Below are 57,671 nucleotides of genomic sequence, written 5' to 3' on the forward strand. Positions count from 1 at the left end.
CGAGGTCGCGGGCGGCATCGCATGGGTGACGCTGAACCGTCCGGACAAGCGCAACGCGATGAGCCCGACGCTCAACCAGGAGATGCTGCAGGTGCTCGACGCGATCGAGTTCGACGACGACGCGAAGGTGCTCGTGCTGACCGGCGCGGGCGCCGCGTGGACGGCCGGCATGGATCTGAAGGAGTACTTCCGCGAAATCGACGGCGGCCCGGACGCGCTGCAGGAGAAGGTGCGGCGCGACGCGTCGGAGTGGCAATGGCGGCGCCTGCGGATGTACGGCAAGCCGACGATCGCGATGGTGAACGGCTGGTGCTTCGGCGGCGGCTTCTCGCCGCTCGTCGCGTGCGATCTCGCGATCGCGGCCGACGAAGCGGTGTTCGGCCTGTCGGAGATCAACTGGGGCATCCCGCCGGGCAACCTCGTCAGCAAGGCGATGGCGGATACCGTCGGGCATCGCCGCGCGCTGCACTACATCATGACGGGCGATACGTTCACCGGCGTCGAGGCGGCGGACATGGGCCTCGTGAACCGCAGCGTGCCGCTCGCCGAGCTGCGCGACGCGACGATCGCGCTCGCCGCGCGCCTCATCGACAAGAACCCGGTCGTGCTGCGCGCGGCGAAGCACGGCTTCAAGCGCTCGCGGGAACTGACGTGGGAGCAGTGCGAGGATTACCTGTACGCGAAGCTCGATCAGGCGCAATTGCGCGATCCGGAGCGGGGCCGCGAGCAGGGGCTCAAGCAGTTCCTCGACGACAAGGCGATCAAGCCCGGGCTGCAGGCGTACAAGCGCTGATCGATACTGCCATGCAGGCATGGGACTGGAGACATCGATGACCGACAGACAGATGCTGATCGGCGGCGAATGGTGCGCGGCACGCGACGGGCGCACCTTCGACCGTTTCAACCCGGCGACCGGCGCGCTCGCGTCGCGTGCGCCGGCCGCGGGCGCCGCCGACGTCGACGCGGCGGTCGACGCCGCGCACCGCGCGTTTCCCGCCTGGGCCGCGCTCGCGCCGACCGAGCGCCGCCGGCTGCTGCTGAAGGCGGCGGACCTGATGGACGCGCGCGTCGACGCGTTCATCGCGACCGGCGTCGCGGAAACCGGCGCGACGCCGGGCTGGTACGGCTTCAACGTGACGCTCGCGGCGAACATGCTGCGCGAGGCGGCCGCGATGACGACGCAGATCGACGGCGACGTCATCCCGTCCGACGTGCCCGGCAATCTCGCGCTCGCGATGCGCGTGCCGTGCGGCGTCGTGCTCGGCATCGCGCCGTGGAATGCGCCGGTGATCCTCGGCACCCGCGCGCTCGCGATGCCGCTCGCGTGCGGCAACACGGTCGTGCTGAAGGCGTCCGAGGCGTGCCCCGGCGTGCACGCGCTGATCGGCGAGGTGCTGCACGACGCGGGGCTCGGCGCGGGCGTCGTCAACGTGGTCACGCACGCGGCGGACGACGCGCCGGAACTCGTCGAACGGCTGATCGCGCATCCGCACGTGAAGCGCGTCAACTTCACCGGCTCGACGCACGTCGGGCGCATCGTCGCGCGCCACGCGGCCGCCCACCTGAAGCCGGTGCTGCTCGAACTCGGCGGCAAGGCGCCGGTGCTCGTGCTCGACGACGCGGATCTCGACGCCGCCGTCGACGCGATCGCGTTCGGCGCGTTCTTCAACCAGGGGCAGATCTGCATGTCGACCGAGCGCGTGATCGCCGCGCGGCCGATCGCGGACGCGCTCGTCGAGCGGCTCGCCGCGAAGGCGCGCACGCTCGTCGCCGGCGATCCGCACGCGGGCCATGCGCTCGGCACGATGGTCGATGCGCGCGCGGCCGCCCGCGCGGCGGCGCTCTTCGAGGATGCGCGCCTGCACGGCGCGCGCCTGCCGCTCGGCTGCCGGATCGACGGCGCGGTGATGCAGCCCGCGATCGTCGACGGCGTGACGCCGCACATGCGCCTGTATCGCGAGGAATCGTTCGCGCCGGTCGTCGCGATCCTGCGCGCCGACAACGACGACGACGCGGTCGCGCTCGCGAACGACAGCGAGTTCGGGCTCGCGGCGAGCGTGTTCAGCCGCGACGTCGCGCGCGCGCTGGCGGTTGCGCGGCGGATCGAATCGGGGATCTGCCACATCAACGGCCCGACCGTGCACGACGAAGCGCAGATGCCGTTCGGCGGCGTGAAGGCGAGCGGCCATGGCCGCTTCGGCAGCCGTGCGTCGATCGCCGAATTCACCGAGCTGCGCTGGATCACCGTGCAGACCGCGCCGCGCCACTACCCGATCTGAGAGGGAAACGATGAACGCATCGATGACCTCGCACGCCACGGATCGCAACGCCGGCGGCGCACGCTATCGCGCGGTGGCGGTCGCGCAGGGCGACACCGACATCCATCGTGACGGCGACGGCGCCTGGCGGCTGCACGCGCTCGAACCGCTCGGCGCGTATCCGGAGCGCCTCACCGATTGCCTCGCGAACGGCGCGCACGCGCATCCCGACCGCGTGCTCGCCGCGCGCCGCGGCGAAGACGGCCGCTGGATCGAGATCACGTACGCGCAGATGTTCAAGCGCGCCCGTGCGCTCGGGCAGGGCCTCGCCGATCTCGGGCTGTCGGCCGAGCGGCCGCTCGCGGTGCTGTCCGGCAACGACCTCGAACACCTGCAGCTGATGTTCGCGGCGATGCTGGCCGGCGTGCCGTATGCGCCGATCTCGCCCGCGTATTCGCTCGTATCGACCGACTACGGCAAGCTGCGCCACACGCTCGGCGTGCTGCGGCCGGGCGCGGTGTTCGTCGCCGACGGCGCCGCGTTCGCGCGCGCGCTCGATGCGGCGCTGCCGGCCGACGCGACGCTGATCGTCGCGCAGGGCGGCCAGGCCGATGCCGGGCGTGACGCCGTGCCGTTCGCGCGCCTGCTCGACACCGTGCCGCGGACGATCGACCTGATCCACGAGACGGTCGGCCCCGATCACATCGCGAAGATCCTGTTCACGTCCGGCTCGACGAAGCAGCCGAAGGCCGTGCCGACCACGCACCGGATGCTGTGCAGCAACCAGCAGATGCTGCGCCAGACGATGCCGGAACTGACGCACGAGCCGCCGGTGCTGGTCGACTGGCTGCCGTGGAACCACACGTTCGGCGGCAGTCACAACCTCGGCATCGCGCTGTACAACGGCGGCACGCTGTACCTGGACGACGGCCGCCCGGTGCCGGGCCGTTTCGACGAGACCGTGCGCAACCTGCGCGAGATCGCGCCGACGATCTACTTCAACGTGCCGAAGGGCTGGGAGGAGCTGACCGCCGCGCTCGAACGCGACGCCGTGCTGCGCGCCACGTTCTTCTCGCGCGTGAAGCTGTTCTTCTTCGGCGGCGCGGGGCTGTCGCAAGCGGTGTGGGACCGCCTCGACCGCGTGACCGAAGCGCATTGCGGCGAACGCATCCGGATCATGGCGGGCCTCGGCATGACGGAGACGTCGCCGTCGTGCCTGTTCACGACCGGCCCGCTGATGCGCTCGGGCTACATCGGCCTGCCCGCGCCCGGCTGCGACGTGAAGCTCGCGCCGTGCGGCGGCAAGCTCGAACTGCGCTTCAAGGGGCCGAACGTGATGCGCGGCTACTGGCACGCGGACGTCGATCCGCGCGACGTGTTCGACGACGAAGGCTATTACCGCAGCGGCGACGCGGCGACGTTCGCCGATCCGGCGCGGCCCGAGCTCGGCCTGCAGTTCGACGGCCGGCTGACCGAGGATTTCAAGCTGAGCACGGGCACCTTCGTCAGCGTCGGGCCGCTGCGCGCGCACGCGGTGTCGACCGGCGCGCCTTACGTGCAGGACGTGGTCGTGACGGGGCTCAATCGCGACGACATCGGCCTGCTGGTGTTTCCGCGCGTCGACGCGTGCCGGGCGCTGGCCGGGCTCGGCGGCGATGCGGCGGTGGCCGACGTGCTGCGTGCGCCCGCCGTGCGCGCGGCGTTCGCCGCGTGGCTCGAACGGCTCAATCGCGGCGCGACCGGCAGCTCGACGTTCGTCGCGCGCATCCGCTTGATGGAGTCGCCGCCGTCGCTCGATCTCGGCGAAGTCACCGACAAGGGCTCGCTGAACCAGGCGGCCGTGCAGCAGCATCGCGCGGCGGTGATCGAGGCGCTTTACGACGCGAAGGCCGGCGATCCGGCGGCCGGCGATCCGGATGTGATCCACGCTTGAGCATTGGCCGGTCGGGCGAGCTGCCGGCCGGCATTTTTCGACCAATAAATCAGGCAGCCTGATAAAGACTGCCGCTCGATCAGGAGACAGCGCGTTCGTCAGCCGCTGGCCGGCGGCGGATGCGCACGTGGGATTTGCATAGGACTGGAGACAAAATGAACACCTATGTTGCAGAGAAGCCGGCGATCGCGACGACCCTCGCGCTGTGCTTCGCGATCGCGTTGCTCGAAGGGCTCGACCTGCAGTCGGTCGGCGTCGCCGCGCCGCGCATGGCGCACGAATTCGGGCTCACGGTGTCGCAGATGGGCGTCGCGTTCAGCGCGGGCACGTTCGGCCTGCTGCCCGGCGCGATGCTCGGCGGCCGGCTCGCGGACCGGTTCGGCCGCAAGCGCGTGCTGATCGCGTCGGTCGCGCTGTTCGGATTGCTGTCGATCGCCACCGCGCAGGCGTCGAGCTTCGCGATGCTCGTGGTCGTGCGCGTGCTGACCGGCATCGGGCTCGGCGGCGCGATGCCGAACCTGATCGCGCTGTCGTCCGAAGCGGTCGAGCCGCGCGCGCGCAGCAGCGCGGTCGCCGCGATGTACTGCGGCATTCCGTTCGGCGGCGTGATCGCCTCGCTGATCGGCGTGCTGCTCGCCGGCGACGCCGAGTGGCGCCACATCTTCTACGTCGGCGGCGTGGGGCCGCTGCTGCTCGTGCCGCTCTTGATCGGCCTGCTGCCCGAGTCGCGCGCGTATCTCGGCGTCGCCGGCGCGGAGCGCGCGAGCGTCGCGCACACGCTGTTCGGCGGCGGTCGCACGCTGACCACGCTCGCGCTGTGGGTCAGTTATTTCTGCACGCTGATCGTCCTGTACTTCCTGCTGAACTGGCTGCCGTCGCTGATGGCCGCGAAGGGCCTCGCGCGCAGTCAGGCCGGCATCGTGCAGATCGCGTTCAACGTCGGCGGCGGGCTCGGCGCGCTCGGCATCGGCGCGGCGATGGACCGGATGCGTGCGACGCGCGTCGTCGGCGGCATGTATGCGGGCATCGTGCTGTCGCTCGCCGCGCTCGCGGCCGCGCCGGGCTTCGCGTCGCTCGCGGCGGCCGCGTTCGCGGCCGGCATGTTCGTGATCGGCGGCCAGTCGGTGCTGTATGCGCTCGCCGCGATCTACTACCCGACCGCGATGCGCGGCACCGGCGTCGGCACCGCGGTCGCGGTCGGCCGGCTCGGCTCCGTCGTCGGGCCGCTCGCCGCCGCGCAACTGCTCGCGATGGGCCGCAGCGCGCCGGTCGTGATCGGCGCGAGCATCCCCGTCACGCTGGTGGCCGCCATCGCCGCGCTGGTGCTGATCCGGCGCCCGGCCGCGCAGGACTGAGGCTTTCCACTTTCAACCACGAGCGCCGTCAGAGCGCGAATTCGACGCAGGTATGGAGACAATCGACATGAAGCACACCAAAGCCTTGCTGGCCGCCGGCGCATGCGCGCTGGCCGCGGCGAGCGCGCATGCGCAGTCGAGCGTGACGCTGTACGGAATCATCGACACCGGCATCGAATACGTGTCGCACGCGAACGCGGCCGGCGACCACGTCGTGCGCATGCCCGCCGTGACGGGCGAACTGCCTTCGCGCTGGGGCCTGCGCGGCACCGAGGATCTCGGCGGCGGCTACCAGGCGGTGTTCGTGCTCGAGAGCGGCTTCAACGTGCGCGGCGGCGATCTCGGCCAGGGCGGCCGGCTGTTCGGCCGGCAGGCGTTCGTCGGGCTGAAGAGCGGCTTCGGCACGCTCGCGTTCGGCCGTCAGTACATGATGACCTACCTCGCGCTGCAGGGCGCCGACATCGTCGGCCCGGACATCTACGGCCTCGGTTCGCTCGACGCCTACGTGCCGAACGGCCGCGCGGACAACGCGGTCACGTACGACGGCACGAATTACGGCTTCACGTTCGGCGCCGGCTATTCGTTCGGCCGCGACGGCGCGGGCACCGGCAATTCGCCGGGGCAGGGCACGTGCGCGGGGCAGGTGCCGGGCCACGCGGTCGAATGCCGCGACTGGTCGGTGATGCTCAAGTACGACAGCGCGCTGTTCGGCATTGCCGCGTCGTACGAGGAGCAGCGCGGCGGCGCGAACGCGGCGGCGAGCTTCTTCGACGGCGTCGCGCCCGCCGCCTTCACGACCCGCGCGGACAAGGATGCGCGCACGCACGTCAGCGGCTACGTGAACGTCGGCCATGCGCGCATCGGCGCGGGCTGGCTCGGGCGGCGCGTGACGACCGAGGCGCCTGCCGCGCCGGGCGCACGTTCGGACCTGTTCTTCGTCGGTGCGTCGTATGCGTTCACGCCGCTGTTCACCGTCGACGGCCAGGGCTACCGGATCGTCAACACCGCGCACGATACGCGCGCGACGATGGCGACGCTGCGCGCCACCTACGCGCTGTCGAAGCGCACGTCGGTCTACGCGCAGACCTCGTATCTGTGGAACAGCGCGCACGCGCGCTACGCGGTCAGCGGCGGCGGCCCCGGCACGACGCCCGGCGCCGGGATGAACCAGCTCGGCGCGATGATCGGCGTCAAGCATTTCTTCTGAGCCACGTTCCTGACGAAACGGAGACACCGTGAACAAATCCGTACTCCTTTGCGTTGCGCCGCTGTCCGCCGCGATCCTCGCCGGCTGCGGCGGCGACGATTCGATCTTGCCGGCTTCCCCGCATTTGAGCGCCGCGACGCCGGCCGCGATGACGCAGACCTGCGACGCGCTCGCCGCGCGGCTCGCGTATGCGAACACGTCGTTCACGTCGGTGACGACCGCCGCCGCGGGCGCGCTGACGGTGGCCGGCAAGCCGATCGCCGAACACTGCGTGATCGCCGGGAAGATGAACGAGCGCGTGAGCCCCGTGGACGGCAAGACCTACGCGATCGGCTTCGAGATGCGCCTGCCGAAGGCGTGGAACGGCCGCTTCTTCTACCAGGCGAACGGCGGCCTCGACGGCAACGTGCTGACGGCGACCGGCGAGATCGGCGGCGGCGGGCCGCTGACGAATGCGCTGAACCTGGGCTTCGCGGTGATCAGCTCGGATTCCGGGCACAGCGGCGCGCAGAACCCGCTGTTCGGGCTCGATCCGCAGGCGCGCCGCGACTACGGCTACGCGGCCGTCGATGCGCTGACGCCGATGGCGAAGCAGGTGATCCGCGTCGCCTACGGGAAGGGGCCGGACCGCAGCTATTTCGGCGGCTGCTCGAACGGCGGGCGTCACGCGATGGTGACGGCGGCGCGCAATGCGGCCGACTACGACGGGATCATTGCGGGCGATCCGGGCTTCCATCTGCCGAAGGCGGCGATCGGCGAGATGTATGGCGCGCAGCAGTTCGCGAAGATCGCGTCGGCGACCGGCGCGAACGGGCTGCCGGACCTTCGCAGCGGCTTCACCGACGCGGAGCGGCAGTTCGTCGGCGCGAAGATCGTCGAGAAATGCGACGCGCTCGACGGCGTCGCGGACGGCATGGTGCAGGATGTCGCCGCGTGCCAGGCGCATTTCAGCGTCGACGCCGACATCCCGACCTGCGCGAACGGCGCGCGCACCGGCGCGTGCCTGACGGGCGCGCAGAAGACGGCGCTCGCCAACGTGTTCGCGGGCGCGCGCAACAGCGCGGGCGCGGCGCTGTACGCGAGCTTTCCGTACGATCCGGGCATCGCCGGCGGCGGTTGGGCTGCGTGGAAGCAGGCGAATTCGGTCACGCTCGACCCGGCCGCGATGGCGTTCACGTTCATGACGCCGCCGAAGCCCGCGGCGACGCTCGCGAACCTGCCCGGCTTCGCGCTCGGCTTCGACATGGATAACGACGCGCCGGCGATCTTCGCGACGAGCGGCGTGTATGCGGAGTCCGCTTGGTCGTTCATGACGCCGCCCGACGAGACGAACCTGTCGGCGCTGAAGGCGCGCGGCGCGAAGCTGCTCGTCTATCACGGCACCGGTGATCCGGTGTTTTCGTTCAACGACACGCGCGACTGGTATGCGCGGCTCGCGCAGGCGAACGGCGGGGATGCGTCGGATTTCGCGCGGTTCTATCCGGTGCCGGGGATGAATCATTGTTCGGGCGGGCCGGCGGCGGATCAGTTCGATATGTTGACGCCGCTGGTTGCGTGGGTCGAGCAGGGGCAGCCGCCGGCCGCGATCGTCGCGACTGCGCGCGACGCGAGCAACGTGCTGCCGAATGCGGAGGTGCCGACGTCGTGGGGCGCGGGCCGCACGCGTCCGTTGTGTCCGTATCCGCAGGTCGCGCGCTACAACGGCTCGGGCGACGTGAATTCGGCGGGGAGTTTCAGTTGTCGTTGACGCAGCGGCGAGCGGCGATGCGGTGCTCGGGTCGATGGGCGTGCGCATCGCCGCGGTTGCTTGTGGGTGCGCGCTGGCGACGGCGGCGGCTCCGCGCCTGCGTATGCGCGCGGCAGTTGCGGCCGGTGGCCGTGTCCCGGGATACTATGGCGCCTTTCCGTCGGCGCGACGCGTCGCGACCGACACGCCACGTATCTTTCCGTTGATTCGCGCATGCAAACCGTAGCGGTACTCGACTTCGAAACAACCGGGCTTTCCCCGAACCTGGGCGACAGGGCGACCGAGATCGCCGTGATCCTGCTGCGCGACGGCGAGATCGTCGACCGCTATCAGAGCCTGATGAACGCGGGACGCCGCATTCCGTCCGACGTCGTCGCGCTCACCGGGATCACGAACGAGATGATCGCGACGGCGCCGCCGGTGTCGAAGGTGATGAAGGAAGCCGCCGCGTTCGTCGGCAGCCATCCGGTCGTCGCGCACAACGCGGGGTTCGACAAGCGATTCTGGCAGGCCGAACTCGGCTCGCTCGGCGTCGCGGCCGACCATCCGTTTGCATGCACGATGCTGGTGGCGCGGCGCCTCTACCCGCATGCGCGCAGCCACCGGCTGTCGAGCCTCGCCGACCTGCTGCGCTTGCCGCAGGCCGGCCGCGCGCACCGCGCGATGGTCGACGCGGAGATCGCGAGCCATCTGTGGTGCCGGATGCAGCGCGACATCGGCGAAACTTACGGGCTGCGGCACGTCGATCACAGGCTCATGTCGCGTCTGCAGACGACGAGCAAGGCGAAGGTTGCGACGTTCTTCGGTTCGTTGTCGGCGGCGGGGCGGTGATTCTGCTTGCGGGTGGGGGGAGCGCGGTGGAGTGGGTCCGCTCACGTTAGCTCGCCAGCGCCGCCAGCCGAACGTTCATGCGCATTCTCGCGCGCATTCTCGTGCGTCACGTCCATCGCGCTACTGAGCGCATGACTTCGTCGATCTCACCGAACGCCGCACGCGCGTCTCGCGACGTGCGGCCGCTTCGACGCGGCCGGCACCTTCCCGCGACGTCGAGCGCGCGTCACCGCATCACACGAGTTCGCCCAGGCACGCGTCGAACTGCGCGACCAGCTTGTCGACGTCGTCGGCAGTCGTCTGCGGGCACACGAGCATCATGTTGTGGAACGGCGTGATCAGCACGCCGCGGTTCAGCAGGTACAGGTGCACGATGTGCTCGAGCTCGCTGTCGAGCTGCCGGCCGGCGATCGTGCCGTTGCGCGGCGGCGTCGGCGCGAACTGGAACTCGGTGCGCGCGCCGATGCGCGTCACGCACCACGGCAGCCCGCGTGTCGCGATCGCCTGTTCGAGCCCGGACGCGAGCCGTGCAGCCAGTTCGAACATGTGCGCGTAGGCCGCGTCCGTTGCCACTTCGTTCAGCGTCGCGCGCATCGCATGCATCGCGAGCATGTTCGCGGTGAGCGTCGTGCCGATGCCCGAATGCCCGGGCGGCGCGTTCAGCTTCGCCCGTTTCGCGCGCTCCGCGAATGCCGCGCTGAACCCGTAGACCGCGCACGGCACGCCGCCGGCAATCGGCTTGCCGACCACCAGCACGTCGGGATCGAGCCCGTGCGCCACCGCATAGCCGCCGGGCCCGCTGCTGATCGTGTGCGTCTCGTCGATCACGAGCAGCGTGCCGTAGCGGCGCGTCAGCGCGCGGGCTTCATCCCAGAAGCCGGGTTCGGGCAGCACCATCCCGATGTTCGTCATCGCGGGCTCGGCGAGCACGCACGCGACGTCGCCGTCCTTCAGCGCCGCTTCGAGCGCCCCCAGATCGTTGAACTCGACGACGCGCGTGCCCGCGAGCAGGTCGTACGCCTGCCCGAGCAGGCTGTCGCGCTGCACGGGGCGGCCGTCGACGAGATCGACGAACACGTCGTCGACCGTGCCGTGGTAGCAGCCGTTGAACACGACGATCGTGTTGCGGCCGGTGGCCGCGCGCGCCCAGCGCAGCACGAAACGGTTCGCATCGCTCGCGCTCAGCGCGAACTGCCAGACCGGCAGCCCGAAGCGGCGCGCAAGTTCGCGCGACACCCAGGCGGCGTCCTCGCTCGGCAGCATCGTCGTGTAGCCGCGCGTCGCCTGCTCGGCGAGCGCACGGGCGACGGGTTCCGGCGCATGGCCGAACATCGCGCCCGTGTCGCCGAGACAGAAATCGGCATAGCGATGGCCGTCGACGTCGGTGAAGGTCGCGCCGCGCGCTTCCTTCACGTACAGCGAGAACGGGGTCGACCAATCCTGCATCCAGTGCAGCGGGACGCCGAACAGCAAGTGCTCGGCGGCTTCCGCGGACAGTGCGCGGGATCTCGGCATCGCTTCGGCGAACGCGCGGCGCTCGCGGTCGAACAGCGCGCGGGCGCGGGTGAGGTCGACTCCGTGGCGGGAAGGCAAAGGCAGCTCCTGGTGGTGAAGGTGGAGCAACGATAGCGCGACGGGCGGGGCGTTGAACAGAGGCGGAATCACGGAGGCAGGTAGGCGATTCGAAGGGCGCTGCGCGTAGGTGTTGCAGAGTTATGGCCGATTGGCGACATGGCGACACCGCCAGATGTCGGACGTACGCGAAGCCGTTGGCGCGGTGAAGGTGTTCATACGTGGCGCTCGAGTCTTTCACAAGCCGGCTCGCATGAGGAAGGTGCCCGAGAACCGTCCCGATTCATCGAACGCGATGGGGGCGCAGGCAGCAATTTGTGCGCATAAACATACGACGACATATCTCACCGACGCTCACGGATCTCACGTGAGTGCGCGCACACATCCGAATTTGTGCAGCGAGAATCGAGGGTAAACGACAAATACATGCCCGACCACGAACGCGCCTAGACTTGCCCATGTGATACGACGACGTACGAATATGGTCGCGTCGCACACGACCCGATACCCCCTTCCGGAGAAATGCCCATGGCCGCAAGCCGTCGCCGTTCGTCTTTGCCCGCCCGTTCGCCTTCTTCGAAGCGGCTGACGCGCCGCGACTTCATCGGCTGGACCGGCACGCTCGCCGGCGGGGCAGTGTTCGGCGGTCCACTCGCGGCCACCCGTGCGTTCGCCCACGTCGCCGCAGCCGATGTTGCGCCCGACGCGATCTGGGGCGAGCACGGCGCGGCCGCGCGTATCGCCGCATCGCTCGCGCATGTGTCGCGGCGCGCGTTCCGCCACCGCGAATTCGACGTGACGCACTATGGCGCGCGCTCGTGCGCGACCGTCGCGCAGACGTCGCCGTACCCGTCGGCCAAATCGCCGGTGAGCCCCGGCGCCGAACTGACGACCGCGCCCGGCGCGTTCGACTCGCGCCCGGCATTTCTCGCGGCGATCGACGCATGCGCGCGTGAAGGCGGTGGCAGTGTGATCGTGCCGGCCGGCAACTGGTACTGCGCGGGGCCGATCGTGCTGCAGAGCAACGTGAATTTCCATCTGAGCGTGAACTGCACGATCTACTTCAGTCCGAACCCGGCCGATTACGCGAAGGACGGCCCGGTCGACTGCGGCGCGAACGGCCGGCTGTACTACAGCCGTTGGCAGGCGAACGACTGTCTGAACTACGGCGCGCCCGTCTACGCGCGCAATGCGACCAACATCGCGCTGACCGGCGAAGGCGCGACGTCGGTGCTGAACGGGCAGGCGATGACGCCCTTCGCGGGTAGCGGAGCCGGCAGCGTCTGCTGGTGGACCTACAAGGGCTCGTCGGGCGCGTATGGCGGGAACGCGTCCGTGCCGAGCCAGGCGTTCGCGAATCCGAACAACGTGGATCTGCGGCTCGTCGCACCGGCGATTCCGGACGCGCTCTACGCGCTGCTCACCTCGCCGGTCACGCCGTGGCAGCAGGACCAGAACTACCTGCCCGCACTGTCCGAAGCCGGCGTGCCGGTCGAGCGGCGCATCTTCGGGCTCGGCCACTATCTGCGGCCGTGCATGGTCGAATTCATCGGCTGCACGAACGTGTTGATGGAGAACTACCAGACGCAGAACACGCCGTTCTGGCAGCATCATCCGACCGCGAGCCGCAACGTCGTGATCCGCGGCGTGACGACCAACAGCATCGGTCCGAACAACGACGGCTTCGATCCCGACGCGTGCACCGACGTGCTGTGCGAGCGCTGCACGTTCAACACCGGCGACGATTGCATCGCGATCAAGTCGGGCAAGGATCGGGACACCGAATACGGGCCCGCGAAGCGACACCTGATTCGCGACTGCACGATGAACAGCGGCCACGGCGGGATTACGCTCGGCAGCGAAATGGGCGGCGGCGTCGAGCAGATCTATGCGACCAACCTGTCGATGCTGAACGCGAACTGGCAGACCAATCCGCTGAACATCGCGATTCGCGTGAAGACCAACATGAACCGCGGCGGTTACGTGAAGGACTTCCACGTGAAAGGCGTCGTGCTGCCGAACGGCGTGAACCTGAAGGGCGGCGGCTACGGCAGCGCGCTGCTCGCCGGCAGCCCGATCAACGCGAGCGTCGCGCTCGGCGTCGTCACGGCGGCGGCCGGCAATCCGTCGGCCGCACAGGGCGGCATCGTCACGTTCGACTGCGACTATCAGCCGGCCAACGACGCGGTGCGCACGCGGCCGCCCGTCGTGCAGAACGTGACGATCTCCGACGTGAAGGCGAGCAACGTGACGTTGAACGGCGTGAGCGCGTCGTGCTTCCAGGCGATCGTCGCGCAGGGGCCCGTCGCGTTCGACTACAACGGCGCGCCGCCGACGCCGGCCGTGCAGCCGATTTCCGGCGTGACGATCAGCAACTGCGACTTCGGCACGCCGGTCGCGTCGGGGGTGGCGACGGTCACGTCGCCGGGTCCGATCTACGCGTTCAACGTGAGCGCGATGACGCTCGCGAACGTGACGATCGCGGGGCAAGTCGTCGACACGTCGATCACCGATCGGCGCTGATACGCCCGGTGGGCGGCGTTTCGTACGCGCGCGATCGCGTCACGCGAGAATCTTGACCATGTGGTGTTCATCGTAGAAGCGGCCGTCCACGAACAGCGACCGGGGCTCCGTTCCGAATCGGACGAACCCTTGCGATGCATACAGCCGTTCCGCGGTGCCGTTGATCTCGTTCACGCACAGCAGCAGTTGGCGGCATTGCCACGCCTGCGCCGCATGCGCGGTCGCACGTTCGAGCAGCGACTGGGCGATCTCGCGCCCGCGATACGCGGGATCGACGAACACGCCCCAGATCGTCGCCTTGTGCGCGACCTTCGTCCGCGCATCGCGGCGCACGCCGGTGATGCCGACGAGCGTGTCGTCTTCGAATGCGCCGAACACCGCGCGCTCATGCGTGGGTGCGATGCGCGCTGCGAATGCTTCGAGCGGCACCACGACTTCTTCGGCGTGGGTAGGCAGGAATGAGGTCGGCGACGTGTCGATAGCGCGAAGGCGGACGGATTTGAATTGCGCCGCGTCGGCGGCGTCGAGCAGGCGAATCGTGATCATCGGTCGGGGTCGTCGCTGGTTTGCGGAACGGGCAGCTGCGGCGCGCGACGCGCAGCAGCGCATTGCGATGCCAAGGCCGGCTGACACAGGTCATCGACGAAGCGTGAGCAGATGACGGCAGTAGCCGGCGAGAGCAATGCAGCAAGAACGTCGAGATGACGCTCGAAACGAATGCATAGTCTACCGAAACTGCCGGCAAAGCAGGCATGCGTGCGTTCGGCGACCCAGCGGTGCCGTTCAGGTCGCTCCTTGCTTTCCGCGGCTCGTCCTTTCCAGGCGAGACGAGCCGCATTTCCGCGCCGCGTCGGGTCACGTCGGCAGCGGGCAAATTGAACCGAGCAGCCTGTTCAATCCACCTTCGGAAGAACGAAACCGGCTGAAACAGCGCTCGCCGGACACCAGCCAATGCGCGCTCTTACACGTTCCGCACGAACCACGTCCGCTTCGCCGCGCCCAGCAGCGCGCGATACGCGAGCCACGACACCACGAAGGTCGCCGGCGCCGATAGCGACGCGGCGAATCCCGACGCCTGGTTCAGCGCGAGTCCGGCGAACGCGCCCGCGAACCACGCAATCAGGCCGCCCGGATTGAAGGTCGGCACGTGCGCGTCGCGGCATTCGATGTCGTCGCCCACGAGTTGTCCGTAACGGTCCGAGAGAATGTGCGCGAGCGCGACTGCGACCCACGCGACGACGAAGATGCCCTGATACGCGAGCGCCTGCAGAATCCGGGAAAAGACGTCGGCCATCATCAAGCCGTACACCACCGCGCCCACCACGACCGCCCACACGAACTTCGGTGCGCGCAGCCCGGCCACTTTCTGAAAGAACGCCTGCATGTTGACCGTCGCGAGATAGTAGTTCGCGGTGTTGATGCGCGACTGCGTGACCCACACGAACAGCAGCCCCCACACGCCCATCAGCTTCAGCAGCGCGAGCACGACCGATACTTCGGACAGCGTGCCGAGCCCCGGCGTCGTGCTGACGACGTAGATGCCCACCGCGCCGTTCAACAGGAACGTCACGAGATAGAACGGCATGCCGAAGTTGAAGCGGCCGTGATAGCTGGCGTCCTCCTTGCGGCCGAAGCGCGCGTAGTCGAACGTGAACATCATCAGCACCCACACGCCCATGTAGTAGACGAAGCACTGCCACCAGCCGCCGGCCGGCGCGCCGCCTGCCGGTCCGAAATCGAGCCAGGCGGCGTTGTAGCCGTACTCCGCCGTCGTGAGTCCGACCGCGGCACACAGGCCGATCAGGTAAAACGGCAGCAGCGTGCCGTTGAACTTGTCGAGCCAATGCTGCACGCTGCCGAACACGAGCGGCACGCTGTAGCACACCACGATCAGCGCGACCCACTTGTAGTCGAGCGCGGGGAACTGGTGATGCGCGGCGACCGCGATCACCGAACCCTCGAACACCGCGTAGTAGATTGCCGTCGCGAAGAAGATCAGGGTGGCGAGCGCCGCGCCCGCGCTGCCGAACAGCACGCGCGAGAACAGCGCGACCGACAGGCCCGTGCGTATCGCGTAGCGGCTGATGATCGAATTGACCACGCCGTACGACACGACCGACAGCGCCATGCCGATCAGTGCGTTGCGGGCGCCGTAGCTGAGCGCGAGCGTCGCGCCGACGACGATGTAGAACACCGCGCTGCACACGGCCCACCACGCCATCGTCAGCGAGAAGGGCGGCATGCGCGCGTGATCGGGAATGGCGAGCGTCGACAGGTCGAGATCCTCGTCGGCGTCGGCATGAGCCAGGTTGGCCATGGTGGTGCTCCTCGATGAGCAAAGCTGCGAACGACGTCCTGGCCGCGGCAACTGCTTCCGCAGGGTTGCCCCGACGTCGGATGGGCAACCGGTCCGGCTGAAACGGCGCGCACGCATCCGCCGCGCGGCACGCGGTCGCGCGGGAATGAATGCGGAGCGAGAAAAGGTGCCGGCGGCGCCGGGCCGCGCGGCGTCTAGCCCTGAAGCGCGGCGCGCAGCAACGCCAGGCGCTGGCGGTACGCGCGGCGTGCCGCGAGCGCGTCGGCCATCGTCACGGGCACGAAGCGCGCGCGATGGTTCGGCTGCATCTGTCCGATCAGGTCCATGTCGGCGCTGATGACCGTGCCGATGGTCGCGTAGCCGCCGCCGGAGACCGCATCGCGATGCAGGATGATCGGCTCGAGCCCGGCCGGCACCTGGATCGAGCCGACCGGATAGCATGCGTCGACGATGTTCGACGGATCCGCGCCCGCGCCGAACGGTTGTTCGCGCGGCCGAAACTGCAGCGGCCGCCCGTTCTTGTAGCGGTAGCCGATGCGGTCCGCCTCGGGCGCGACGGTCCACGCATCGTCGAAGAACGTCTGCGCCGACGCGTCGGTCAGCCGGTGGTGGTACAGGCCCGTCAGCACGCGCAGGGCGACGTGGCTGTCGAGCGGCCGGCGCATCGATGCCGGCAGTTCGCGCCCTTCGCGCGGCGCGCCGTGCACGGCGCCGACCGGCAGCCGATCGCCTTTCTGCAGGCGCCGGCCCGCAAGGCCGCCGATCGCGCCGAGCGTATAGGTCGAACGGCTGCCGAGTACGACCGGCACGTCGATGCCGCCCGCGACGGCCAGATACGCACGCGCGCCGGCCTTCACGTACTGGAACGACAGCACGCTGCCCGCGCGAATCCGGAGCGCGACGTCGCAGCTTTGCGCGATGCCGTCGATCTTCGGCGTCATCTCGGCGCCGGTGACGGCGATGAGCGCGTCCATATGGAACAGCAGTTCGGGGCCGAGCAGCGTGCATTCGAGCACGGCCACCTCTTCGGGATTGCCGACCAGCAGGTTCGCCGCGCGCGACGCGTACTGGTCGAGCGAGCCCGACGGCGGAATGCCGACGTGATAGCAGCCTTGCCGGCCCATATCCTGGACGGAGGTGGCGAGGCCCGGTTTCAGAACCTCGATCAGATCGTGCGGATCAGTCGGCATGCAGCACCTCGACGAGAGAACGGTTATACGCATCGGGATCGCGCCGGAACGCGTCGAGCGAGAACTTCACGGGGCGCACCCGCAGCGAGAAGGTTCCGGCGTCGACGGCCGCCACTGCTGCGTCGTACGCAGCGCGATCGATCGGCTGGAACTTCACGATGTCGCCGGGCCGGAAGAACACCATGAAGTCGTGCAGATAGTCGAGCCGCTGCGCGGGATCGAAGATCGGCGCCGGCGTCACGCCGAACATCTGGTAGCCGCCCGCGCCGCGCACCGAGTAGATGCAGCCGAAGCAGCCGCCGTGCCCGACCGTGAGCTTCGGCGTGTCGGTGCGCGGCCGCAGGTATTTCGGCACTTCGAGCTGGCGCGCGCGTTCGACCATCTGATACATGAACGGCAGCCCCGCGACGAAGCCGACCATCGAGACGAACCACGGCGAACCGGAGTGCGCGGCGATGAATTCGTCGACGTCGCGCTTGCCGTTGATGCGCGCGGCGTACTCGAGATCGGTCGACGTCGGATCCTGATGACGCTCGCGAAACCGCATCATCGTCTCGTGCGTCCACGGGTCGTTGTAGAGCACGGGCACCTCGACGATACGCGTGTCGAGTTCGAGCGGCGCATCGCCGGCCTCCGTCTCGATCGTCCGGAGCAGCGCGACGAGCGCGTCGGGCTCGATCACGTCGGGGTCGTAGCGCACCTGGTAGGACGCGTTCGCCGGACAGATCTCGGTGATGCCCGGCACCGCGCGGCGCTGCAGTTCGCGCGTGATCGCCGTGCCCTTGAAGAAGGCGTCGAGCGACATCGATTCGCTGATCTCGACGAACACGAACTCGTCGCCGCCGAAGGTATAACGGGCCGTCACTGTGCCTCCCCGACGCGCGTGGCGTCTGCTTCCGTATCCGCGTGTTGCCGGGCGCGGGCCGTCACGGCCTCGCGCCATTGCGGCATCCACGCTTCGAGAAAATTGGTGTGGTAGCGGCCGGCCCGCACGTCGTCGTCCGCGAGCAGCGCGAGGTGCAACGGTGCGGTGGTCTTCACGCCGCCGACGTGCAGCTCGCCCAGCGCGCGCGCGAGGCGTTGCAGCGCGGCCGCGCGGCTCTCGTCGTGCACGATCAGCTTGGCGAGCAGGGAGTCGTAGAACGGCGGCACGACGTAGCCCGGATAGAGCAGCGAGTCGATGCGTGTGCCGGCGCCGGTCGGCCACACGAGCGTATCGATGCGTCCAGGGTTCGGACGGAAATCCTGCAACGGATCTTCCGCGTTGATCCGGCATTCGATCGCCGCGCCGCGCATCGCGATGTCTTGCTGCGCGAAACGCAGCGGCTCGCCGTCGGCGATGCGCAGCGTCTCGCGCACGAGATCGATGCCCGTGATCGCCTCGGTCACCGGATGCTCGACCTGGATGCGGGTATTCATCTCGATGAAGTAGAACTCGCCGCGGGCGTCGTCGTACAGATATTCGAGCGTGCCCGCGCTGCGGTAGCCGACTTCTCGCGCGAGACGCGTCGCCGACTCGCACAGCGCGTCGCGCTGCGCCGGCGTAAGCGAAGGCGACGGCGCCTCCTCGAGAATCTTCTGGCGTCGCCGTTGCAGCGAACATTCGCGCTCGAACAGGTGCACGACGTTGCGGCCGTCGCCCAGCACCTGCACCTCGATGTGCCGCGCGCGTGCGATGAAGCGTTCGAGATAGACGCCGCCGTTGCCGAACGCGGCCTGCGCCTCGCGCTGCGCGAGCGGCAGCTCGGCCTCGAGTTGCGCGGCGTCGTGCGCGACGCGGATGCCGCGCCCGCCGCCGCCCGCGGCCGCCTTGATCATCAGCGGATAGCCGATGCGCGCAGCGACTGCCTGCGCTTCTTCGAGCGAGTGCACGACGCCGTCGCTGCCGGGCACGGTCGGCACGCCGGCGCGCTGCGCGGTTTCGCGTGCGCGGGCCTTGTCGCCCATCGTCGCGATCACGTGCGCGTCGGGGCCGACGAAGATCAGGCCGGCCGCCTCGACCTGCGCGGCGAAGGCCGCGTTCTCGGACAGAAAGCCGTAGCCGGGATGAATGGCGTCTGCGCCGCAGCGGCGCGCGGCATCGAGAATGGCCGCGGGATTCAGATAGCTCTTCGCCGCATGCGACGGGCCGATGTGGATCGCTTCGTCGGCCATGCGCGCGGCGAGGCTGTCGCGGTCGGCGTCGCTGACCACGGCGACCGCGCGCATGCCGAGCTCGTGTGCGGCGCGGATGATGCGCACCGCGATCTCGCCGCGGTTCGCGACCAGCACGGTCCGGATCCGCGACGGGCGATAGAACGTGCCGGAGGAAGTTGCGAGGCTCATCGCGTCACTCCTCGATCCGCATCAGCACCTGGCCTGCGTCCACCGGCTCGCCGTCTTCGACGAGCAGCTCGGCAACACGCCCCGACACGTCGGCTTCGATCTCGGTGAACTGCTTCATCACTTCGACGAGGCCGACGACCGCACCCGCCATCACGGGCGCGTCGACGGCGACGTAGTAGTCCGCGTCGGGCGACGGACGGCGGTAAAAGGTGCCCGGCAGCGGGCTGACGATATCGTGCAATGCCATCATGCGTCTCCTTGAATCAGTGATGTGCGGCGAGCGGTAGCGGGGCGGCGGTGCGAATGCCTTCGCGAACCAGCGCGTCGCGCGTTCTGCGCACGAGTTCGAGCGCGCCCGGCGTGTCGCTATGGATGCAGACGGAGTCGAAATCGATGTCGATGTCGTCTCCTTCGATCGTATGCACCTTGCCGTCGATGCAGGCGCGCAGCACCTTGTCGGCGACCAGGCCGGGATCCAGGCGTCCGACGCGGCGCGTGAACACGATCGAGCCGCTGCGGTCGTAGTCGCGATCGGCGTAGAACTCGCGCACCACCGGCTGACCGTATTCGGCGGCGACGCGGTACGTCGCCGACGCTTCCATGCAGTACAGCCACAGGCCGGGATCGACGCGCTGCAGCGTCTCGATCAGCAGCCGCGAGAACGCCTCGTCGGCCGCCGCGTGCATGTAAAGCGCGCCGTGCGGCTTCAGATGCTGAAGGCGCACGCCGTAGAGCCGCGCGAACTCGCGCAGCGCGCCGAGCTGGTAGACGATGTCGTTGACGAGCGCCTGCGGCGTTTCGGCGATCGCGCGGCGGCCGAAGCCGACCAGATCGCGAAAGCCCGGATGCGCGCCGATGCCGACGCCGGCGGCGCGCGCCAGCTGCACCGTGCGCGCCATGATGTTCGGGTCGCCGGCATGAAAGCCGGTGGCGATGTTGGCCGAGCTGATCAGCGGCATGATCTGTTCGTCGACGCCGTCGCCGATCGTCCACGGGCCGAAGCCTTCGCCCATGTCCGAATTCAGGTCGACGCTTTGCTTGCTCATGCTTGGGGATCCTCCAGGTTCTCGGTCGATGCGCGCTGCTGCGCGAGCCGAAGCAGTGTCGAAAGGAGGTTAGCCGCGCACGGGACGTCAAAATAGTTCTATTTTTGTATGCGACGTATCGATTTTTTCGATATCGACGAGAACGGGCGCGAGCCCGGCCCCGGCTGGACTTCGGGGCCTTCATGGATCCCCGCCGGTGGCGGTCGCGCGATCGATATGATATTTATTGCGCACCGCTCCGCTTCCCGTCGGCCATGGCCCTGACCCTCAGACAGCTCAAATACTTCGTCGCCACGGCCGAGCTTGGCCAGATCTCGCAGGCCGCGATCCAGCTCACGATCTCGCAGTCGGCCGTGACGAGCGCGATCAAGGAGCTGGAGGAAAGCCTCGGCACGCAACTGTTTCTGCGCACGTCCGCGGGCGTGACGCTCACCGACACCGGCTGGCGCTTTCTCAATCACGCGTATGCCATCCTGTCGTCGGTCGACGAGGCGATGCGGGTTCCGAACCTCGCAAGCACGGTGACGGGCACGCTCGCGATCGCCGCGAGCTACACCGTGCTCGGCTATTTTCTGCCGCAACATGTGCTGCGCCTGAGCACACTTTATCCGCGGCTGACGATCAACCTGCACGAACTGAACCGCGAGTCGATCGAAGAGGGGCTGATCGCGAGCCGCTACGACATGGCCGTGCTGCTGACGTCGAACGTGTCGAATCCCGAACTCGTGCTGGAGCCCGTGATCCATTCGGTGCGTCGGTTGTGGGTCGGCGCGCATCATCCGCTGCTCAAGCGCGAGAGCGTCACGTTCGCGGAGGTGGCGAACGAACCGTTCGTGATGTTGACGGTGGACGAGGCCGGCCAGACCGCGCTGCGCTACTGGAGCGAGACGCCGTATCGGCCCAACGTGATCCTGCGCACGTCGTCCGTGGAGGCCGTGCGCAGCATGGTCGCGAACGGCAGCGGCGTCGCGATTCTGTCCGACATGGTGTATCGGCCGTGGTCGCTCGAGGGGCGGCGCATCGAGACGATCGTGTTACGCGACCCGGTGCCGCCGATGAGCGTCGGCCTTGCGTGGCGCAAGAACATCGAGCTGAGCCCCGCGATGCACGCGCTGCGCGACTATTTCGTCAGACCAGCGGAAATCGGTGGGCCGCCCAAGCGGAAGTAGTAGGTGGGGCTGATTGCGCGAAGCCTGAATCCGTTTTGCCGTGCTGGCTGGATAGGGCATCCCATCCGTCTGACGAGCCATGCCGGCGACGCCTGGAGCCGTAAACGCAACCAGACAGTGCGCCCGAGCCGTTCGGGCGCGCGCCGCCCGCTCAATAACGCGACAACTGATTGCCGTCGATCCGCACGCGGTCGCCCGGGCGCAGGTCGCCCGGCGTCGGCACGTCGAACGCGCGCGTCGAGCCGTCGCTGACCTGCACGTCGACCCGGTAGCTGCTCGGCGCCTGCTGCGCGCCCATCTGCTGGCCGATCTGGTTGCCGGCCACCGCGCCGCCGAGCGCGCCGATCACGGTCGCCGCGTCGCGGCCGTGGCCGCGGCCGAACTGGTTGCCGATCACGCCGCCGAGCAGCGCACCGACCACGGTGCCGGCCACACCCGACGTGCCGACCGATCCGTTGACCGGCTGGATGTTCGAGACGGTGCCGTATTGCGTGCCGTAGCCGTTGCCGTACTGGCCGCCGTACGGCTGCTGATTGCCGTATTGATCGTACTGCGGCGCCTGAGCCGGATAAGCCGGCTGCTGCGGCTGCACGTAGCCCGGTTGCGCATAGGCGGGCTGCGCGTAGCCAGGCGTCGCGTACGGCTGCTGTTGATAGGGTTGGGTGCCGTACGGGCCATAGCCCGGCGCGACGCAGGCAGTCAGCGGGAGCGCCGCCACGGCGACGAGCGAGGCGAACAGAACGGTCTTCGTGGAGGGCATGCGCTTCATGATGTTTCCTGCATCGGCAACGTGTTCGCCGGGGGGATCAAGGGACGGGGGGCGAACTCGGCGTGAGTATAAGGAATGGCCGCAGGCACGTCCGGAGCGGCCGGGTAACAACGTGTAAAGTCTGTTGCGGAGGAAATCGGCGGCGCGCGGCCGCTCCGCCCCTTCCATCGCTCAGCGCTGCGCAATCACCCGATCGGCCCCGCCATACTCACGTAGCGCGTATCGCGGCCGGCGCGGCGGCCAATGCGTCCCGTGTCGACGTCGGGTACGAATCGCCGTGACCCATGTGCGGCTCGCACGGCGAGTGCCCGGGCTTTTCGAGCGCGGCGACGATGCGCTCGCTTGCATGCCCGTCGCCGTACGGGTTCACCGCGTGTGCCATCTGCTCGTATTCGTGGCGATCGTTGAGCAGCGCTTCGACCTGCGCGACGATCCGGCCGCGGTCGGTGCCGACCAGACGTGCGGTACCGGCTTCCAATGCCTCGGGCCGCTCGGTCGTATCGCGCGTCACCAGCACCGGCACGCCGAGCGCTGGCGCCTCCTCTTGAATTCCGCCCGAATCGGTAATGATCAGATGCGCCTTCGACATCAGATACACGAACGGCAAATACTCTTGCGGACCGGTGAGCGTGACGTTGCGGAGGTCGCCAAGAATCGCTTTCACCGGTCCCGTCACGTTCGGATTCAGATGCATCGGATAGACCAGCTCGATGTCGTCGTGGCGGGTCGCGAGCTCACGGAGCGCATGGCACACATGTTCGAGCGGCTCGCCGAAACTTTCGCGGCGATGACCGGTGACGAGGATGAGCCGCCGTGCCGGATCCAGAAACGGAAATCCTGCGGCGATGCGCTCCGAGAGCCACGGGTCAGCGGCCAGCTTCTCGCGTGTCTGCAGCAGCGCGTCGATCACGGTGTTACCCGTCAGAACCACCTGTTCCGGCGTCATGCCTTCGCTGTACAGGTTCTGCGCCGCGCGCTTCGAAGGCGCGAAGTGCCACGAAGACACGGCGTCCGTCACACGCCGGTTCAGTTCCTCCGGCCACGGCGACCAGATATTGCCGGTACGAAGCCCGGCCTCGACGTGTCCGATCGGGATGTGCCGATAGAAGGCGGCCAGGCTCGCCGCCAAGGTGGTGGTCGTATCGCCGTGAACCAGCACGATGTCGGGCCGGGCCGCATCGAACACCGGGCCGATGCCGTTCAGGATGTTCGCGGTCAGCTCGGACAGCGACTGGTTTTGACGCATCAGATCCAGATCGAAGTCGGGAACGATGTCGAACAGCGACAGCACCTGGTCGAGCATCTGCCGATGCTGGGCGGTGACACATACGGTGACGTCGAATTCAGGGTGCTGCTTCAGCGCGCGCACGAGCGGCGCCATCTTGATCGCTTCGGGACGTGTGCCGAACACGGTCAAAACTCGTTGCATATCGATTTTCTCTATTTGATTTCCGGTCTTCTCGTCGGTCCGCGACACGCTTAAAACCACAACGTTGCGCGAACCACCAAGCCTTTGGCGCGGTCCGCGTCGGTCAACCGCACGCGATACTGGACGTCGAGGTCGATCCAGCTCGCCGGCGCCCGATACGCGCTTTCGCGGAACCAGTAGCGCATGCCGATGCCGGGGCCGATGCCGAGTGCGAGCTTGTGCAACGCGCGGGTGTCGTAGTCGCCGGCGATCGCCGCATGCGGGAACATCACCAGATGGCTGCTGATCGAATCGATCCGCCATGAATGGCCGTAGCGCAGCTCGACCGGTTGAACGAGCCGTTGCTGTCTCACGAAGTACGCGCTCTCCGTGTAGAACTGCCATGTCGTCCAGTCGGGCTTGACGGGATGCAGATCGATGCCGTCGTCGATCGAGTAACCGACGCGGAACAGCCAGTCGTCATACGCGTAACGTCCGCCCGTCATCAGTTTCTCGGCGGTGAACACCAGGTTTTGCGACGAAAGCGGCTTGTAGCGGGCGCCGACCGACCACTGCAAGGTCGGCAACCCGGTGATGCCGCCGCTGCGGTCGTACAGCGTCGAGTACTGGCGCGCGAACACCTGGAAAATGCGCCCGTTGTCGTAGCCGATCTTCGGCGGCTGCCAGTAGACCTCGGTGCCGCCCTGCAGAATCCCGATGGTTTCCTGAGGCCTGAACCCGCCGGATTGATACGCGACGTTGACGATCGCGCCGACGCGCCGCTCCGCGTCGTCGACCGCGCGTCGGTATGCGTAAGCCTGTTCGGCGTCGTATTGCGGCGCCTGCGCGTTCGCGTCGATGCTGTCGTGAAAGAACCGATCGGCAAGTTCGTTCTCGCCCAGGCCGCGCGCCGTGTACGCGGCGTCCGCATATTCGAGCGCGGACTCGTGCTGGCGGGTGAAGCCCGCCGCAAAATAGCGGAGCGCGTCCTTCTCGTACGCCGGGTAGTCGCGGCCCACGCGCCGGGCCGTGTAGGCCGCATCGAGGTATTGATGCGCGGCGCCGGGTTGCACGGCGAAGCTCGCATCGAAGAATCGAAGCGACAGCTTGTCGTAGGCCGGGTCGCGCTCGCCGAGACGGCGCGCCGTATAGGCGGCGTCGAGGTACTGCTGCGCGGTGCCGGGTTGCAGCGCGAAGCTCGCCTCGAAGTACCGGAGCGCCAGCTTGTCGTAGGCCGGGTCGTTCTGGCCGAGACGACGTGCCGTGTACGCTGCATCGACGTATTGCAGCGCCGTGCCCGGTTGCAGCGCGAAGCTCGCGTCGAAGTAGCGGAGCGCGAGCTTGTCGTACGCCGGGTCGCTGTTGCCGAGACGGCGTGCCGTGTACGCTGCATCGACGTATTGCAGCGCCGTGCCCGGCTGCAGCGCGAAGCTGGCGTCGAAGTAGCGGAGCGCGAGTTTGTCGTAGGCCGGATCGTTCTCGCCAAGACGACGTGCCGTGTACGCCGCATCGACGTATTGCAACGCCGTGCCCGGCTGCAGCGCGAAGCTGGCGTCGAAGTAGCGGAGCGCGAGTTTGTCGTAGGCCGGGTCGTTCTTGCCGAGCCGGCGCGCCGTGTACGCGGCGTCGACGTACTGCAACGCGGTGCCGGGCTGCAGCGCGAAGCTCGCTTCGAAGAACCGCATCGCTTGCCGGTCGTAAGCGGGATCGCTGTCGCCCAGGCGGCGCGCGATATAGGCGGCATCGATGTATTCGAGCGCCGTGCCTGCGTGCCTGGCGAAGCTCGCCTCGAACAGCTGGAGTGCCTGCCGGTCGTAGGCCGGATCGTTCTTGCCGAGACGGCACGCCGTGTACGCGGCATCGACATATTGCCGCGCGGTACCCGGCTGCTGCGCGAAGCTCGATTCGAACAGCCGAAGCGCCTGCTTGTCGTAGGCCGGGTCGTTCTGCCCGAGACGGTGCGCCGTATAGGCGGCATCGACATACTGACGCGGGGTCGCCCGACGGCGAGCGAAGCTCGTCTCGAACAATTGCAGCGCGCCTTTGTCGTCTCCGGCGCGAATGTGCGCATAGCAGCTCTCGAGCAGCCGGTCGGGCTCGCCTTGCGCGCATGCGCTGCCGGCCGCGATACCGAGTGCGATCGCGATGCAGGTCGGTCGTGCATGGACTTTCATGTCAGGCCACCCCCGACAGCGTGCCGTGCGATTCGGCCGACGCGCGCAGCTCGTCCAACGCCGCGACGATCTCGTGCTCGGCGGCAATGAAGCACTGCACGTCCACACCGGCGGCCGCCCGCAACTGCGCGAGCGCCGTATCGGAAAGCGGCGCCGCCACGGCGACGTTGAGCGCCGATCCTTCGCCGATACCGAACGGAATCGCACGATGCCGCACTTCGATGAAGTCCGGCAACCGGGTGGCGAACGGCCGCCAGTCGCGACGCGCCAACTCGACACGCGGCAATCCCGCCTGCCATGCAACGGCGTCGGCGAGCGTTTCGGGATCGAGCCCGGCTTCGTTGACCAGCAGTTCGCCCAGCCGCGTGCCGGCGTCGGTGCGCTGCATTTCGAGCGCATCGTCGAGCTGCTCCTGGCTGATCGCATGCCACGAGAGCAGCAGCTCTCCCAGGCGGCGATGCACCAGTCGAAGATCCTCGCGCGACGGATACGAATGCTTGGTCTTGTCCCAGCCGATCGGTTGCCCGGTCACGGTCGACACGATGAACAATCGCCACGCACGACACACTGCGAAGAAGTTGATGAAGTTGTTGACCACCAGCCGCGGGATCGACAGCAGCCCCTGATGAAATCCGTTCAGTCTCGTGACGAAGTACACGCGCTGCAGCACGCGGTTCACGAGCAGCGCAGTATTCGCGGCCATCATGTACTCGAGCCACTTCGGCGAGGCCTCGAGCAAGGTCTGTCCGGCCGGCAGCCAACCGCGCGCGATCGCGAACCGCAGCAGCAGGTGATTGACCAGCAGCAGGTAAGCCAGAATGGTGACGAGCGACGTGACGGTGCCCTTCCGGTCGCGCAGATACATGTACTTCGTCGCGATCGAGCCGTGCCAGCCGAGGCGCTGCGCGCCCTGGAACGCGATGCCGATGATCCAGCGTGCACGCTGCCGGTAGGCGGTGCGGAACGTGCCGGGAAACAGCTCGCGAGTCGCAATGATGCTGCGCGCGTCGATTTGCCGACGCTGGCCGCCGAACATGTGACGACGTGTCGTCTTGTATTCGAGCGGCAGCCAGACGAAGGCCATACGCGCGCCGATGCGCTTCATCTGGAAGCTCGTGTCGTAGTCTTCGGTCAGGCTGTCGGTGCAGAACGGCTGGTTGTTCGCGCCTTCGAGCAGGCGATCGAGGATGCGGCGGCTGTAGCACGACGCGACGCCCGCGCCCGGTATGCAACCCGTCAGGCTTTCGCGCACGACCAGATCCTTGGAATGCCACTCGCTGAAGTCGTCGAGATAGGTGCAGCCCACCCAGTCCTTCCAGTCGCGTTCGAGCGACAGCACCGGCAGTTGAAGAAACTCCTTCCGTTCGATCAGGTGATTGAAGAGTTTCAGTTCGAGCGGATGAATGATGTCCTCGCAATCGTGCATCGCGACGCCGGCAAAGCGCATGCCGTTCTCTTGCTCGTAGGCGAGAATCGACTGGACGATCCAGTTCAGGCAATCGGCCTTGCACGTCGGGCCGTCGTTGCGGACGATCGCCCGACGCACGACGTTCGGATAGCAGCGCGCCATGCGATCGGCTTCGATCGTCGTATCGGGATCGTTCTGATAGGTGCCGACGAAGATGACGAACTTGCGATATTCGAGCGTCGCGATGGTGTGCTCGATCATCTGCGCGAGCACCGCGTACTCCTTCCACGCGGGCACCATGATCGCAAACCAGCGCTCGTCCTCGCCGCGCAATTCCTGAGCGGTGAGCCGCGGATAGCGGCGGTGGATGACGAAGCGCCGGTACGCGGCGCGGATCCAATAGAAAGCGTCGATGTACAGGTCGTCGAGCGACGACACGAGGATGACCGTGCATACGACCACGACCACCGCATTGAATGCATCGAAGTACGCCGCCTGCAGCGGATGAAGCGCGGGAGCCAACGTCATCGTGCGGTTCCCCCGCCGCCGAAGCGAGACGGTTGGCGAATCGCACGCATGCAGCGCGCTGCCCGCAAATTTCCACCCCGTGCGACTTCGGTCGCACCGTCGTTATTTTTTGTGTTCATAGCCTTCCCCGTTCGAAGCGATCGCGCCGTCACCGCAAGGTTTCGCGAGACCGTGTCGCTCCTTTAATGATTCGAATCTATGGGCGCGCTTCGTTGCGCAATTGATGTCGATCAACGGCGCTCGTGGCAATCGTTTGCCGTGTATCCGCACCTCTCTTCGCTTTGTGTTCCACGCCACATGTGGTTTTTGTTTGCAACCGGAAGTGGGAAAATCGCAGGATGAGGAGCAGACGAATTCCTCTGAGAAATTCGATGCGTGATCGACGCCGCGGTTACGCCGCGTTAGCCGAGATACGGCGCGCTGATGGCGTGATCTCGGACGTTGTGGGCCGTTGCAACAACATGAGTTGCGGCCCGGCAGACGACCCGCTCGCGCACGCCGGACTTCGACGTGCACGGATGCCGCGACGTGATGAATCGTTGCGTCGCGCCGCATTCGGGAAAGGTGTAATTCTGCGTGTTCGAGTGCCGCGCGAGCGGGGTGACGATTGCCATCGGAAGGCAACTCGTGGCGCTATCCAAATCGTGCCGTTAGCGAAATGGAAATCGCATGGACGGCGTTTCGTCGATACGCATTGCTGCATGCGAACTTCGCATCTCGATGGTTTGTGAAACGTCCATTCGTCGGTCGCCGAATGGAGCGATATTGCTGTCATCCGACGGTTTCGAATCTGCGAATTAGTCGTTGCGCGAGGCTCCATCTTTCGCTTCACTTTCTTTCCGTACGCTCGACCTACCGAAAGACGCCGACACCGAATACCGATTCGAGCACTTCATTGACAGACGTCGATACGTCCACTAGATTAGCCGCATGCACGCACTTCTCGTTACGACCACCGCAACCACCACCACGACCGCCAATGGCGGGCCGAGGGGAGGTTGCACGTCGTAAGTCGTTGCGTCAAACCATCCCGAAGCCCCGCCGGAAACGGACGGGGCTTTTTTTCGCGCTCCGTTCGGCCGGCACCACGTTCGACGGAGAAACCATGAACGATTTCGATCACCGCGTGCTCGGCAACAAGCTCGATTTGTTTCACCAGCAGGATGAAAGTCCCGGCGCCGTTTTCTGGCATCCGCGCGGAATGGCGCTTTATCGCGTCGTCGAGGAATATATTCGGGTCCGAATGCGGCAGGCCGGTTTTTCCGAAGTGCGGACGCCGCAGATCCTGTCTCGCGATCTGTGGGAACGGAGCGGCCATTGGGAGAAGTTCGGCAGGAACATGTTCTCGCTCGACAGCGACGGGCAGCCGTTCTGCCTCAAGCCGATGAGTTGCCCCTGCCATGTGCAGGTATTCAAGAAGGGCAGCCGTTCATACCGCGATTTACCGATCCGATATTGCGAATTCGGCGCGGTCCATCGCGCCGAACCGTCCGGTGCATTGCACGGCCTCATGCGCGCGCGTGCATTTACGCAGGACGACGCTCATGTACTTTGCCTGCCCGACCAGATCGAAGATGAAGTCGCGCGGTTCTGCAAGCTGCTGAAGACGATCTACGCGGATTTCGGGTTCGGGGAGTGCGACGTGGCGTTGTCGACGCGGCCGCCGGCGCGTGCCGGCAACGATGCGGTCTGGGATCGCTCGGAAGCGATGCTGGCGTCGGCCGCGCGGGCGGCCGGGCTGGAATTCGCGATCCTGGCCGGAGAAGGCGCGTTTTACGGGCCCAAGCTCGAATTCCATCTGCTCGACCGCCAGGGACGGAAGTGGCAGTGCGGCACGATCCAGCTCGATTTCGTGCTGCCGGAGCGGCTCGGCGCAACGTATGTGTCGGAGAGCGGCGCGAAGGCGACGCCGGTCATGCTGCATCATGCGGTTCTCGGGAGCCTCGAGCGATTCATCGGCATCCTGCTCGAGCACCATGAGGGATGGCTGCCGACGTGGCTTGCTCCCGACCAGATCGTCGTGGCCAACATCGGCGACGATCATCGCGCATTTGCCGATCACGCGGCATCCGCTTTCGAAGACATCGGCTGCCGCGTGCTGCGCGATTTCCGCGCCGAGCGGCTGCCCCGCAAGATCTTCGATGCAACGGAACTCGCCGCGCCGATCGTCGCGATTGCCGGCCGCAAGGAAGCGCTGGCCGGCGAAGTGTCGCTGCGAATGAGGGGCGGCGAGCAGCACGTGATGACGATCGACGCTGCGCTGGCGTTTCTCAAGCAGCATGCGCGCGTTCCATCCGCGACGCGGGCGTGCTGATACGAAAGGCAATGCAGTCGGCGGGGATTCTCCTCAGACCATTGATTCGTCTGAGGAGATGAACCTGTCGGCAGGCGGCCTTGCGTGCCGGACGACGACGGCCTCGACGACTGACGCACTGCGCTACGCTGCGGCCCGGCCACTGTCAGCCCTATAATCCCGCACGGCAAAATCGCCGCCCCGTACCGATTCGCAAGCCTTCCATGGAGCTTCCCGCAATGTCGCCGAACATCGACGTTCCCTTCTTCCGCATCCTGTCGGACAGCTACGGCCGGCTGCTCGGCAAGCCGCTGGTGCCGGCGGGGATGAGCGCCGCCGAAGGCGCGCGATGGCTGTACGAAGCCGCGCCGTTCGGGATTCTCGCGCACGGTGTCGCGGCAGATCCGGTGTTCGTCTACGGCAACGCGCGCGCGCAGGCGATCTTCGGATACGACTGGGACGAACTGACGGCGTTGCCGTCGCGGTTCTCGGCGGAGCCGATGGAGCGCAGCGAGCGCCAGCGCTTCCTCGAGCAGGTGGCGCGGGACGGCTTCGTGTCGGGATACCGCGGCATCCGCATCACGAAGTCCGGCACACGCTTCTGGATCGAGCATGCGACCGTGTGGCAACTCACGGCCCCGGACGGCAATCATTGCGGTCAGGCGGCGATGATCCCGGAGATCCATCCCATCGGCTGATGCCGTTGCGTGCGTCGCGCGTGCGCGGCGCGGGTCGGGCCGGATGCCGAAACCTGCGCCGGCCGGCGAGATAACGAATTCGTAATCGACGGCTCACCTTGCCGAAAGTGCCCGTTACCGAGAATGGAGTCTCACTCTTCATCGCACTGGGTGGAGAGCGAAGAACCGAAACCGCTCCCGGATACGGTCATACCACTCCAATAGGTGAACCTCATGAAGAATCTGATCCGCGCCGTCCTGATCTCATGCGCATTGAGCGCGCCCGTCGTCGCCTTTGCGCAAAACACGAACGGTCCCGTCACGCGTGCCGAAGTGCGCGCCGACCTCGCACGCGTCGAACGGGCAGGGTACCGTCCGATCGGCAACGACCCGTTCTACCCCAGCGACATCCAGGCGGCCGAAGCGAAGGTCGCCGCCCAACGACCGGACGCATCGCCTGCGCAGTCGCACGCCGTTGCGTCGCAATCCGACGCGCAACGCGCGGCGGTGTCGTACGCGTCGAACGATACGTCGGGGCTGTACGAACATCACTGAGCGCTTCGCGCGACTTGGCCGGCATGCGCTGCACGGCGAGGGAACGCACGATTCGACGCCGCGCGGCCGGCCGCATGCCGATGGGCCGTGGGCCGCGATGCGCGCCGTAGCGGCGCGCGCTCAACGATGGAGCAGCGGGTAAGCCACCAGCCCGATCAACGCGGCCGCCGCGACCACTACCGGTTCCTGCAGCTTCTTGAAGCGCCACAGCAGCACGACCGTTGCAACGGCGACGATGGCGGTGGGGATATCGACGATCGAGCGCTTCGCGATGACGAGGACGGAGCCCGTGATCGCGCCGACCGCTGCCGCCGTGATGCCGTTCACGAACGCCTTGACGTCGGGCCGGTGGCCGTACTTCTTCACGTAGGGCGCGGGGATGATGGTGAACAGATAGCAAGGCAGGAACGTGCCCAGCGCGGCGACGCACGCGCCGGGCAGGCCCGCCACGAGATAGCCGATGAAGCCGACCGTGATCACGACCGGGCCCGGCGTGATCATCGCGACAGCGACGGCGTCGACGAACTGCTTGTCGTTGAGCCAGTGATGCTCGGTCACGACGCCGCCGTACAGGAACGGCACGATCGCGAGCCCCGATCCGAACACGAACGCGCCCGCCTTGGCAAAGAACGCGCCGATCTGCACAAGTTGCGGCAGATCGATGCCGCTCAGCAGGCCGGTTGCCGCCGGCAGGTTCGCGCCGGCGAGCGCGTTCAGCCCGCCCTTGTGCAGCCATTTCGGCGGGGCGCGCCAGAACCAGCCGATCAGCCCGGCGACGATGAAGAGCCACGCGATTTCCGATTCGGTGATGAACGTCACGGCGGCGAGCGTCAGGAAGATCGCCCAAAGCAGCTTGTCGTTGCCGACGGTCTTGGTGGTGAGCTTGTATGCGCTCATCGCGATGATGCCCACCACCGCCGCCCCGACGCCGTAGAAGACCGCCTGCATCCATGACAGTCCGCCGAAGTGCGCATACGCGAACCCGAGCCCGAGGACCATCAGGAACGACGGCAGCACGAACGCGAGCCCGACGAGCGTCGCGCCGAGGATCCGGTAGTGGACGAAGCCGAGATAGATCGCGAGCTGGGCGGCCATCGGCCCCGGTGCGAGCTGGGCCAGCGTGAGCCCTTCCTTGTAGTCTGCCTCGGTGATCCAGCCGTGCTTCTCGACGAGATCGCGGCGCATGTAGCCGGCGAGCGCGACCGGGCCGCCGAAGCCGAACGCGCCGAGCCGCAGCATGTATCCGACCAGTTGGCCCAGCGAGTAGGTCGGCGTGTTCGTGGCAATCGTCGTGGTCATGAACGTCCCCCGGTTTCGCTCTTTCCATTCGATGCGAAGTGCGCGTACAGCGCGTCGAGCACCGCGCCCATCTGCTCCAGCAACTGATCGTCGCTTTCGGCGCGCTGACGCGTGCCGGCCATCACGGCCTCGAAGCCGACCGCTTCGGGCACGGCCGGGCCGCCCACGTCGAGCGCGTGCACGATCTCGCCGAGCCGCATCAGCGCCGCGTCCTCGTCGAGCCCGAAACTCGCGAGCAGCACTTCGAACGTCACGCGCTCGCCGACGTGGGTGAACGCGGCGCCGTCGAAATCGAAGCCGAGCGCGTCAGGCGGGCAATCCGCCGGCGACGCGAGCCAGATGAAGCGCGCTCGCGCATCGATGAAGCGGCGGATCAGCCACGCGCTGGCGACGCGATCGACCCACATGCGCTGTCGCGTCGCCCAGGTGCGCCCTTGGTACGCGTCGATCGCGAGCACGCGGATCGCGCGCTCCGCGGCGTGCGGCTCGCCCGGCGACAGCACGGTGTCGACGAGCGCGATGAAGTCCTGCAACGCGACTTCGGCGCGGGTTGCCGAGTCGCCCGGGAAGTAGTCGATCGCCCGGATCGCGTCGAAATCCTTGCGCAGGCGGCGCAGCAGCCGTGCCAGTTCCGTGGCGGACTGTCCGGCAAGCGTCTTGCGGGCGTCCGCGAGCGTCCGCATGAACGCCGTGTAGTCGTCGCTGCGGTCGAACAGCGCGCGAAATGCCTGCTCCTGCGCCGCATCGGCGCTCGGCGCGCGCAGCAGATGCGCGCTGCCGCCGCTGTCGGCGATCGCGTCCGCCAGTTCGTCCAGCGTTCGGTGCTGCTCGTCCGAGTGCGGCAGCAGGTAGACGCCGTCGCGCAACACCGCGCAGCCCTTTGCCTTGAGCGCGCGCCAGAACCGCATGCGCGCCGTCGCGTTCTGGGTCGGGAGCGTCAGCACGAGCAGCGACCAAGTGGTGAATGAGTTCATGTAGGGGATGCTACTTCTGTGTCGCAAGTTCTACAAGTTTCTCGCTGCGATGTCGTCCTGACGCTCCGGGGCGCGCGCATCGTTTGGTCGGACCAATGGCCGAGATACCCCTCCCCACTATCCGAACCCGCGATTTGATATATAGTCCCCCCCGGTATATGAAGGGACCACCATGAGCCACACCATCCAGGAAAAGCAGAAGCTGCTCAACCGGGTCCGCCGCATCAAGGGGCAGATTGAGGCGATCGAGCGCGCGCTCGAGGAAGAGCGCGGCTGCAACGAGATCCTGCAGCAGATCACGAGCTGCCGCGGCGCGATGAACGGGCTGCTGGCCGTCGTGCTCGAGGATCACATCCGCAGCCATCTGGTCGACGCGGAAGGTCACGACGACGAAGGCAGCGCGAGCGAGCAGCTGATCGAAGTCGTGCACAGCTACTTCAAATGACCGGAGGCGCAATGAGCCGTTTCAGCGATGAGGCCTTCGGCGCAGGGCACGACCACATTTTCCTGGGCGCGGCGCACGAGCAGAACGAACGCAGGACCTGGACCGTCATCGTGCTGTGCGCGGCGATGATGGTGGCCGAGATCGTCGGCGGGTCGATCTTCGGCTCGCTGGCGCTCGTCGCCGACGGCCTGCACATGTCCACGCACGCGGGGGCGATGCTGATCGCGGCACTGGCCTATACGTATGCGCGCAAGCATGCGGACGACCGGCGGTTCGTGTTCGGCACCGGCAAGCTCGGCGACCTCGCGGGATTCACGAGCGCGATCGTGCTCGCGGTGATCGCGCTGCTGATCGGGTACGAGGCGGTGTCGCGTTTCCTGTCGCCGGTGCCGATTCGTTTCGGCGAAGCGATTCCGATTGCGGTGCTCGGCTTGCTCGTCAATCTCGCAAGCGTGTGGCTGCTGGGCGGCGACCATCACGGCCATGGGCATCATCACGGGCATGCCCACGGACATCATCACGACCACGACCACGAACATGAGCACGACCACGACGCGGAAGCGCACCGGATCGTCGACGGGCAGCACGCATTCGCCGTGTCGGTGTTCGAGGACGGCGTGCCGCCCGTGTTCCGGATCGCGCCGGCGACGCACGACGCGGCGCTCGTCGACGCGGCCGCCGTATCGATCACGACGCTGCGTCCGGACGGCAGCCGCCATACGTTCGCGATGCAAAGCCGCGACGGCTATCTGGAGTCCATCGAGACGATCCCCGAGCCGCATGCGTTCACGGCGATCGTCCGGCTGAACGGCCGCGAGCACGCGCTGACGTTCGCCGAGAGCGAGCACGAGCACGGCGCCTCGGCGGCGGCCCGCGATCACAACATCCGCTCGGCCTACATCCACGTGCTCGCCGACGCGGCGGTGTCCGTGCTGACGATCGCCGGCTTGCTGCTCGCGCGTGCGTTCGGCTGGCTGTGGATGGACCCGCTGGCCGGCATCGTCGGCGCGCTGGTGATCGCGAACTGGTCGTACGGGCTGATGCGCGACACGGGCCGCATCCTGCTCGACATGAATCCGGATCGCCGCCTGGCGGACAGCGTGCGCGCCGCGCTCGAAAGCACCGGCGACCGGATCCGCGATCTGCACGTGTGGCGTCTCGGGCCGGGCCACATGAGCGCGGTCGTGTCGGTGCTGACCGACGACCCGCAGCGCGATGCGCGCTACTACCACCGCGTGCTGCAACGCTTCGGCAGCCTGTCGCACGTGACGGTCGAAGTCGTGCCCGTGACGCGAGGGCAATGACGATGGCAGTCAAGTCGCCGTGCGTCGAGGTATGCTCGTTCGACGGCCGCACCGGCTACTGCGTCGCGTGCCTGCGCACCCGCGACGAAGCGCGCGGCTGGAAGAAGATGACCGACCATCGGCGGCATCAGATCGTCAATGACCGTGCTCGGCGGCATGCCAGGCTCGCGCGCGACACACCCGATTGATCGCACGATGAACACGCCCGCACCGATTCGACGCAAGCAGCCGATCCCGCGTACCGTCTGGGCGCTGGGCCTCGTGAGCCTGTTCATGGATCTGTCGTCCGAACTGATCCATGCGCTGTTGCCGATCTATCTGGTGACGACGATGGGCATGAGCGTCGTCGCGCTCGGCGTGCTCGAGGGCGCGGCCGAGGCGACCGCGCTGATCGTGCGGATTTTCTCGGGCGCGATCAGCGACTGGCTCGGCCGCCGCAAGGCGCTGCTGCTTGCCGGGTACGGGCTCGCCGCGCTGACGAAGCCGCTGTTTCCGCTCGCGCACGGGCCGGGGCTCGTGATCGCCGCGCGCCTCGTCGACCGCTTCGGCAAGGGCATCCGCGGCGCGCCGCGCGATGCGCTCGTCGCCGACGTCGCCCCGCCCGAGATTCGCGGCGCATGCTACGGGCTGCGGCAGTCGATGGATACCGTCGGCGCGTTTCTCGGCCCGATGTGCGCGATCGTGCTGATGCTGGGGTTCGCCGACCACATCCGGATCGTGATGTGGTTCGCCGTCGTGCCCGCGTTCCTCGCGATCGCCCTGATCGTGTTCGGCGTGCGCGAGCCCGAGCATGCGGCGCCGCAGCGCGGCTTTCGTTCGCCGCTGCACTGGCGCGCGTTGCGCGAGTTTCCGCGCGCGTACTGGTACGTCGTCGCGATCGGCGCGACGTTCACGCTCGCGCGCTTCAGCGAGGCGTTCCTGGTGCTGCGCGCGCAGCAGGCCGGGATGGAGCTCGCGTGGGTGCCGTCGGTGATGGTCGTGATGAGCGTCGCGTATACGCTGTCCGCGTATCCGGTCGGCGTCGTATCGGACCGGCTCGACCGGCGCGCGCTGCTCGCGATCGGCATGGCGCTGCTGATCGCCGCCGACCTGCTGCTCGGTCTCGGCGGGTCGATGCCGACGATGTTCGCCGGCGTGGCCGTATGGGGGCTGCACATGGGGTTCACGCAGGGGATACTCGCGGCGATGGTGTCGGAAACATCGCCGGCCGCGCTGCGCGGCACCGCGTTCGGCGTATTCAATCTGGTCAGCGGGATCTGCATGCTGCTCGCCAGCAGCATCGCCGGCGCGCTGTGGACGCACTTCGGCGCATCGACCACGTTCGTCGCCGGCGCGGCGCTGGTCGTGGTGCCGCTCGCGCTGTGCCGCCTCATGCCGCGCGTCGCGCCGCCGGCGGCGTGAGGTGGCGTGAGGCGATGCACTGCGCGTGCGTCGGGCGGCGCTCGCGCTGACACAGCCGCGACTGCATCCGCGACCGGCGACTTTCCCCCAGTTGCCGAATCGATCCCCAGCCATTGAGCCGCGCTCTCCCCGTTGAGCCACGCTCCACCCGCAACTCCCCCTCCGCAATTTTTTTCGATTTATCTGCCGCTATTCTCGGCGTTGTCGAAGATCGGATGTACGCGCGATGTAATACCGACCGCGCCGGACGATTCCGCGGAAGTATTTACGCAACGCCGAGGTACGCACCGTCCGGCGCGCCCTTCACATGAGTGATTCCATCGTTCAGGAGAGCGTCTGCCATGGTTGCCGGAAAATCGCTTCGCGCCGTGCTGCTTGCCGTGTCGATCGCCGCGGTCGCGCCGCCCGGCCACGCGGGCAATACCACCGATTGGCTGGCGAACACCTACGGCACCCTCGCCGCCCACGTCGGCAACGCCGCGCGTTCCATGTGGGTCGCGCCCGAAGGCGTCATCTATACGGCTTCCAACTGGGACGAGGATGAAGGCGGCGTCGCCGTCTACCAGAACGGCAAGAGCCTCGGCTCGATCGGTGCACACGGCGAGTTTCAGGGCGGCGCGATCACCGGCAACGCGACGTCGTTGTTCGTCGCGCTGCAGCCGGGCAGCGGATACGGCAGCGGCGCGGTCGGGCGCTACAACCGCGCGACGCATTACCGCGACCGGCTGATCCTGGTCACCGCCGCGACGAACCAGCCGCGGGTCGACGTCGTCACCGGGCTCGCCACGGCGGGCTCGCTCCTTTATGCGAGCGATTTCTACGGCAATCGTGTCCGGGTCTTCACCACCGACGGCGTCTGGCAGCGGGACATCAACGTGTCGGGCCCGGGCGCGCTCGCCGTCGATGGCGCGGGCAACGTGTGGGTCGCGCAGAAGAGCGCGGGCACGATCGTCGCGTTCGGTCCGACCGGCGCGCTGCTGAACACCATCCGGATGGCCGGCGAGTCGCGGCCGTCGGCGCTCTATTTCGACGCGTCGTCGAAGCAGCTGATGGTCGGGGACGAGGGCCCCGACATGAACATCAAGCGCTACGACGTCGCCGGCACGCCGACGCTGGCCGGCACCTTCGGCATTCGTGGCGGCTATCTCGACACCACGTCGGGCATCAAAGGCCAGGTCGGCGCGCAGCGCTTCACCCGCGTCGCCGGCATCGGCAGGGACAGCGCCGGCAACCTCTATGTGCTCAACAACCCGTGGGGCGGCAGCTGGGACCTCGGCCGCAACGGCGCCACCGACATTCATGCGTACAGCAGCGCCGGCAACCTGCGATGGACGCTTCAGGCGCTCAACTTCGAGGGCATCGCCGCGCCGGACCCGATCACGGACGGCGCGCTGTTCTATGGCGGCACCCACATCTACAGCGGCAGCGCAGGCGGCGCCTTCGTCGCGAACACCGTCGATCCGTTCACCTACCCGTCGGACCCGCGCATCGACATGAACGACGTGCAGCGCGACGAGCATTTCGGGCTGCTCACGTCCGTCGGCACGCGCCGGATTCTCGTGGCGGCCGGCCAGAACCCGCCGATCTACTACTTTTTCCATTTCAACGCGGCGAACGGCTATATCGCGATTCCGGATGCATCGATTCCGGGGCCCGCGTTCAATACGACCCTGCGCGTCTCGAGCGGATTCAGCATCGACGGCAAGGGCGACGTCTGGGCCGGCCTCGACCACACCGGCGCGATCTATCACTATCCGCTCGCGAGCTTCGACGCGAGCGGCAAGCCTTCATGGGGCGCGGGCGTGCCGACGCCGATTCCCGCGAGCGTCCAGCCGCTGACGCGCATCGTCTATCTCGCGGACAGCGACACGATGATTCTCGGCCAGGGCATCGTCGGCAGTACGGACTGGACGGCGATCGGCACGCGGATCGAGGTGTATCACGGCTGGCGTGCGGGCAACACCACCGCCCCCAATCCGGTGATCACCCTCCCCAGCGGCGCCAAGTCGATGGACGCGGCCGGCAATCATCTGTTCGTCGGCTACTGGTTCGGCGGCAGCGGGCCGGCCAGGCCGAACGTCGACGCGTTCAATCTCGACACTGGCCGGCTCGACACGACGCTCGTCAATGCGAGCCCGGCGACCGTCGATACGAGTAGCGCGATCGACGCGATGTACAGCGTCCGCGCGTACCGCCGCGCGAACGGCGAGTACGTGGTGACGAAGAACAATGTCAAGGGCAACAGCATCACCGTTTATCGGTGGACGCCTTGAGGCGGCGCGACGGCCGCGAGCGTTCACTTCGCCGCCGCGGCGTTGCCGTCGATGGCTTGCGTTTGTAAAGAAGCGATGACGAGGAAACGGGAAAGCGCGCGCCGGTCGGCCGGCACGCGCTTTCCCATTCAGATGCGACCGAGCAGCACCAGTATCACGACGATGACCACGATCAGGCCAACCGAACCGGACGGCCAGTAACCCCAGCTCCGACTGTGCGGCCACGCCGGAAACGCGCCGATGAGCAACAGAATCAGAACGATGATAAGGATCGTACCGAGCATCGCATCCCTCCTGAGATTGTTGGAAAAGACGATGTCTGGCGTCGCAATTCCTGTGCCGCGGCGAGCGGCGTGACGGTTGACGGGCGTGTTCACGCACCGGGGATTCACGCAATGAATGCCGATAGATTCAGAAAATAAATTTCAAAAATGCATACGCGATCGCTATGCTGGTCTTTCGGCACCGCTTCGATGGATACGCAATGGCTGAACTCTATCTGGTACGGCACGGACAGGCGTCGTTCGGCACGGAGAACTACGACCGGCTCTCCGCGCTCGGCGAACGGCAAAGCGTCTGGCTCGGCGAATATTTCGCGCGCCAGGGCCTGACCTTCGACCGGGTGATCTGCGGGACGATGAACCGGCATGCGCAGACGGTCGACGCGATCCTGCGCGGGATCGGCGGCGAACGCGTGACGGTCGACCGCCACCCGGGCCTGAACGAATACGACTTCGAAGGGCTGTTCGCCGCGGCTGCCGCCGACTATCCGGAGCTCGCGCGGCTTGCGGCGGGCTCGATGAAGGAGCATTTCCGCGCGCTACGGCAGGTGCTGCATCTGTGGGCCGACGACCGGCTCGGCGACACGGCGCCCGAAACGTGGGCGCAGTTCCAGCAGCGCGTCGCCGACGCGCGCGCCGCGATCCGGCAGGGCGGCGGGCAGCGCGTGCTTGCGGTGAGCTCGGGCGGGCCGATCGCCGTCACCGTGCAGCAGGTGCTCGCGGCGCCGCCGTCGAGCGCGATCGCGCTGAACCTGCAGATCCGCAACAGCGCCATTTCGCAGTATTTCTTCAACGCCGATGCATTCAACCTGGCGTCGTTCAACGGCATCCCGCATCTCGACGATCCCGAACGACACGCATGGCGCACCTACGGCTGACCCAACTCACGGAACGATCGCGACGATGACCCATCCTGCCCCGCCCCTCGACGCAGCCCGCCTGACGCGCTATCTGGAAGCGCACGTGCCGGGCTTCGAAGGCCCGCTCGACCTGGAGAAGTTCGCCGGCGGCCAGTCGAACCCGACCTTCCTGCTGAACGCGAAGAGCGGCCGCTACGTGCTCCGGCGGCAGCCGCCGGGCGAGCTGCTGAAGTCCGCGCATGCGGTGGACCGCGAATTCCGGATCCTGACCGCGCTGTCGGGCACCGCCGTGCCGGTCGCGCGTCCGTATCACCTGTGCGAAGACCGCGACGTGATCGGCAGCCTGTTCTACGTGATGAGCTACGAGGACGGGCGGATCTTCTGGAGCCCCGCGCTGCCGGACCTGCCGAAGCCGGATCGTGCGATCTGCTACGACGCGGTGCTGCAGACGATGGTCGCGCTGCACGAGGTCGACGTCGACGCGGCCGGCCTGTCCGACTACGGCCGGCCCGGCAATTATTTCGAGCGGCAGATCGGCGTGTGGACGAAGCAGTATCGCGCGGCGGAAACGGAGCGGCTCGACGCGATGGAGACGCTGATCGACTGGCTGCCGAAGGCGTGCCCGGCCGACACGGGCCGGCCGGCGCTCGTGCACGGCGACTTCCGGATCGACAACCTGATGTTCGAGCGCGACAGCTATCGCGTGAAGGCGGTGCTCGACTGGGAACTGTCGACGCTCGGCAATCCGCTCGCCGATCTCGCGTATTTCTGCATGTGCCTGCGGCTGCCGTCCGCCGGCGACGTGCCGGGGCTCGCGGGCGAGGATCGCGACGCGCTCGGCATCCCGCACGAAGCGCAGATCGTCGCGCGTTATTGCGAGCTGCGCGGGATCGAGCCGATCGAGAACTGGCACTTCTATCTCGCGTTCAGCTTCTTCCGGCTCGCCGCGATCGCGCAGGGCGTGAAGGCCCGCGCGCTGAAGGGCAATGCGTCGAGCACGAAGGCGCGCCAGGTCGGTGAAATGGCGGGGCGGCTCGCCGAGGAAGCCGTGCGCGTGATCGACGCCCATCGCTGAACAACCCGAAGCAGATGCGGCGCTCGCCGCACGCACATACATACATGGAGGAGCAATAGATGGCAACGAATCTGTTCGACCTGACGGGGAAGATCGCGCTCGTGACCGGCGCGAGCCGCGGAATCGGCGAGGAAATCGCGAAGCTGCTCGCGGAGCAGGGCGCGCACGTGATCGTGTCGAGCCGCAAGATCGACGACTGCCGCGCGGTCGCCGACGAGATTGCCGCGGCGGGCGGCAAGGCCGAGGCGCTCGCGTGCCACGTCGGCCGGATGGAGGACATCGCCGCCGCGTTCGAGCAGATCCGCGCGAAACACGGGCGCCTCGACATCCTCGTCAACAACGCCGCCGCGAATCCGTACTTCGGCCACATCCTCGATACCGATCTCGCGGCCTACGACAAGACCGTCGAGGTGAACATCCGCGGCTATTTCTTCATGTCGGTCCAGGCCGGCAAGCTGATGCGGGCACAGGGCGGCGGCGCGATCGTCAACACCGCGTCGGTGAACGCGCTGCAGCCGGGCGACCGGCAGGGCATCTATTCGATCACGAAGGCGGCGGTCGTCAACATGACGCGCGCGTTCGCGAAGGAATGCGGGCCGCTCGGGATTCGCGTGAACGCGCTGCTGCCGGGCCTCACGAAAACCAGGTTCGCCGGCGCGCTGTTTGCCGACGAGGCGATCTACGAAGCCTGGAAGGCGAAGATCCCGCTGCGCCGTCACGCGCAGCCGCGCGAAATGGCCGGCACGGTGCTGTACCTCGTGTCGGACGCGTCGAGCTACACGAACGGCGAGTGCATCGTCGTCGACGGCGGGCTGACCCTCTGAGCGCGCGACGACCTACGACGGCCTGCGGGCCTTTTGAACCGAACGAACACGTGCAATTGCGAGGAATCGATCATGGATTTTGGCTATACCCCGAAGGTGGAAGAACTGCGTGAGCGCGTGCGTGCGTTCATGGATGCGCACATCGTGCCGCGCATCCGCCAGTGGAACGACGAAGTGCATGCGGGGCACTACCCGGTGTCGTTCATGGAGGAATTGAAGGCGCGCGCGAAGGCCGAAGGGCTGTGGAATCTGTTCCTGCCGCATCTGAAGGAAGACGAGCCGGGCACGGCGCTGACGAACCTCGAATACGCGCCGCTCGCGGAGATCATGGGGCGCGTCGCGTGGGCGTCGGAGGTTTTCAACTGCAATGCGCCGGACACCGGCAACATGGAGTTGCTGCACATGTTCGCGACGCCGGCGCAGCGCGACGAGTGGCTGCTGCCGCTGCTGCGCGGCGAGATCCGCTCGGCGTTCGCGATGACCGAGCCTGCGGTGGCGTCGTCGGACGCGACCAACATCACGACGCGCATCGAGCGCGCCGGCGACGAGTACGTGATCAACGGCCGCAAGTGGTTCATCACGAATGCCGCGCATCCGAACTGCAAGATCTTCATCGTGATGGGCAAGACCGACCCGGCGGCGGAAGCGCACCGGCAGCAGAGCATGATCCTCGTGCCGCGCGACACGCCGGGCGTGACGGTGGTGCGCAACATCACCGTGGTCAATCACTACGCGCCGGAAGGGCACTGCGAGATCACCTTCGACAACGTGCGCGTGCCGGCGCGCAACCTGCTCGGCGACGAAGGCAGCGGCTTCGCGATCGCGCAAGGCCGCCTCGGGCCGGGGCGCATCCACCACTGCATGCGCTCGATCGGCGCGGCAGAGCTCGCGCTCGAGCTGATGATCGATCGCGCGCAGTCGCGCGAGGCGTTCGGCAAGCCGCTGAACCGGCACGGGACGGTCGGCGAATGGATCGCGCGCTCGCGCATCGAGATCGACCAGGCGCGGCTGCTCGTGCTGAAGGCCGCGTGGATGATCGACAAGGTCGGCGCGAAGGCCGCGCGCAAGGAAATCTCGATGATCAAGGCGCTCGTGCCGACCATGTACACCGACGTGTGCGACCGCGCGATGCAGGTGTTCGGCGCGATGGGCCTGAGCCCGGACACGCCGCTCGCCGATCTGTGGAGCTGGGGGCGCGCGCTGCGCTTCGCAGACGGCCCGGACGAGGTGCATCTGCAGTCGATCGCGCGGATGGAGATCAAGGGCGCCGTGCGCGGCGCGACCGAGCCGTATCTGACGCGCCCGCCGCGCGACTGAACGTGTCGCTGCGATGTCGCTGCGATGTCGCGGCGAGCGCGCGCGAGCGGACGCGAGGTGGCCGAACCCGACGCGCGCGCCGTATTAAGATGCCGGCAAGGAGATCCGGCGATGCGCCTTTCGAAGATTGACCTGAACCTGTTCGTCGTATTCGAGGCGATCTACGACAAGCGCAACCTGACGCGCGCGGCCGAGGTGCTGAGCATCACGCAGCCGGCCGTCAGCAATGCGCTCGCACGGATGCGCAAGTCGCTGAACGACCCGCTGTTCGTGAGCACGCCGGCGGGCATGAAGCCGACGCCGATGGCCGAGAACATCATCGGCCGCGTGCGCGAGGCGCTGCAGCTGCTCGACTCCAGCGTGCACGAGGGCGACGTGTTCGATCCCGCGTCGTCCGCGCGCGTGTTCCGGCTGAGCATGAGCGACCTGACCGAGGCGCTGGTGCTGCCGGCGCTCGGCGAGCTGCTGCAGCAGCAGGCGCCCGGCATGCACGTGCACAGCTACTACACCGATCGGCGCGAGGTGGCGACCGCGCTCGCGAACGGCTCCGTCGACATCGCGGTCGACGCGCCGCTGATCGACGATCCGTACCTGCACCAGGCCCAGGTCGAACGCGACCGCTACGCATGCATGATCCGCCACGATCATCCGTTCAAGGGCAAGGTGCTGACGCTGGACGATTACCTGGCGATGGGGCACATCCACGTGTCGAGCCGCCGCACCGGCGCCGGCCACGTCGACGCGGAGCTCGCGCGCCTCGGGCGGCGCCGCAACATCCAGATGCGCGTGCAGCACTACATGGTCGCGCCGCTGATCGCGATGCGCGGCGATCTCGTGCTGACGGCGCCGGTCCGGCTGCTGCGCCGCTATCCGGCGCGCATTCTCGAGCTGCCGTTCGAGGTGCCCGACCTCGAATACTGCTGCTACTGGCATCGCAGTGCCGACCAGGATCAGGGCAGCCGATGGTTGCGCGAGCAGCTGATGACGCTGATGGGCGGGATCGGCGAGCCGCAGTGATGCATCGCAGTGACGTGCCGCAGTGATGTGCGCGCCGCTTGCTAACGGTCTTCGTCGAAGCGCGCCGATGCGGGGCGGCGCTTCATCTCCTTCAGCCAGCGCCGGACGTTGTCCGGATCCTCGAACTCGCGCAGCGTGACGGTCAGGTCCTGAATGCTGCGCTGCATGCCGGCGATGTCACGCGCGAGCAGGCGCACCACGGTGTCGGGCGCGATCTTCACGGACGGCGCGATGCCGTAGGTTCGGCGGAAATCGTTCTCCACGTGTTCGATCTCGCGGTCGAGCTCGCGCAGCTGCTCGTCGAGGATGCCGTTGTAGCGCGTCAGCCGCGCTTCGCCGAGGCCGGCGATCGCATGCCGGTCGATCTGTTCGATCTCAAGCTGAAGCTCCAGCAGCTGCAGCAGGTTGCGCTTCGCATAGGCGTGGTTGACCCGCTGCATCAGCGCGGTCTTGCGTTCCTGGTCGTGCGGATCGGTGGCGCGATCGGGATGCAGCGCGCTGGCCAGCTTGCGGTAGATCTCGCGGATCGACTTGCTCGATTCGGCCTGCTCCGCTTCGGCGCGCGCCTGCGCGGCTGTCTGCTTCGGCGTCTTCCTGCGCTTCGCGCGCTGCGCCTCGCGTGCCGCGTGCGCGGCCATGTCGCGCTCGAACTGCGCGTCGAGCTCGGCTTGGAGCCGTTGCGCCAGTTCGTCGGGTGACAGGGCATCGAGATCGTCTGCCGCGTCGGCGCCGGGCGCGGGCTGCGGATCGGCCGCTGCGCTGCCGGCCGGCCCGCTTGCATGATGGCGATCGTAGACGCGCTGCAGCGCCGCGTCGTCGGCGGCGTCGAGCACGTCGCGGGCCATGTCCGCGATCAGGTCGGACAGCGTGCGCTGCTCGGCCTTGCTGAGTCCGCTACGCAGGAACGCGTCGTCGAGCAGATGAATCAGCCGCGTGCGCAGCGCCGCCGATTCGCGTTCGAGCGGCAGCAGCGCGTCCACGAACTTCTTCTGGAACGCCGGCGTGACGGCGTCCCACGCCGCGAGGCGCTCGCGCCGCTTGTCGATGCGCTCGACGAGCGTGTTGAAGGTCTTCTGGGCGTCGGACAGGCGGGCTGTCTCGTGACCGGGCGCGATCGCAATCGCGGCACCGCGGCGTGCGGTCATGATGTGGGGTCCTCCGGCCGCGGCGGGACGCGCGGCAGGCCGGTATTTTAGCTGGACGCGAGAGGCCGCTGTGCGGCGGTGTGCCCGCGCATGCGTCGATCTTCACGCGCGCACTGCGCATCGGCACCCCACACCTCATCGGTTCGCTGCCGCGACGGCCGCTGCGCCCGACGACGTGCGCGGTGCGCCGCCCGAGCCGTAGGCCGCTTCGCCGCTGCGGTGTTCGGCGGCGCGCTTCTCCTCGAGGCGCGCCTGCGCGGCGACGATGCCTTCCGGGTAGTTGTCGGCGTCGCCGGCGGATGGATCGTAGCCGACCGATTCGAGGTCGAGCAATTCCTGGCGAACCTGTGCACGGGTGAGCGGCGACTGCGCATACGATGCGCGCGGTGCGGCGAGCAGGACGGTCGCGGCCGCGCAGAGCGTCGCGAAGGTGACGATGATGGATTTCATGATTTCCTCGGAGGGTTTCGCTGCGGTTCGTCGCGCACGCGGCGGGCCGCAGCGACGAAACGAATCGATACGCGTGGAACGCAACGCACGTCACGCGGCGGCGGCCGTCGCCACGGTCATGTCCGGTCGCGCCGCCACCGCGCGCAGCATGCTGACCGACGGCAGCCTGAAGCGCTCGGCGGCGAGATCGACGAACGCGCGCACCTTGCCCGGCAGGAACTCGCGGCCGGGATACACGAGCGACACGGCGACGCCGTCGCTGACGAGTCGGTAATCGGCGAGCACGCGTTTCAGCGCGCCGCTGCGCAGATCGCTCGCCACCGCGAATTCGGGCAGCAGCGCGATACCGCCGCCCGCAAGCGCGAGCTGACGCTGCATCAGCGCGCTGTTCACTGTGACGCGCGGCTCGACGTGGAGCGCGTCCACGGTGCCGTCCGGGGCAACCCACCGGCACGTCTTCGCGCCTGTCGCGACGCCGACGATCCGGTGCGCGGCGAGGTCGGCGGGCTGCTGCGGCGCGGTCATGGCGAGCAGGTAGCCGGGCGATGCGACCGCGACGAGCGGCGCATGGGCCAGCGCGCGCGACACGACCGAGAGCGACGAGATCATCGTATCGGCGACGATCCCGCAGTCGAAGCCACCGCCGAGCAGATCGACTTCCGACTCGGTCAGCGTGATGTGCAGCGACACCTCGGGATGGCGCGACTGGTACTCGGCAAACAGCGCGGCCAGCTCCGGCGACATCAAGCTGTGCAGCACGACGACGTTCAGATCGCCGCCGATCCGGCTCGATTCCTGCGTCGCGCGCGACTCGATCTCGGACAGGTCGGCGAGCAGCGAGCGGCAGCCTTGCGCATAGCGGACGCCGACTTCGGTGAGCACCGTCTTGCGCGTCGAGCGTTGCAACAGCTTCACGCCGAGGTGCGATTCGAGATCGCCGACATAGCGCGTCACGAGCGACGGCGACAGGTTCAGCTGGTGAGCGGCATGGGAGAAGTGATGCGTGTCGGCAACCTTGAGAAAGACCCGCATCGCACTGAACAGATGATTCACGACGATTCCTGTTGGAAGGGGCGGTGGCGGCGGCGGATCAGCTGCCGAAGTAGACGTTGCAGAAGCTCGCCGGGCCGATGCAGCCGGCCTCAGGTGCATTCGGTGCATCGGGCGTGCGGGTCGGGGCGACGCGCACCGGTGCGGCGACGGCCTTCGTTGCGGTGGCGCCGTGTGCGCATGCGTCATCGCCTGCATGCGCGGCGGCGACCGCTACGACAGAGGCGATGCTGCTCGATTGCTGCTGCGAGGCGGGCGCCGCCGGTTGCTGTTGCGCGGACGCGGGTGCGGTGACCGTGATGCCGCAAAGCGCGATGAAGGTGGCGAGAACGGAAAGGGAAGCGGACCGGGACATTCAGGATTCCAATTAGACCAAATGGGTTTTACACGCGTTCGATTCGGGACGTGGGCATCGCCGACGCAGGCCGTCGATGGCCGGGAGCGTGTCAGATTCTTCTTGTCGAGTGTGTCGGCGTGCTACGGAAGGATCGTGCGACATGGGCGCCGGGCCCGTCGACGCCGCTATTCGGCGCGACCGATTCACATCGAATCGATGAGGGGAGAATGATGGAAAACCCTGAGCGTGTCCAAGGCGTATTTCCGATGCGGTCGATAAGGCGGATCGATCGTTGATCGATGCATGCGCAACGAAACGACGACGCAAGAAACGACCGCCGCATCCGCGATGCGGCGGTCGATCGATCTGGCGATTGCGGTGGAGATTGCGGCGGCGCCGCCGCCGTCAGCCCTGCTCGCGCGCCGTCAGCGTACGCAGCGACGACAGGCTGCCATGGTCGAGCATCTCGCGCACCAGCTCCGCGAATGCCGTCGACGCGACCGTGCGATACGCGCCCTTGCGGCGCAGCAGTGCGACGGTGCGCACCGGGAACGGCGGGTCGAGCGGCACGTATTGCAGATCGCGATGCTCGAACTCGATCGTGCCGGGCAGGATCGTCGCGATCTTGCCGCGGCTCACGATCTTCAGCACGGCGCTGATCGAATTGGCCTGCAATGCGACGTCGGGCTGCATGTCGTACGACTGGAAATAGCTGTCGACGTAGAAGCGCGACACGAAGCTCGTCGTCAGCAGTGCGAGCGGCGTATCGGCGAGCTGCGTCGGCGTGACGGGCTCGCGTTGCGCGGTCAGCGCATGCGTGCGGCCGACCACCAGCATCAGCTGTTCGGGAAACAGCGCTTCGGCCTCGATTTCGTCGGAGCGCACATCGACGAAGCCGAACGCGAGGTCGACCTGGTCGTCGCCGAGTGCGGTCTCGACCGCATCGAGCGACATCTCGGTGATCTCGATCACGATGCCCGGATAGCGTTCGTGGAACTGCTCGATCACCGGCGCGACGAGGTATTCGGTGAAGGTCGGCGTGAAGCCGATCCGTAGTTGCCCGCGCGACAGGTCGTGCACGTCGTGCAGCGCGCGTTGCGCGGTGACCAGATCGTTGTGCGCGCGGCGCACGTATTCGAGGTACACGCTGCCGAAGTCGGTGAGCTGTACCACGCGGCCGCTGCGATCGAACAGTTGCGCGCCGAGCTCGTCCTCGAGCTGGCGCACCTTCTGCGACAGCGCCGACTGCGACACGCTCAGCGCTTCGGCGGCGCGCGTGAAATTGCGATGCTCGTCGATCGCCAGCAAATAACTGATGTTGCGAAGCAGCGGGCTGCGTTGTGTGAACTTCATCTTGCGCGGATTGATTCGCGAGTCGCGTGGGGCGGGCATCCCGCCATTATGCGCCGGCCGCGCGAGCATCGGATCGTCGACGGTGCTCATTGCCAGCCGCCTCCGAGCGCGAGGAAGGTCGCGATCTGGTCGTCGTTCACCTGCTGCCGTGCCGCGGCGACGGCCGTTTCGGCCGCGAGCCACGTGCGCCGCGCATCGAGCGCGACGAGGCCGCCGACCCGGCCGCCATGGCGCAGTTCGTCGGTACGCTCCATCACGTCGCGCGCGGCGTCGCGCGCTGCCTGCAGACGTTGCAGGCGTTCGAGCGCGGCGGCGTACGTGTTCAGCGACGTCTCCGTTTCGCGCAACGCCGTGAGCACCGTCGCATCGAAATGCGCGAGGCTCGCGCGGCTGTCGGCGCGGGCCGCGTCGATGCGGTCGCGGATCGCGCTGCGATGCAGATCCCAGGTCACCATCGGCCCGACCGCGAAGCGGTTCGTCAACGGCGTGAGGAACGCGGCCGCGCCGCCGGTCGAGCCGATGCTCGCGCCGAGCTTGATGTCCGGATACAGCGCCGCGGTTTCGACGCCGATGCGCGCGGTCGACGCGGCAAGCCGGCGCTCGGCCGCGCGCACGTCCGGACGGCGCGCGAGCAGCGCGCGGCCGTCGCCGGACGGAATCGGCGCGGCCAGTTCGAGCGGCTTGCGGCACGACAGCAGCGCGCGATCGTAGTTCTCCGGCGGCTCGCCCATCAGCGTCGCGAGCCGGAACGCCGCATTCAGCCGGCGCGCCTGCAGCGGCGCGAGCGCCGCGCGGCTGTCGTCGATCGCACCGCTGTCGCGCTGCGCTTCGAAGCTCGGCGCGCGGCCGTTAGCGATCAACTGGCGCGTCAACGCGAGGCGCTGCTGCTGCAGCGCGATCGCCCGCTGCAGCACGTCGATCCGGTTTCCGGCATTGCACAGGTCCGAATACGCGCGCGCGACTTCGGCGGCGACGTTCACGCGCACCAGATCGCGCGCGGCGGCGACGGCCTCGTGGTCGGCGGACGCCGCCTCGATCCCGCGCCGGATGCCGCCGAACAGATCGAGGTCGTAGCTCATCGTGAAGCCGATGTTGTAGATCTCGTGCCGCGGCGGCTCGACGTGCGACAGCACCGCTGCGGCGGATTGCTGCGTGTAGTTCGTCGACGCGTCGAAGCCCGCGCTCGGCTCGCGCGCCGTGCGCGCCGCCGCGAGCAGCGCGCTGCTGCGCTCGAGGTTCGCCTGCGCGGCGCGCAGATCGACGTTGCTCGCGAGCGCCCGCTCGATCAGCGCGTCGAGCGCCGGATCGTCGTACAGCCGCCACCAGCGAGCGGGCAACGGCGCATTCGACGCGGCCGTTGCACCCGCAACGAACGCGCCGCTGGCGGCCGGCGCGTTCGCGAGCGCGGCAGGCGGCACGCGATAGTCCGGGCCGACCTCCGCGCAGGCGGCGAGCGCGAGGCCGAGCGCGGCGATCCACGCTTTGCGCACGCTCACCATGGCAGGCTCCGGCGCACCGTGACGTCGCCGGCGCGTGCGTGAATCTCGACCGACGCGGTCTGCCCCGGCACGAGCCGCACGCCGGGCGGCACCGAATCGATCGCGATGCGCACCGGGATGCGCTGCGCGAGCCGCACCCACGTGAACGCCGGGTTCACGTTCGCGAGCTGCGCGTCGCCTCCCGCGCGCTCGCGGTCCTCGACGCCGCCCGCGACGCTCTGCACGTGGCCGCGAATCTCGCTCGCGACGCCCATCAGATAGATGCTGGCCGGATCGCCGACGTGAATCGCGGGCAGCTTGGTTTCCTCGAAGTAGCCTTCCACGCGCAGCGACGTGTCGTTGACCAACGCCATCGCGCCCTTGCCGGCGCTCAGGTACACGCCGGGCAGCAGCCCGACGTTGGTCACGGTGCCGTCGACCGGTGCGCGCACGAGCGTCCGTTCGAGGTTCAGCGCCGCGAGGTCGCGCGCGGAATGCGCCTGCGCGAGCGCCGCGCGCAGCTTCTCGACGCGCGTCGCGCCCTGTTGCGCCGACTCCTCGGCCACCACGTCGGGCATCGCGCGATTGCGGCGGTCTTCGCGGATCGCCTCGTCGAGTTCGGCCTGCTCGCTCGCGAGGTTCGCATCGGCCTGTTCGAGCGCGATCCGGTAGCGGGACGGATCGATCACCAGCAGCACCTGGCCCTTCGTCACTTTCTGGTTGTCGTGCACGCGCACGTCGGTGACGAGGCCGCTCACGTCGGGCGCGATCGGCACCACGTCGGCGCGCACCTTGCCGTCGCGCGTGAGCGGCTCGATCTGGTAACGCACCCATAGTCCGTAGATCGCGGCGACGATGCCGGCGAGGATGGCGGCCGTCAGCACGGTACGCAGCAGCGGAATGATTCGCTTCATGTTCAGGAGAGGAGTCGATGCGGGAGACAGGCGTCGGCAATGCGGGCGATACCCCACCACAGCGCGAAGAAGGCGGCCAGTTCGAGCAGTGCGGGCTGCCACAGCAGCAGGTGCAGGCGCAGCCGCACCAGCATCCCGCGCAGCATGAACGTGACGCCGAGCGCGACGACGGCCCAGGCGAGCGCGGATGGCATGTAGATGCCGAAAATGTGGATCTCTTCGATCATCGCGTCGTTCCTTCGACGAGTTGAACATGCGGAAACAGGTTGCAGCGCATGCCGACCAGCGCGAGCAGCGTGGCGTCGTCGCGGCCGGCGGGGTCGCGCGCGACGGCCGCGATCGCGCGATTCAGCGCGCGCATCAGCGTTGCGTCGGCTGCAATCGGATGGCGGGCGTCGGCGCGCGCGCGATACAGGTTCGACACCTGCGCGAGCGCGGCCTCGATTGCCGGGCGCGTATTCGCGTCGCCTCGATCGAGCCCCTCGCGCGCCTGGATGATGTTGCGGCCGATGCGCAGGTCGCTCAGCCCGTCGACCGCGTGCAACGCGTCGTCCGGATCGGCGAACGCCATGCGTGTTGCGACCTGACCGAGCCGGTCGATCGCGCGCGCCGTCCACGTGGCCGCATCGAGCGGCCGGCGCGGGTCGGCCATCTGCGCGAGATCGGCCCAGTTCTGGCGCACGATCCGGTATGCGGTCCAGCGCGTGCTGGCCGAGCGGAACAGTTTGCTCACGACCAGCGTCGTGGCGATGCCGCCGACCTGCGCGAGCCCCGTGTTGAGGAACAGCGCGAAGTCGGCCTGGAAACGATCGAGAAAGCCCATGGCGACGATGAAGCAGGAGAACATCGGAAACGCGCGCGCGGTGCGTGCGGGATCGGCCTGGATGTAGCCCATCCAGACGAGCGCCGGCGCGAGCGTCAGGATCAGCATCCCGGCGCCGTCGACCCGCGGCAGGATCACGAACAGGTACAGCGCGGCGAGCGGAAACGTGACGAGCGTCGACACGAGGTAGCGGCTGATCATCGGCGCCGGATCGTCCTGCGCCGCGAACGAGCAGGTGACGAGCGCGGCGAAGGCGGCGGTCGCGGACCCGTTCGGCCAGGCGAGGAGAATCCACACCGCGCAGTAGATGACGATCGCGGTGGCCGTCGCCGCGCCGGCGAGCAGCGCGAGCCCGTGATCGCGCGCGAGCGCGAAGCGGCGCGTGGCGTCCGCGGGCGTCAGGTGGCGCGCGAGCTCGGCGTCGCTTGCGGCGAAGCTGCGCACCAGCGTGCGCGCCGCGTGCAGCGTGTCGATGAAATCGGCGGTGCGGTCGAACAGGCTCGCGGCGAGCAGCGACGTCCACGTCGAATCGTGCAGCCGCTCGGCGGCAAGGGCGCGGCAGCGCGCGGCGAGGCCGGCGTCGAGCGCGTCGCCGACCTCCTGCGACGCGTGCAGGTCGGCGATCACCGCGTCGACGAGCGCGGCGGTGTCCGCATCGACCGCGTTCAGCGCGCGCAGCTGGTCGAGCCGGTTCGCCGCGGCCGACGCGATCGACAGCAGCGCGGCAAGGCGGTGCTGCAATGCGGTGACGGTGTCGCGCGTCGCGAGCGCGAAGCGCTGATCGAACGGCAGCGCCGTCGCGATGATGCCGAGCTCCGTCACATCGGCGGCGAGCTTGCGGCGATGCGCGTGTTCGAGGCGCGCGTGGCGGGTGCCGAACGCCTCGGCGGTCCAGCGGCATGCATCGCCGAGAAACGACAGCGCGCGTTCGTGAATCACCGGCCGGTTGTTCGCGGGCTTCACGACGCGGTGCGCGATCGTCACGCACAGGATCGCGACCGACATTTCCTCGACGCGCGACACGGCGGTGATGAAGATGTTGGTCGGATCGTCGAGATACGGAAAGCAGATCACGGCCGAGCTGAACGCCGCCATTTGGAACAGGAACGCGCGCGGCGTGCGATCGAGCACCGCGAGATAGATGCAGAAGCCGATCCACAGCGCGAGGCACAGCACCAGCAGCGCCGGCGAGTTCTGCAGATTGGGTGCGACCGCAACGGTGACGATCGCGCCGGTCGCGATGCCGGCCACGCGATAGATGGTCTTCGGTCGGAACGTGCCGGCCATCGGCTGTGCGGTCACGTATACCGTGAGCAGCGCCCACCACGGGCGCGGAAAGCTGACGGCGAACGAGATCAGCAGCACGAGCGCGGCCGCGACGAAGGTGGTGACCGAGAACAGCAGCTTTCTCGGATCGATGGAGAAGGGGGCGCGCGGCCGTAGCGGCGCGACGGTGGCTTGCGACACGTCGGTTTCCTCGGGCGAGACGGGGGAGTAGTGTTTGCTGCGGGCGCGTTACGGCGCCGGAGGCGGCGTGCCGCACGTCATGTCGTGCGGCACCGGTGGGCAGCATGCGTCGCGGCGGACGGAAACGGAGCGTGCGCGAACGCGGCGGCGCACGCAGGGATGGTTCGTTGGAGGCATTTCAAGCACGGCGAGCGCGCCTTTTCCTTGTTATTCAAGCGTGTGGCGATACGCGGTCGTTCAGCGCGGCGCCACGAAAACGCATTGCGAAGGATCAGGGTTTCATTCGATTGCGATGGACGAAATTGTGCGCTGCGGCGTGCGCGCCGTCCAAGTCGGATTTCCGACCGGGTCGATCGGTTTTACTTATCGCTCGATGCACGCGGCCGTCGGAATGCCGATCGGCACACGGCGGATACAGGCGAGGCGGTTGCACGCGCAACCGTATGAAGGAACGGCCGCTCGCGCAGCCGCGCGACGTCAGAACAATTGCCCCTGGCCGGAGATCACGCGTTCGAAATCGTCGCGCAGGAACGGCAGGATCGCATCGGCGACCGGCTGAAGCTGGCGGCTCAGATAGAACGCGTAGTCGATCGGCGAGCGCATCGTTTCGAGCGGCTCCGGGCCGGCCGTCGTCATCACGTAGCTGATCCAGCCGCCGCGCTGGTATTGCAGCGGCCGGCCATGCGCGTCGTTGAACGCGTCGGCGATGCGCGCCGCGCGCACGTGCGGCGGCACGTTGCGCTGGTATTCGCGCAGCGGCCGGCGCACGCGCTTGCGATAGACCAGCAGTTCGTCGAGCTCGCCGGCCAGCGTGCGGCGGACAGTGTCGCGAATGAAGTCCTGATACGGCTCCCGCCTGAAGACGAGCCGGTACAGTTCCCGCTGGAACTGCTGCGCGAGCGGCGTCCAGTCGGTCCGCACCGTCTCGAGGCCCTTGAACACGACGTCCTCGCTGCCGTCCGGCGCGACCGCGAGGCCGGCGTAGCGCTTCTTGCTGCCTTCCTGCGCGCCGCGCACGGTCGGCATCAGGAAGCGGCGGTAGTGCCGCTCGTACTGCAATTCCAGCGCGCTCTCCAGCCCGAAGCGCTCGCGCAGGTGCGTCGTCCACCAGCGATTCACGTGCTCGACGATCGCGCGCCCGGTGCGCGCGGCCGCGTCGTCGTCGTGCGGCTGGCCGAGCCAGACGAACGTCGAATCGGTGTCGCCATAGATCACTTCGTAGCCCTGAGATTCGATCAGCGCACGCGTGCGGTGCATGATCTCGTGGCCGCGCATCGTGATCGACGACGCGAGCCGCGGATCGAAGAACCGGCAGCCGGTGGAGCCGAGCACGCCGTAGAACGCGTTCATGATGATCTTCAGCGCCTGCGACAGCGGCGCGTTGCGCTGGCGCTTCGCGACGTCGCGGCCTTCCCACACGCGCCGCACGATGTCGGGCAGGCAATGCCGCGTGCGCGAGAAGCGCGCGCCGAGGAAGCCGGGCACGGACGCGTCGTCGCCGGGCCGGGCGAGGCCCTCGATCAGCCCGACGGGATCGATCAGGAACGTGCGGATGATCGACGGGTACAGGCTCTTGTAGTCGAGCACGAGCACCGAATCGTAGAGGCCCGGCCGCGAATCCATCACGAAGCCGCCGGGGCTCGTCTGCCCGGTCACGTCGCCGAGGTTCGGCGCGACGTAGCCGAGCCGGTGCATGCGCGGCATGTACAGGTGCGTGAAGGCCGCGACCGAGCCGCCGGTGCGATCGGCGGCGAGGCCGGTGACGGTCGCGCGCTCGAGCATGAACGACAGCAGGTCCGCCTTCTCGAAGATGCGCGTGACGAGCTCGCAATCCTTCAGGTTGTAGCGCGCGAGCGCGGGCTTGTCGTGATCGAAGCGGCGCTGGATTTCATCCATCCGCTGATACGGGTTGTCGATCGCCTTGCCCTCGCCGAGCAGCGATTGCGCGACGTATTCGAGGCTGAACGACGGGAAGGTCCAGGTGGCGGATTTCAGCGCGTCGATGCCGTCGATCAGCAGTCGCCCGGCCGCCGCGGCGAAGAAATGGTCGGGCTGCTGGCTGTGCGCGCGCCAGTCGAGCACGCCGCCGCCGCGGCCGAGTTTCAGCGCGACGCCGTACTGCTGCGCGTGCGCGTGCAGCACGCGCAGGTCGAACTGGATCAGGTTCCAGCCGATCACCGCATCGGGATCGTGCTCGGCGAACCAGTCGTTCAGCCGCGCGAGCAGCGCGGGCCGGTCGTCGCAGTAGTCGAGCCGGAAGTCGAGGTCGCCCGGATTGCCCGCATCGCCGTTGGGCGGGCCGAGCATGAACACCTGCCGTTGGCCGCAGCCTTCCAGCGCGATCGAATAGAGTTCGCCGTGCGCGCTGGTCTCGATGTCGAGCGACACGCAGCGCAGCGCGGGACGATAGTCGTTCGCGGCTTTCAGCTCACCGTCGGACACCGCGCCGTCGCCGGCCGGCGTGCCGCGGAACCGGACCGGCGCGGTGATGAAGCGCTCCATCATGTAGCGCTCGGGCGGCAGCACGTCCGCTTCGTAGACGTCGACGCCGGCCTGGGCCAGCCGCTTCTGCAGGCCGGCCAGATGGCGATAGCGGCGGCAATAGAGGCCGACGACCGGACGCTGCCGGAAGTCGCGCAGCGCGAGCGGGCGCAGTTCGGCGCCGGTTTCGCCGGCCAGCACGCGCGCGGCCGGCTCCTGCTGTTCGGCCGGGATGAACGCGACGGCTTCCTGCGGGCGCAGCCGCACCTGGCGCGGACCGCGTTCGGTTGCCAGCCAGAACTCGATTTCGACGCCGGTTGCGGTGTCCCGCCAGTGGCGGGTGAGGATGAAACCCTGCTCGAATTCCGTCAAAACGCGCGCTCGTCGTTGGTGCCCAGGCGGCGGATTTTAGCGCTTGCGCGTGCCGGCCGCCGCGCGTGCGTCGATGGCGTCAGGCGGCGCGGGCGGGCCGCGCGTTGCGCGTGCCGCATCGAGCAGCGTGCTCAACCTTGGCCGTGGCGCTGCGCAGCGGCGTCGACGCGCGCGAGCAACGCATCGAGCGCCTCGATCGGAATCGGCTTCGCGAAATGGTCGTCGAAGCCGGCGTCGGCGGTTTCCTTGCGATCGGACGAGCGCACGTGCCCCGACAGCGCGACACGGAATGCATCGGGCGCGATGCGCGTCGCGTTCAGTTCACGCAGCAGCTCGAAGCCGTTGACGTCGGGCATGCTCAGGTCGATCAGCATCAGCTGCGGTGCGAAGTCGCGCGCGAGCGATACCGCATCGCGTGCGTGGTAGGCGACACGCGCCGTGTGGCCCTTGATTTGCAGCAGGACGGCGAGGGTGTCGGCTGCCTCGCGATTGTCGTCGACGACCAGGATGCGCAGCGGGCGCGTCGTGAGCGGTGCCGGTGCGACGCGCGCCGGCTCGACGCGTTCGGCCGGCTGCGCGAGCGGCAGCCGCACGGTAAACGACGAACCCTTGCCGATGCCGGCGCTGTCGGCGGTGATGCTGCCGCCGTGCAGGCCGACGAATTTGCGGCAGATCGCGAGGCCGAGACCGAGCCCGCCGGCCGCAAGGCGGCCCGCGCTGCTGTCCTGTTCGAACAGCTCGAAGATCGACTCCTGCGCGCCGGGGACGATGCCGATCCCGCGATCGACGACGTCGATCGCGACCACGCTCGCCTCGGTGCGCACGTGGACTTCGATGTGCTCGCCGTTCGGCGAATACTTCGATGCGTTGTCGAGCAGGTTGTACAGCACCTGCACGAGCCGCACGTCGTCGCCGCGCACGATCACCGGCGCGGGTGGCAGGCGCACGACGATGCGCTGTCCGCGTGCATCGACCTTCGGCTGGATGCTCTGCACGCTGCGATAGACGATGTCGCGCACGTTCAGTGGCGCTTGCTGCAGATCCACCTTGTCGGTCTTGATGCGGCCGATGTCGAGCAGATCGTCGACGAGCCGCACGAGCTGGCCGATCTGCCGCTCGGCGATGTCCTTGCATTGCGTGAGCGCGGGGCCAAGCCCGGCCGCCGGCAGGCTGTGAAGGATGCCGATCGTGTGCTGCAGCGGTGCGAGCTGGTTGCGCAACTCGTGCGCGAGTGTCGCGATGAACACGTCGAGCCGCCGCGTGGCCGTTTCCAGTTCCTCGACGCGCTTGCGCTCGGTCATGTCGCGCGTGATCTTGATGAAGCCGCGTAGTGTGTTCGACTCGTCGCGCACGGCCGTGATCGTCACGCTGGCCCAGAAGCGCGAACCGTCCTTGCGGACGCGCCAGCTTTCGTCCTGGAAGTGCCCGGACGCGACCGCGGTTTCG

Annotated in this window: 49 protein-coding genes (2 of these 49 cut by a window edge); 22 read left to right on the top strand and 27 right to left on the bottom strand. The window is 67.8% G+C overall.

Annotated features, from left to right (window positions below):
- From WJ35_RS20295 to WJ35_RS20325, 7 genes are all read left to right on the top strand, one after another.
- Nucleotides 1-793 carry the 3' portion of a p-hydroxycinnamoyl CoA hydratase/lyase gene (locus WJ35_RS20295; RefSeq protein WP_069239843.1) on the top strand. The gene continues 35 nt to the left of window position 1, outside the view, so the window shows 793 of its 828 coding nt (coding positions 36-828); the start codon falls outside the window, past its left edge; the stop codon is at nt 791-793.
- A gap of 37 nt (nt 794-830) precedes the next feature.
- Nucleotides 831-2,279, top strand: coding sequence for an aldehyde dehydrogenase (locus tag WJ35_RS20300; protein WP_060231332.1), 1,449 nt, complete (start codon nt 831-833; stop codon nt 2,277-2,279).
- Between the two features lie 10 nt (nt 2,280-2,289).
- Complete coding sequence (locus WJ35_RS20305) at nt 2,290-4,191, top strand: feruloyl-CoA synthase (RefSeq protein ID WP_060231334.1); 1,902 nt, start codon at nt 2,290-2,292, stop codon at nt 4,189-4,191.
- Between the two features lie 155 nt (nt 4,192-4,346).
- On the top strand, nt 4,347-5,546 hold the full coding sequence (gene mhpT, locus WJ35_RS20310) for a 3-(3-hydroxy-phenyl)propionate transporter MhpT (protein WP_069239844.1): 1,200 nt from the start codon (nt 4,347-4,349) through the stop codon (nt 5,544-5,546).
- 67 nt (nt 5,547-5,613) lie between these two features.
- Nucleotides 5,614-6,753, top strand: a complete 1,140-nt coding sequence (locus WJ35_RS20315; protein WP_069240587.1) for a porin — start codon at nt 5,614-5,616, stop codon at nt 6,751-6,753.
- 28 nt (nt 6,754-6,781) lie between these two features.
- Nucleotides 6,782-8,500: a tannase/feruloyl esterase family alpha/beta hydrolase gene (locus tag WJ35_RS20320; RefSeq protein WP_069239845.1), complete on the top strand. Its 1,719-nt coding sequence runs from the start codon at nt 6,782-6,784 to the stop codon at nt 8,498-8,500.
- Between the two features lie 213 nt (nt 8,501-8,713).
- Nucleotides 8,714-9,331, top strand: coding sequence for a PolC-type DNA polymerase III (locus WJ35_RS20325; RefSeq protein ID WP_014724296.1), 618 nt, complete (start codon nt 8,714-8,716; stop codon nt 9,329-9,331).
- Between the two features lie 234 nt (nt 9,332-9,565).
- Here WJ35_RS20325 and WJ35_RS20330 read toward each other — a convergent pair whose 3' ends face one another.
- Nucleotides 9,566-10,924, bottom strand: coding sequence for an aspartate aminotransferase family protein (locus tag WJ35_RS20330; RefSeq protein WP_069239846.1), 1,359 nt, complete (start codon nt 10,922-10,924; stop codon nt 9,566-9,568).
- A 507-nt stretch (nt 10,925-11,431) separates the two neighbouring features.
- Between WJ35_RS20330 and WJ35_RS20335 the strand changes: the two genes are divergently transcribed.
- The gene (locus WJ35_RS20335; RefSeq protein WP_069239847.1) at nt 11,432-13,426 is read left to right on the top strand and encodes a glycoside hydrolase family 28 protein; all 1,995 of its coding nucleotides are present in this window, start codon (nt 11,432-11,434) and stop codon (nt 13,424-13,426) included.
- Nucleotides 13,427-13,465: 39 nt separating this feature from the next.
- Here the strand turns inward: WJ35_RS20335 and WJ35_RS20340 are convergent, their stop codons facing one another.
- The 7 genes from WJ35_RS20340 to WJ35_RS20370 form a co-directional block, all read right to left on the bottom strand.
- Complete coding sequence (locus WJ35_RS20340) at nt 13,466-13,972, bottom strand: GNAT family N-acetyltransferase (protein WP_069239848.1); 507 nt, start codon at nt 13,970-13,972, stop codon at nt 13,466-13,468.
- Between the two features lie 415 nt (nt 13,973-14,387).
- Entirely contained in the window at nt 14,388-15,743 is a 1,356-nt protein-coding gene (locus tag WJ35_RS20345; RefSeq protein ID WP_059462809.1) for a purine-cytosine permease family protein, read from the bottom strand.
- 194 nt (nt 15,744-15,937) lie between these two features.
- A complete protein-coding gene (locus tag WJ35_RS20350; RefSeq protein ID WP_059561697.1) occupies nt 15,938-16,933 on the bottom strand; it encodes a biotin-dependent carboxyltransferase family protein in 996 nt (331 codons plus the stop codon).
- Nucleotides 16,923-17,798 (bottom strand): 5-oxoprolinase subunit B family protein, encoded by an 876-nt coding sequence (locus WJ35_RS20355; RefSeq protein ID WP_059461523.1) that lies wholly within the window; start codon nt 17,796-17,798, stop codon nt 16,923-16,925. Before WJ35_RS20355 ends, WJ35_RS20350 begins: the two co-directional genes overlap by 11 nt.
- Nucleotides 17,795-19,258: an acetyl-CoA carboxylase biotin carboxylase subunit gene (locus WJ35_RS20360; RefSeq protein ID WP_059561701.1), complete on the bottom strand. Its 1,464-nt coding sequence runs from the start codon at nt 19,256-19,258 to the stop codon at nt 17,795-17,797. The genes WJ35_RS20355 and WJ35_RS20360 overlap by 4 nt, the downstream gene beginning before the upstream one ends.
- Before the next feature lie 4 nt (nt 19,259-19,262).
- The gene (locus tag WJ35_RS20365; RefSeq protein WP_034193784.1) at nt 19,263-19,505 is read right to left on the bottom strand and encodes an acetyl-CoA carboxylase; all 243 of its coding nucleotides are present in this window, start codon (nt 19,503-19,505) and stop codon (nt 19,263-19,265) included.
- A gap of 16 nt (nt 19,506-19,521) precedes the next feature.
- A complete protein-coding gene (locus WJ35_RS20370; RefSeq protein WP_059888833.1) occupies nt 19,522-20,304 on the bottom strand; it encodes a 5-oxoprolinase subunit PxpA in 783 nt (260 codons plus the stop codon).
- Nucleotides 20,305-20,558: 254 nt separating this feature from the next.
- Here WJ35_RS20370 and WJ35_RS20375 point away from each other — a divergent pair, with 254 nt between their 5' ends.
- The gene (locus tag WJ35_RS20375) at nt 20,559-21,473 is read left to right on the top strand and encodes a LysR family transcriptional regulator (RefSeq protein WP_069239849.1); all 915 of its coding nucleotides are present in this window, start codon (nt 20,559-20,561) and stop codon (nt 21,471-21,473) included.
- A gap of 151 nt (nt 21,474-21,624) precedes the next feature.
- Here WJ35_RS20375 and WJ35_RS20380 read toward each other — a convergent pair whose 3' ends face one another.
- The 5 genes from WJ35_RS20380 to WJ35_RS31450 form a co-directional block, all read right to left on the bottom strand.
- Nucleotides 21,625-22,242 carry a glycine zipper 2TM domain-containing protein gene (locus WJ35_RS20380; protein ID WP_069239850.1) on the bottom strand — a complete coding sequence of 206 codons (618 nt, stop codon included), beginning with the start codon at nt 22,240-22,242 and terminating at the stop codon, nt 21,625-21,627.
- Nucleotides 22,243-22,450: 208 nt separating this feature from the next.
- A complete protein-coding gene (gene wecB, locus WJ35_RS20385; RefSeq protein ID WP_185499731.1) occupies nt 22,451-23,671 on the bottom strand; it encodes a non-hydrolyzing UDP-N-acetylglucosamine 2-epimerase in 1,221 nt (406 codons plus the stop codon).
- A 50-nt stretch (nt 23,672-23,721) separates the two neighbouring features.
- Entirely contained in the window at nt 23,722-25,824 is a 2,103-nt protein-coding gene (locus WJ35_RS20390; RefSeq protein ID WP_069239852.1) for an NfrA family protein, read from the bottom strand.
- A 1-nt stretch (nt 25,825) separates the two neighbouring features.
- Complete coding sequence (locus tag WJ35_RS20395; RefSeq protein WP_014724309.1) at nt 25,826-27,760, bottom strand: glycosyl transferase family protein; 1,935 nt, start codon at nt 27,758-27,760, stop codon at nt 25,826-25,828.
- Between the two features lie 401 nt (nt 27,761-28,161).
- Entirely contained in the window at nt 28,162-28,374 is a 213-nt protein-coding gene (locus WJ35_RS31450; RefSeq protein WP_014724311.1) for a hypothetical protein, read from the bottom strand.
- A 365-nt stretch (nt 28,375-28,739) separates the two neighbouring features.
- Here WJ35_RS31450 and thrS point away from each other — a divergent pair, with 365 nt between their 5' ends.
- From thrS to WJ35_RS20410, 3 genes are all read left to right on the top strand, one after another.
- Nucleotides 28,740-30,074, top strand: a complete 1,335-nt coding sequence (gene thrS, locus WJ35_RS20400) for a threonine--tRNA ligase (RefSeq protein ID WP_230459742.1) — start codon at nt 28,740-28,742, stop codon at nt 30,072-30,074.
- 218 nt (nt 30,075-30,292) lie between these two features.
- A complete protein-coding gene (locus WJ35_RS20405) occupies nt 30,293-30,751 on the top strand; it encodes an MEKHLA domain-containing protein (protein ID WP_069239854.1) in 459 nt (152 codons plus the stop codon).
- Between the two features lie 213 nt (nt 30,752-30,964).
- Nucleotides 30,965-31,285, top strand: a complete 321-nt coding sequence (locus WJ35_RS20410; RefSeq protein WP_011881208.1) for a DUF4148 domain-containing protein — start codon at nt 30,965-30,967, stop codon at nt 31,283-31,285.
- Between the two features lie 120 nt (nt 31,286-31,405).
- On the opposite strand, the gene WJ35_RS20415 is transcribed toward WJ35_RS20410, so the two are convergent.
- Both WJ35_RS20415 and WJ35_RS20420 read right to left on the bottom strand, forming a co-directional pair.
- Nucleotides 31,406-32,584, bottom strand: coding sequence for a chromate transporter (locus tag WJ35_RS20415; protein WP_069239855.1), 1,179 nt, complete (start codon nt 32,582-32,584; stop codon nt 31,406-31,408).
- On the bottom strand, nt 32,581-33,558 hold the full coding sequence (locus WJ35_RS20420) for a chromate resistance protein ChrB domain-containing protein (RefSeq protein ID WP_069239856.1): 978 nt from the start codon (nt 33,556-33,558) through the stop codon (nt 32,581-32,583). The genes WJ35_RS20415 and WJ35_RS20420 overlap by 4 nt, the downstream gene beginning before the upstream one ends.
- Nucleotides 33,559-33,730: 172 nt before the next feature.
- Here WJ35_RS20420 and WJ35_RS20425 point away from each other — a divergent pair, with 172 nt between their 5' ends.
- The 5 genes from WJ35_RS20425 to WJ35_RS20445 all read left to right on the top strand — a co-directional run bounded on the left by WJ35_RS20425 (nt 33,731) and on the right by WJ35_RS20445 (nt 38,981).
- A complete protein-coding gene (locus tag WJ35_RS20425; protein WP_069239857.1) occupies nt 33,731-34,003 on the top strand; it encodes a metal/formaldehyde-sensitive transcriptional repressor in 273 nt (90 codons plus the stop codon).
- 11 nt (nt 34,004-34,014) lie between these two features.
- A complete protein-coding gene (dmeF, locus tag WJ35_RS20430; RefSeq protein ID WP_069239858.1) occupies nt 34,015-35,307 on the top strand; it encodes a CDF family Co(II)/Ni(II) efflux transporter DmeF in 1,293 nt (430 codons plus the stop codon).
- Between the two features lie 2 nt (nt 35,308-35,309).
- Complete coding sequence (locus WJ35_RS20435) at nt 35,310-35,495, top strand: DUF1289 domain-containing protein (protein ID WP_011881213.1); 186 nt, start codon at nt 35,310-35,312, stop codon at nt 35,493-35,495.
- A 7-nt stretch (nt 35,496-35,502) separates the two neighbouring features.
- A complete protein-coding gene (locus WJ35_RS20440; protein ID WP_069239859.1) occupies nt 35,503-36,708 on the top strand; it encodes an MFS transporter in 1,206 nt (401 codons plus the stop codon).
- 341 nt (nt 36,709-37,049) lie between these two features.
- The gene (locus WJ35_RS20445; RefSeq protein ID WP_069239860.1) at nt 37,050-38,981 is read left to right on the top strand and encodes an SMP-30/gluconolactonase/LRE family protein; all 1,932 of its coding nucleotides are present in this window, start codon (nt 37,050-37,052) and stop codon (nt 38,979-38,981) included.
- A gap of 128 nt (nt 38,982-39,109) precedes the next feature.
- On the opposite strand, the gene WJ35_RS20450 is transcribed toward WJ35_RS20445, so the two are convergent.
- The gene (locus WJ35_RS20450) at nt 39,110-39,265 is read right to left on the bottom strand and encodes a DUF3309 family protein (protein WP_011881216.1); all 156 of its coding nucleotides are present in this window, start codon (nt 39,263-39,265) and stop codon (nt 39,110-39,112) included.
- Nucleotides 39,266-39,465: 200 nt separating this feature from the next.
- Between WJ35_RS20450 and WJ35_RS20455 the strand changes: the two genes are divergently transcribed.
- The 5 genes from WJ35_RS20455 (at nt 39,466) to WJ35_RS20475 (ending at nt 44,355) form a co-directional block, all read left to right on the top strand.
- A complete protein-coding gene (locus WJ35_RS20455; protein WP_069239861.1) occupies nt 39,466-40,140 on the top strand; it encodes a histidine phosphatase family protein in 675 nt (224 codons plus the stop codon).
- Between the two features lie 25 nt (nt 40,141-40,165).
- Nucleotides 40,166-41,197, top strand: a complete 1,032-nt coding sequence (locus WJ35_RS20460; protein WP_069239862.1) for a phosphotransferase — start codon at nt 40,166-40,168, stop codon at nt 41,195-41,197.
- A 59-nt stretch (nt 41,198-41,256) separates the two neighbouring features.
- Nucleotides 41,257-42,021, top strand: a complete 765-nt coding sequence (locus tag WJ35_RS20465; protein WP_060234231.1) for an SDR family oxidoreductase — start codon at nt 41,257-41,259, stop codon at nt 42,019-42,021.
- Nucleotides 42,022-42,093: 72 nt separating this feature from the next.
- Entirely contained in the window at nt 42,094-43,338 is a 1,245-nt protein-coding gene (locus WJ35_RS20470; protein WP_069239863.1) for an acyl-CoA dehydrogenase family protein, read from the top strand.
- Between the two features lie 111 nt (nt 43,339-43,449).
- Nucleotides 43,450-44,355: a LysR family transcriptional regulator gene (locus WJ35_RS20475; protein ID WP_069239864.1), complete on the top strand. Its 906-nt coding sequence runs from the start codon at nt 43,450-43,452 to the stop codon at nt 44,353-44,355.
- A gap of 41 nt (nt 44,356-44,396) precedes the next feature.
- On the opposite strand, the gene WJ35_RS20480 is transcribed toward WJ35_RS20475, so the two are convergent.
- From WJ35_RS20480 to WJ35_RS20530, 11 genes are all read right to left on the bottom strand, one after another.
- Nucleotides 44,397-45,500, bottom strand: coding sequence for a J domain-containing protein (locus WJ35_RS20480; RefSeq protein WP_069239865.1), 1,104 nt, complete (start codon nt 45,498-45,500; stop codon nt 44,397-44,399).
- A 135-nt stretch (nt 45,501-45,635) separates the two neighbouring features.
- The gene (locus tag WJ35_RS20485; protein ID WP_069239866.1) at nt 45,636-45,950 is read right to left on the bottom strand and encodes a DUF4148 domain-containing protein; all 315 of its coding nucleotides are present in this window, start codon (nt 45,948-45,950) and stop codon (nt 45,636-45,638) included.
- A gap of 90 nt (nt 45,951-46,040) precedes the next feature.
- A complete protein-coding gene (locus tag WJ35_RS20490) occupies nt 46,041-47,003 on the bottom strand; it encodes a LysR family transcriptional regulator (protein ID WP_014724326.1) in 963 nt (320 codons plus the stop codon).
- A gap of 37 nt (nt 47,004-47,040) precedes the next feature.
- Nucleotides 47,041-47,355 carry a hypothetical protein gene (locus tag WJ35_RS31855; RefSeq protein WP_034193718.1) on the bottom strand — a complete coding sequence of 105 codons (315 nt, stop codon included), beginning with the start codon at nt 47,353-47,355 and terminating at the stop codon, nt 47,041-47,043.
- Between the two features lie 387 nt (nt 47,356-47,742).
- Complete coding sequence (gene cynR / locus WJ35_RS20500; RefSeq protein ID WP_045578322.1) at nt 47,743-48,780, bottom strand: transcriptional regulator CynR; 1,038 nt, start codon at nt 48,778-48,780, stop codon at nt 47,743-47,745.
- Nucleotides 48,777-50,189: an efflux transporter outer membrane subunit gene (locus WJ35_RS20505; protein ID WP_034193716.1), complete on the bottom strand. Its 1,413-nt coding sequence runs from the start codon at nt 50,187-50,189 to the stop codon at nt 48,777-48,779. The genes cynR and WJ35_RS20505 overlap by 4 nt, the downstream gene beginning before the upstream one ends.
- The gene (locus tag WJ35_RS20510; RefSeq protein WP_014724331.1) at nt 50,183-51,082 is read right to left on the bottom strand and encodes an efflux RND transporter periplasmic adaptor subunit; all 900 of its coding nucleotides are present in this window, start codon (nt 51,080-51,082) and stop codon (nt 50,183-50,185) included. Before WJ35_RS20510 ends, WJ35_RS20505 begins: the two co-directional genes overlap by 7 nt.
- 2 nt (nt 51,083-51,084) lie before the next feature.
- Nucleotides 51,085-51,309 carry a DUF1656 domain-containing protein gene (locus WJ35_RS20515; protein ID WP_011881228.1) on the bottom strand — a complete coding sequence of 75 codons (225 nt, stop codon included), beginning with the start codon at nt 51,307-51,309 and terminating at the stop codon, nt 51,085-51,087.
- Nucleotides 51,306-53,372 carry an FUSC family protein gene (locus tag WJ35_RS20520; protein ID WP_069239867.1) on the bottom strand — a complete coding sequence of 689 codons (2,067 nt, stop codon included), beginning with the start codon at nt 53,370-53,372 and terminating at the stop codon, nt 51,306-51,308. Before WJ35_RS20520 ends, WJ35_RS20515 begins: the two co-directional genes overlap by 4 nt.
- A gap of 477 nt (nt 53,373-53,849) precedes the next feature.
- On the bottom strand, nt 53,850-56,225 hold the full coding sequence (locus WJ35_RS20525; RefSeq protein WP_069239868.1) for a DNA polymerase II: 2,376 nt from the start codon (nt 56,223-56,225) through the stop codon (nt 53,850-53,852).
- A 131-nt stretch (nt 56,226-56,356) separates the two neighbouring features.
- Nucleotides 56,357-57,671, bottom strand: the 3' portion of a protein-coding gene (locus WJ35_RS20530) for an ATP-binding protein (RefSeq protein WP_069239869.1). It continues 278 nt past the right edge of the window; 1,315 of the gene's 1,593 nt are visible here — the last part of the coding sequence; its start codon lies beyond the right edge, outside the window; its stop codon occupies nt 56,357-56,359.

This window comes from Burkholderia ubonensis (assembly GCF_001718695.1).
Lineage (GTDB): Bacteria > Pseudomonadota > Gammaproteobacteria > Burkholderiales > Burkholderiaceae > Burkholderia > Burkholderia ubonensis_B.

Excerpts from the sequence above, each read along its gene's own strand:
- WJ35_RS20475 (WP_069239864.1), top strand. The coding sequence starts at position 43,450 with ATGCGCCTTTCGAAGATTGACCTGAACCTGTTCGTCGTATTCGAGGCG.
- WJ35_RS20350 (WP_059561697.1), bottom strand. The coding sequence starts at position 16,933 with ATGCCGACTGATCCGCACGATCTGATCGAGGTTCTGAAACCGGGCCTC.
- WJ35_RS20305 (WP_060231334.1), top strand. The coding sequence starts at position 2,290 with ATGAACGCATCGATGACCTCGCACGCCACGGATCGCAACGCCGGCGGC.
- WJ35_RS20380 (WP_069239850.1), bottom strand. The coding sequence starts at position 22,242 with ATGAAGCGCATGCCCTCCACGAAGACCGTTCTGTTCGCCTCGCTCGTC.
- WJ35_RS20450 (WP_011881216.1), bottom strand. The coding sequence starts at position 39,265 with ATGCTCGGTACGATCCTTATCATCGTTCTGATTCTGTTGCTCATCGGC.
- WJ35_RS20395 (WP_014724309.1), bottom strand. The coding sequence starts at position 27,760 with ATGACGTTGGCTCCCGCGCTTCATCCGCTGCAGGCGGCGTACTTCGAT.
- WJ35_RS20460 (WP_069239862.1), top strand. The coding sequence starts at position 40,166 with ATGACCCATCCTGCCCCGCCCCTCGACGCAGCCCGCCTGACGCGCTAT.
- WJ35_RS20345 (WP_059462809.1), bottom strand. The coding sequence starts at position 15,743 with ATGGCCAACCTGGCTCATGCCGACGCCGACGAGGATCTCGACCTGTCG.
- WJ35_RS20445 (WP_069239860.1), top strand. The coding sequence starts at position 37,050 with ATGGTTGCCGGAAAATCGCTTCGCGCCGTGCTGCTTGCCGTGTCGATC.
- WJ35_RS20335 (WP_069239847.1), top strand. The coding sequence starts at position 11,432 with ATGGCCGCAAGCCGTCGCCGTTCGTCTTTGCCCGCCCGTTCGCCTTCT.
- WJ35_RS31450 (WP_014724311.1), bottom strand. The coding sequence starts at position 28,374 with ATGGCAATCGTCACCCCGCTCGCGCGGCACTCGAACACGCAGAATTAC.
- WJ35_RS20470 (WP_069239863.1), top strand. The coding sequence starts at position 42,094 with ATGGATTTTGGCTATACCCCGAAGGTGGAAGAACTGCGTGAGCGCGTG.
- mhpT (WP_069239844.1), top strand. The coding sequence starts at position 4,347 with ATGAACACCTATGTTGCAGAGAAGCCGGCGATCGCGACGACCCTCGCG.
- WJ35_RS31855 (WP_034193718.1), bottom strand. The coding sequence starts at position 47,355 with ATGTCCCGGTCCGCTTCCCTTTCCGTTCTCGCCACCTTCATCGCGCTT.
- WJ35_RS20420 (WP_069239856.1), bottom strand. The coding sequence starts at position 33,558 with ATGAACTCATTCACCACTTGGTCGCTGCTCGTGCTGACGCTCCCGACC.
- WJ35_RS20390 (WP_069239852.1), bottom strand. The coding sequence starts at position 25,824 with ATGAAAGTCCATGCACGACCGACCTGCATCGCGATCGCACTCGGTATC.
- WJ35_RS20440 (WP_069239859.1), top strand. The coding sequence starts at position 35,503 with ATGAACACGCCCGCACCGATTCGACGCAAGCAGCCGATCCCGCGTACC.
- WJ35_RS20410 (WP_011881208.1), top strand. The coding sequence starts at position 30,965 with ATGAAGAATCTGATCCGCGCCGTCCTGATCTCATGCGCATTGAGCGCG.
- cynR (WP_045578322.1), bottom strand. The coding sequence starts at position 48,780 with ATGAGCACCGTCGACGATCCGATGCTCGCGCGGCCGGCGCATAATGGC.
- thrS (WP_230459742.1), top strand. The coding sequence starts at position 28,740 with ATGGCGGGCCGAGGGGAGGTTGCACGTCGTAAGTCGTTGCGTCAAACC.
- WJ35_RS20340 (WP_069239848.1), bottom strand. The coding sequence starts at position 13,972 with ATGATCACGATTCGCCTGCTCGACGCCGCCGACGCGGCGCAATTCAAA.
- WJ35_RS20435 (WP_011881213.1), top strand. The coding sequence starts at position 35,310 with ATGGCAGTCAAGTCGCCGTGCGTCGAGGTATGCTCGTTCGACGGCCGC.
- WJ35_RS20405 (WP_069239854.1), top strand. The coding sequence starts at position 30,293 with ATGTCGCCGAACATCGACGTTCCCTTCTTCCGCATCCTGTCGGACAGC.
- WJ35_RS20465 (WP_060234231.1), top strand. The coding sequence starts at position 41,257 with ATGGCAACGAATCTGTTCGACCTGACGGGGAAGATCGCGCTCGTGACC.
- WJ35_RS20480 (WP_069239865.1), bottom strand. The coding sequence starts at position 45,500 with ATGACCGCACGCCGCGGTGCCGCGATTGCGATCGCGCCCGGTCACGAG.
- WJ35_RS20360 (WP_059561701.1), bottom strand. The coding sequence starts at position 19,258 with ATGAGCCTCGCAACTTCCTCCGGCACGTTCTATCGCCCGTCGCGGATC.
- WJ35_RS20315 (WP_069240587.1), top strand. The coding sequence starts at position 5,614 with ATGAAGCACACCAAAGCCTTGCTGGCCGCCGGCGCATGCGCGCTGGCC.
- WJ35_RS20325 (WP_014724296.1), top strand. The coding sequence starts at position 8,714 with ATGCAAACCGTAGCGGTACTCGACTTCGAAACAACCGGGCTTTCCCCG.
- wecB (WP_185499731.1), bottom strand. The coding sequence starts at position 23,671 with ATGCAACGAGTTTTGACCGTGTTCGGCACACGTCCCGAAGCGATCAAG.
- WJ35_RS20510 (WP_014724331.1), bottom strand. The coding sequence starts at position 51,082 with ATGAAGCGAATCATTCCGCTGCTGCGTACCGTGCTGACGGCCGCCATC.
- WJ35_RS20505 (WP_034193716.1), bottom strand. The coding sequence starts at position 50,189 with ATGGTGAGCGTGCGCAAAGCGTGGATCGCCGCGCTCGGCCTCGCGCTC.
- WJ35_RS20415 (WP_069239855.1), bottom strand. The coding sequence starts at position 32,584 with ATGACCACGACGATTGCCACGAACACGCCGACCTACTCGCTGGGCCAA.
- WJ35_RS20375 (WP_069239849.1), top strand. The coding sequence starts at position 20,559 with ATGGCCCTGACCCTCAGACAGCTCAAATACTTCGTCGCCACGGCCGAG.
- WJ35_RS20370 (WP_059888833.1), bottom strand. The coding sequence starts at position 20,304 with ATGAGCAAGCAAAGCGTCGACCTGAATTCGGACATGGGCGAAGGCTTC.
- WJ35_RS20515 (WP_011881228.1), bottom strand. The coding sequence starts at position 51,309 with ATGATCGAAGAGATCCACATTTTCGGCATCTACATGCCATCCGCGCTC.
- dmeF (WP_069239858.1), top strand. The coding sequence starts at position 34,015 with ATGAGCCGTTTCAGCGATGAGGCCTTCGGCGCAGGGCACGACCACATT.
- WJ35_RS20485 (WP_069239866.1), bottom strand. The coding sequence starts at position 45,950 with ATGAAATCCATCATCGTCACCTTCGCGACGCTCTGCGCGGCCGCGACC.
- WJ35_RS20365 (WP_034193784.1), bottom strand. The coding sequence starts at position 19,505 with ATGGCATTGCACGATATCGTCAGCCCGCTGCCGGGCACCTTTTACCGC.
- WJ35_RS20425 (WP_069239857.1), top strand. The coding sequence starts at position 33,731 with ATGAGCCACACCATCCAGGAAAAGCAGAAGCTGCTCAACCGGGTCCGC.
- WJ35_RS20300 (WP_060231332.1), top strand. The coding sequence starts at position 831 with ATGACCGACAGACAGATGCTGATCGGCGGCGAATGGTGCGCGGCACGC.
- WJ35_RS20455 (WP_069239861.1), top strand. The coding sequence starts at position 39,466 with ATGGCTGAACTCTATCTGGTACGGCACGGACAGGCGTCGTTCGGCACG.